The following is a 57671-nucleotide window of genomic DNA, read 5'->3' as shown; positions in this document are numbered from 1 at the left end:
GCAGCAGCTCGTCATTTCGCCCTAAAATACCAACCATTTCCTGTTGATCCTGTACTTCAATGATACGTTCGCTCTGTAAAAAGGACAAATTCGTGCTCCTTTCTCTCCTTACCCCTCTTTTATAACAATATTCTTAATAGTTACCGGCTCCAACGGTTTATCATTGCCATCAGTCTTTACTTTTCCGATTTTATAAACAACGTTCATACCCTTGGTAACTTTACCAAAAACAGCATGCTTGCCATCAAGCCACGGACAGGCACGCAAAGTAATAAAGAACTGGCTGCCGCCTGTATTCGGACCGGCGTTGGCCATCGATAAAACACCTGCACCTTCGTGTGTCAGTTTACTGCTGAATTCATCTTTAATGGTATATCCAGGTCCGCCTGTACCAGTACCAGTAGGATCACCGCCCTGGATCATAAAATTATCAATAACACGATGAAAGGTAACTCCATTATAAAACCCTTTTTTCGCCAGGTTGATAAAATTCTCACAAGTTTTAGGAGCCAGATCTGTTGCCAATTTCACTTCAAAATCACCCATTGACGTTTCAAAAACAGCAGTTGCTGGCTTCATCGGCACCGCATCCGGCTCGCTCTTAGTTTCACTGCCGCAGGCTACTACGCTAAAACTGCTGAAAACCAATAAATATAATATTAATAATTTTTTCAAAATCATATCCTCCTGTTTTATAGCTACCAATATTATACCACAAGGGTACGTATTCTCACTAGGCTCGAAAATACCTCGCCAAGTTTTCATACAGTACCACAATAATTAATCATCACAGCCTGTCTTTCAGCCAGCCAACAACCTCTGCCGCAGCCTTATTTCCGTGATTAGTAAAACTGTGGTCACCGCCGTTAATGATAACCAGCTTTTTTGGAACTCCAGCTAAAGCAAATGTCAAACGTGCCTGATCAACAGCTACTGTTTCATCTTTTTCTCCATGAAGGATCAGCAGAGGACGCTTACGCCAGTTACGTAAAATCCCCTGCAGATCATATTTGGCAAAATCTGTAATAAAATCAGGTGTTAAGGTCAATTCACCCCGTTCATCATTTAAATACAGAGTCTGACCTGCAGACAACGCATTATAGGCTTCAGCACCCAAGGCATTTCTGAAGGTCGCCTGTAAATCGTTCGGCGCAGCCCACAATACCAGTCCTGTAATATCAGCAGATCGTGAAGCGGCAACTAATGCCGCTGCTCCGCCAAGACTTCTACCCAGTAAAAATATTTTTCCGGCTGAAAATTTAATTCGTACATAAGCAAGCACCGCTTCCAATTCTTCAACCTGCTTGGAAAGGATTTGACTGCCATTAAAATTAAAACGTATGACATTACAGCATTCGGAAGCCATTTCAGCTAAAACAGCCGCTCTGCCGCCGCCATCCATTGAACCTCGGAATCCATGTGCCAAAACCAGCACCGGCGCGGCAGTATTTTCTTCGATACAGGGGGTTAGTATACCATTTATTTCGCCATAAGGCCCCTGGATTTGAATTGTTTCTTCCGGTTTTATTTTCATTTCTACAACTCCATTACTAACGATCTATATTTATATTATAACAAGAAAAATTACATTTGAGTCAAAAACAAAAAACCTGCCGATAAAATCGACAGGTTTTTCAGATAGGGATCCTATGTTGAGAGTTCTTAGCTTATTTGCCAGGGAAGAACGGCCAAATAACAGGAATTACAACCAGGGATACTACGAAGCAGACGACAACAAGGCCGGTACCTGCTTTAACATAGTCCATGAATTTATAACCGCCAGGACCAAGAACCAAAGTATTCGGAGGAGTACCTACCGGAGTTGCGAATGCACAGGATGCTGCAACTGCGATAGCCATGATAACTGCTTTCGGATCGGCGCCAAGTTGTTTAGCAATCGCAACACCAATCGGGCACAGCAGAGCTGCGGATGCAGTGTTGGACATAAATTGGGTCAAACCGCAAGACAGGATAAACAGAACTGCGGTAACGATCAACGGAGACGGAGAACCGCCCATCAGACCTACGGTCCATTCAGCGATCAATTTACCAGCGCCGGTTTTATCCATTGCAGTGGATACAGGCATCATACCTGCGAACAGGAAGATGGTTACCCAGTCGATAGAAGCGTAAGCTTGTTTTTCAGTCAAGCAACCAGTCAGTACGCAAACCAATGCACCGATGATAGCTGCCATTTCCAGGGAAACGCCTTTGATATCCAAAGCCATTACCAAAACAACTACGAGCAGAATCGCACCGGAAATGATTTGTTTGGAAGAAGAAGTAGTTGTAGCTTCAACTTCTTGTTCGATTTCCTGGTCAGCATCCAATTCAACTTTCGGAAGTAAATGTTTACCAATGAACATCATGTAAAGCATACCTGCGATAGATACAGGAATACCGATCCATGCGAATTCAAAGAAACCAAACCCTTCTAAACCTGCAGCAGTTAAAGCACCGGTAGCAATAATGTTAGGCGGTGTACCTACCATCGTAATGATACCGCCCCAACCGCAAGCGAACGCCAAAGGCATCAACTGACGGGAAGCAGGAATCTTTGCAGCAGCACAGATACCCAAAGCAACCGGAAGCAGGCAAGCTGCTGTACCAGTATTGGAAAGTACTGAAGACAACAAAGTACCAACTATCATTAAACCAAACATCAGGCTGTTTTCGCCAGTACCACAGAAATGAACTACAGTATTACCGATTTTTTGGGCCAAACCGGTATAGAACATTGCTGCGCCAACGATGAACATACCTGCAAACAAAACTACCGTAGAGTTAGACAAACCGGAAAAGACTTGTTTAGCAGGGATGAAGCCTAACAGGCCGCACGCGATTGCGCCGGCAGTAGCAGTGATTGCGAGAGGGATAAGTTCAGTAACAAAAAGCAATGCAACCACAGCCAACAGAATTAAACATTTTACTGCTTGGGACATAATAAATTCCTCCTTTTTAAATTTTCTATATGCTGTTCGAATTGTCGGACAACATATAAAGATCGCAAAGGAACTACAAGTTTAGCAATCCCTTTATTAATTTACATTATAGCAATGGTAAATGCAAAATGATGTTGCCTAGGCAACACTATATTTTTAAAATTTGTAATAAACGGTGCAAAAGCCGAAACCATGCAAGGTTTCGGCTTTTTAGCAGTTAAACAGTAAAATAATAATATTTTGTTATAATATAAGTGCATTAAAGCTATTCAAACTTTAAAATTTTAAAATTTCTTTTATCAAAATCAATCAATCCGCAATCTTTCATTCTGGCCAGTTCACGAGTCAAAGCACTGCGGTCAGCATCCAAATAATTGGCCATATCCGTTCTGTTAAAAGGTATTTCAAATTCAGTAGAACCGTTACGTTTAGCTTCCTGTTCTAGATAAGTCATAATCTTGCCGCGCAGAGTTTTTTTACACAAGATCTCCGTTTTTTCAATCAACTGTGCATTGTTGCTGGCCATTATTGAAATCATGTTTGTCAGCAATTTGTTACGGCAGGGATCATTATTACTCAGATCGGTCAGAACCTTCCCAAAGGGGACCATCAGCACCTCGCTGTCACTGGCAGCAAAGTAGCTAACATTAGTTTTCTCGTCCTGTTTGTCATGCCCCAGGAAGTTTTCGGCAAAAATGGAACCAGACCCCATTGTTGTGATAATGGACTTATCTCCCATAATATCTTCCTTGATCATTTGTACAGTACCCGCTACAACAATGCCAATACTCTCAACCGCATCACCGGCCAAATAAATATAGTCTGATTTTTCAAAATGCTTAACAAGGGCATTTACTTTACCAAGAATAGTGTCTAATTCATCGCTGGCTAACCCTTTGAACAAGGGTAAACTCAAAAGATTCTGCATTGCCGCTTTCATAACTGTCCTCCTTCTCTCTTACTCTCAATCATCTAAATAAAACAAATAAGTTTCTTCCTATTTAATATGCCCTTGATTTGTTTTTATTATAATTTGTGTTTCTTGTTTATTCAAACTTACTTTAATTACTTTATTATGATATTATTTTCTAAATTTATTCGTGTTGCCTCAGCAACAACATTCATCTTTTTTTATTGTTATAATTCAGTCAAAGCAAACGAGACATTTGCTTGGGACATTAGTCTTCCTTTAATCTTTTTCCAATCATTTGACCGTCAACGAGAGGGTTCGGCTCTCATTGACGGTCACCTTTTTTATTTGCTAAAATAACATTATAAAAACACCTAATGAAATTTTATAGAAAACATATGTCTAAACAGCCTGAGCACGATTTACAACAATTCAAAAAGATTCAACAAATCTAATTATGCCGGTCAGATTGACGATGTAAATAACAAAACTCCTATACCGATAGTCATCCCCTATCCTTGTATTATTGGCGGCAGCGGCACTTTACTTACCTGCAGATACTGCCTGACATAAAAATCTTCACTGGCTTTCAAAAATAAACGCCATGTAATAAAATAATTAGAGCAATATTTTTTGTAACTTTTGATACCATTGCTTTAATCTTACTTCATATATTATAGCACTTTTATTCTGTTTGTGTTAATTTTCGCAATTATTTTTTATCTTTTAGTTATAACCTCTTGTTCGTTAATAATAATTACAGATATTTTATGATATAATACTAATAAATCAGTTATTTTGTCTTGAAAGCAGGTGCTTGTATGCAGAAACGTGTCGTCTTGCTGGGAATAATCGTTGAAAATACTGCCGCAGTAGAACAGCTTAATATTTTACTGCATGCCCATAACGAATATATTATTGGACGTATGGGACTGCCATATAAACAAAAAGGCATTAATATTATCAGTATCGTTCTTGATGCCCCGGCCGACGTTATCAGTACGCTTTCCGGCAAAATAGGTATGCTCAAAGGAGTAAGCGTCAAGGCTTTATACGCAAAAACTCCGCAAGAACAGCCCTTTTAAATATTTATATATAAGGGAAATCACTGACGGGAAAGGATTCCTGCCCCGAAAGAAAGAAGGTAGACAAATGTATAATGTCAAATCAATGCAAGCCAGTGAGTTCATTGCTCATGATGAAATCCTGGAAACCCTTGCCTATGCCTCAGCAAACAAAAATAATGCGTCGCTTATCGACAGTATTATTGCTAAAGCAAAGGAACGCAAGGGACTTTCACACCGCGAAGCTGCCGTGCTTTTAGACTGTGAGCTTGATGAAAAAAATCAGGAAATTTTTGCTTTGGCCGAACAGATCAAAAAAGATTTTTACGGCAACCGCATCGTTATGTTTGCGCCGTTATATCTTTCAAACTACTGTATTAACGGCTGCGTTTATTGCCCTTATCACAGTGTAAACAAAAACATCACCCGAAAAAAACTCACTCAAGATGAAATCCGCAACGAAGTTATCGCACTTCAGGATATGGGACATAAGCGCCTGGCTTTGGAAGCAGGTGAAGACCCGATAAATAATCCACTGGATTATATTCTGGAAAGCATCAAAACTATTTACAGCATCAAACACAAAAACGGCGCCATTCGCCGCGTTAATGTCAATATTGCCGCAACCAGTGTCGAAAATTATCGTAAACTGCACGAAGCCGGTATTGGCACATATATACTTTTTCAGGAAACCTACCACAAAGAAAGCTATGAACGATTACATCCTACGGGACCTAAAAGCAACTATGCCTACCATACGGAAGCCATGGACAGAGCTATGCAGGGCGGCATCGATGATGTGGGACTTGGCGTACTCTTTGGGCTTGAACTTTATCGTTATGAATTTACCGGTCTTTTAATGCATGCCGAACATCTGGAAGCAGTGCACGGAGTTGGCCCGCACACTATCAGCGTTCCGCGTATCTGCCCTGCTGACGATATCGATCCCAACGCCTTTAATAACAGCATCAACGATGATATTTTTGCCAAGCTTGTAGCCTGCATCCGTATTTCTGTTCCCTATACAGGTATGATCGTTTCTACCCGCGAAAGTCAAAAATCACGCGAACGTGTGCTGCATCTGGGAATCTCACAAATCAGCGGCGGTTCGCGCACCAGTGTCGGCGGTTATGCCGCACCTGAACCGGAAGCTGAAAACTCAGCACAATTCGATGTCAGCGATACCCGCAGCCTTGATGAAGTAGTAGCCTGGCTGATGGAAATCGGTTATCTGCCCAGTTTCTGTACAGCCTGCTATCGTCAGGGTCGTACTGGCGACCGTTTTATGAGTTTATGCAAAAGCGGTCAGATCCAAAACTGCTGTCATCCAAACGCACTGATGACACTCAAAGAATATTTGACCGACTATGCTAAGCCACATACTAAAGAGCTTGGCGAAAAGCTCATTCAAAATGAACTGGCCAATATCCCCAATCCCAAAGTACGTGAACTGGTTATACAGCATTTGACAGATATCGAAAACGGCGAACGTGATTTTCGCCTGTAAATATTATAAAAAAGCTACGCCTTAAAAGGCGTAGCTTTTTTATTTAGACCTTACATCCTTTTAAAACGGCTTTTCGGCTGCTTACAGACAGGACAGACATAATCATCCGCTTCTTTGGTAATGTCACCTTCATAGATATAACCGCATACCTCACAAATATAACGCAGCTGAGCCTGCTTTTCTGATTTCGGCACTTCAACCTGATAAGTCGGAGCATTTTTGGGAGCTTTTCCCTTGATAACATTATGATAATATTCATAAGTCATAGGCGGTTCATCAGTTCCACCCAAAGTCTTAGTTAAACGCGCCATAATCACGCAGTGAGTCTCGGCATCATGCATGGCAATAACATCACAAACCATATAGCCGCAGGCGTGCTCTTTCACTATCGGTAAACCATCCAACACACCGCAGGCAAAATTTTTACCGCAGAATTTATCCATTTTGCGCCCACAGGCAAATCCAAGCTCTGCAATAACATTACGTTCAACCGCTTCAGATAAAATCGAAATACTGAAACGCCCGCTCTTTTTTATGGCCTCATAAGTAAAATTATTTTTGTTCATACTCACAGCAATAACAGGATTATCGCTTGTAACCTGAATCACCGTATTTACTATACAGCCGGCAGGTCTTATCCCATCAAGAGTTCCAACAGCGTACATACCATATGTAAGTTTGTGTAAAACGGACAGATCCATTTTCTCTACCCTCTTTCATTTCTTTTATCCTCTTTAATTATACTAAACAGAAAATTAAAAGGATAGAGCAATAAACTATCTCAGAGAAGCAGTTTATTTACAAAACCACTGTTTAAACTTCATATAAAATCATCAGTTATCTTTTAAAATAAATTTCCACGAACAATTACAGGTCTCATCAGTTATTTCCGGATAACAGCTAAGCGCTTCGCACTCAAACCGGTCATCAATGGTCTTGGCAAAACCAGTATATTCAATAATACCGACTGCCTTGCAGGGATGAAATTCCATCCCCTTACGCTTTCTCGCATTCTGCACTCTGCAGTCTAACGTTCTGTAAATCAAAGTATTCCCATCGACAATTATCTCATCTTCATTGATATTGGCATATAATCTCAGCTGTAAAGCTCTTTTCAGCCCATCTATGCCAGGTCTGGATGACAACTTTAAAAACTCTTTGATTTTTTGTGCCTCAATTTTTGTAAAAGCCTCCCAAATATTACAGTCATGCTCCATGGCCTCTGCCATACCAAATTTACGTTCTACTGACTGAAACCAAACGCCATCCATAGCCAGCCAGTTTTTAGAATAGATTTCGATCAGCTGTATCAGTTCAGACCTTTCCATTTTTTCCAAAGTCTTATTGACCATCTCCAATCCTCCCTTGTAATTATTTACGGAACACCTCTTAGAAGTTATTCTGATTATAGCACATAAAATTTGCACATAATCAAATACCAGTCTCACGATTACTAAACAAAAAAGCATCGGCAGATGATGATCAACCTGCTGATGCTTTTTTTATAGGATATAACAAATTTTTATTTAGAATACACTGCTTCATATTCTGGCGTTCTGTCAAATACTTTTTTGGCGAAAGGGCACAGCGGAATGATTTTCCGGTTGTCAGCGACAGCAAAATCTACAACCTTCTGCACCAGAGCATTACCAATTGCATGTCCCTTCCATTTAGCATCTACATAGGTATGATCAATAATCAAAAGATGCTCTCCTGTTTTTACGAAGGAAATCTCTCCGATTTCTTCATTTTCATAAAATACCGCAAACCTGCTGGCATCTTCTTCCAGTCTATAGTCAAACATTGTTCTTCCTCCTCATATTCACGGCTCGATCTCATCAGAATTTTTCAGCTTATATTTCAAAGCTCCCGAAGGGCAGCCTTTAATCGCAGTTATAACTGACTCCTGCTCGGTAGCAACCGGTAGAACCCACGGTTTCCGCTTTAATTGAAATACCGTATGGTTTGCTTTCACACAATTACCGGAATGCTTACAAACATCTTTATTAAAATAAACGTCATAAGTTTCGCCTTCATATTTCTTATATCCTAAGTCAAGCAAGTCTTTCTCTTTCATTTTTATGCCCCTTTCAACAAACACTAAAATACCATTAATATAGGTTTTTAGCTATTTTTAATATACCACTGATTCTATAAAGACGCACTTTTATTAAATTAAATTTTTAAAATTTTTATATCAAAAATTATCCTTTTGAACAATTTCTTTTCTGCCTCCAAAACAGCTTCTTTATAATAACTTTTATAAACAAAATCAATAAACAGCTGCGATTTTTTAATATTTATAAAATTTATAGTTATCCCTTTTATAAAAATATAGCAGCTTATATTATATCCCCCTTGTCTGTCAAAGATGAACGTGATATTCTAATAGTAGAAGATGCTGCCACTACTCGCTCTGCTTCTTTATTATACGATGAAGCCTTTTTCATCTTTGTTATTATAACGATAGATTTTCCACAGCAGCATTTATTTTCAAGAAGGAGCTGATGACATGGATACAATCTTTTTCGCATTCACAGTGTTATCTTTAGTTTTATTGGGTATCGGCCTGATAAAACCACACTGGGTATTACCTCTCAGCGTACTTGAACCAAAAACAAGGCGTAAAGCAGCGATCATCTATTTCATTGCTTTTCTTATTTGCCTTGGCATTGCCTCTAAACTAAGCTATTCCTGATAGCTATTCAATTATCTTCCAAATACATTGAGTCTGCTTTGTATTAAAAATATCCACGCAAAAAAATAACACTCTAGTTTAAACTAGAGTGTTTCTTTTTTGTAATATGGTGCCGAAGGCCGGACTCGAACCGGCACGTGGGGTAACCACGCTTGATTTTGAGTCAAGTGCGTCTGCCAATTCCGCCACTTCGGCGACTCAATGTTCCGTAACGGAACAATAACAATAATACCGTATCTATATATAATTGTCAAGCATTTCTTCAAACTTTTTTAGTAAACAACCAGCTGCATTTTGCCGCTTCTTAAAATCGATTTTCAACTGCTTTAAAACATTAACTTCAGCAAGCCACAAGCTGATTCTATTCGGCTGTATCGGGGAAAATACGTTTATGCAGCTTATATGCAAGTACAAGCCCTAAAATGCCTGTGATCATCTGCGGCCAGCCCATAATAAACAAAATGAATAACGCCAGCTTTTCAGGTACTGCAACCAGCCACAAAACGAACAAACTGCTGCAATATAAAATAAATGTTTTAAAAAGAGGCGCGGCGATGATGATCCCCTTTCCCCAGAAGCGGGCACACAGATATACCATCACCAAGTTGCCTACAGCCACTACCGGTATCAAAAACGGAAGCGGCAGCTGCCCTTGAAAATACGCCATTACCGGCAGCAGCACCGCGATCATTACAGACGGCCATAAACCAACGGTACGGGCCGCCAGCACCAAAACCATATTCACCAATGTACCGACGACAAAAACAGTCCACATAGGCGGCATAGGGATCACTAAACGCAATGCCTGCAGGACCAGACCTACGGCCAGCAGCATCGCCCCTCTTACCCAGTTATTATTTTTCATTCTATTCTCCTATTTTGCCGGACATTCACGTTCTACAAAAGCTTTAAACGCAGCCTGCAGCTGCGGCACGACCTTACCTACACCGCTGCCGATGAATTTGCGGTCTATTTTAGTAACCGGCATAATCTCGCAGCGAGGGCCGCATAAAAATGCTTCTTCTGCTTTCAGGACAAACTCTATATCAAAAGCTTTTTCGATGACCTGCATATCAATATCAGGTGCCAGACGTTCCTTGATCAGCCTGCGGGTAATATTTTTATGAACCAGGTTATTATCAGGATGTGTCCATATCATTTCATCTTTGATCACCATAAAGCTGCTTTCAGTGCTTTCAGTTATCTTACCGTTCTCACGAATAAAAAGAGTGTCAAAAGCGTTGCTTTCACGTGCTTTTTGACGTGCCAGAACTTCAGGCAGCCTGTTTAAGGTATTAACGTTACAGAACTGCCAGCGATTATCCTCAGTCGTGATAATATTGACGCCGCTCTCACGTTTTGCCGCCAATACTTCCCGATCAGTTTCCACGATCGTCATTGTCAGCTGCGGCACCGACATTTCCGGAAACGCCAGCCCATAATCGGCAGTCCCGCGAGTAATTTGAGTATAGATCTCTCCATTTTCAATACCACTTTCAGCTATCAGCGCTTCATGGAATTCAATCAATTCTTCAATCGTGTAAACGGCAGGTATTTTCACCTTAATAACAGATTCGAATAAATTATCCATATGAGGTAATAAAGCAAAACAACGGCCATTATAAACAGGCACTATCTCAAATACACCGTCGCCAAACTGGTGCCCCCTGTCGTGTACCGAAACTGCCGCCTCTTCTGCCGGCATGATTTCACCATCTACAAGAACTAGATTTTTGTACATAATTAAAACCTCCATATGCAAATTTTGTATTAAAATTCACTTTTTTGTCACCGGAAATATTGTATAATATAGAAAGAGCTGTGTAATATAACAGCTTTAATATTATACAACATTTTGTTAAATTTGTCCGCAAAGCTTTGAATAAAATGGTATCCGTATAATAAATTTATGAAAGAAGGTGACTGCCTATGGCTCATTTACCGCCGATAGTCGCTGATTTAGCGATGATCCTCTTAGTTGCAGGTATTACGACGATCCTGTTCAAAAAACTCAATCAACCTTTAGTACTTGGTTATATTATTGCCGGTTTTATTACCGGACCGCATTTCAACTTTTTCCCCACTGTATCAGACACCGCTAATATCAACGCCTGGTCTGAAATAGGCGTTATTTTTCTTTTATTTGCACTGGGTCTCGAATTCAGCTTTTATAAGCTGAAAAGCGTAGGCAGCACAGCTTTTATAGCTACCTTCGTTGAAATAGGCGGGATGCTGATCGTTGGCTATTTCACAGGCCATATGCTGGGCTGGGATCATATGGACAGCCTGTTCTTAGGCGGTATGCTGGCCATGTCGTCAACTACCATCATCATCAAAGCCTTTGAAGACCTCAAGCTCAAAGGTCAGCGCTTTACAGAAATGGTTTTTGGTATTCTGATAGTTGAGGACATCGTCGGCATCATTATGATGGTATTGCTTTCAACTTTAGCCGCTGCCAGCGCCGACATTTCGACGCTCGAGCTGATCGAAAGCGTCATGCGCCTGCTGTTCTTCCTGGTCTTATGGTTCGTTCTTGGTATGTATCTGGTCCCGTCCTTCTTTAAACGGGCTGAGCGCCTGATGAACGATGAAACTCTGCTGGTTGCTTCTATCGGCCTTTGCCTTGGTATGGTAGTACTTGCTACCCACATGGGCTTCTCGGCAGCCTTAGGCGCTTTTATTATGGGTTCTCTTATCGCCGAAGCACCAAGTGCCGAAAAAATAGAACATCTCGTCAAACCGGTCAAAGATCTGTTTGGAGCTGTCTTCTTTGTATCAGTAGGTATGCTTGTTGACCCTGCTTTACTGCTGGAATACGCGGTACCTATCATTGTACTCGTTATTGTTACCTTAGTCGGCAAGCTGCTGCTTTCCGGCGCCGGTGTACTGCTTTCAGGCCAAAACCTCAATACTTCTATGCACTGCGGTTTCAGCCTTGCTCAGATCGGTGAATTTTCCTTTATCATCGCATCTCTGGGCATGAGCCTCGGAGTTATCAGCGACTTTTTATATCCAATAATTGTTGCTGTTTCTGTAATGACAACCTTTACTACCCCGTTTTTCGTTATGGCAGCAGAACCTGCTTATCAGTTCACTAAAAAACTATTGCCGCAAAAAACTCTGGAATGGCTTGACCGCTATACGGAAGAAAATCCTGATAACGACGGTAAAGACAGTGACTGGCGCGATTTTCTGCGTGAGTATTTTATCCGCATTTTGATTTTTACGACTATGCTCTCAGCTGTCGCTTTAGGCTCTTATTATTATCTGCAGCCTTACCTGTCAGGAAAAATGTCAGCGCCCTACAGCAATCTGCTGACAGCGCTGCTGACTCTGGTCGTTATGGCGCCGTTCCTGCGGGCAGTTCTTGTCAATAAAACCAACCATCCTGAGCTTTTCTCAACTTTATGGTTTAAGAAACGTTCTAATCACATCCCTTTAACACTGCTGTTATTTTTAAAAATCCTGATCGCAGCAGCATTCCTCTACTTTGTTTTTGCCAAACTACTTGGTCTGCAGTCACTGCTGGCCGCGCTGGCAACAGCAGGCGCTGCTTATTTCATCTCCTCATCCGACTGGCTGATGGGCGAATATCTGCGTATGGAATCACGTTTTCTTGTCAATCTGAACGAGCGCCATATGCTCAAACATCGTGAAGCCCTTGCTGAAGCTGGCGAAGAACATCTTTACGGCTGGTTCGATGAAGAATTACAGCTTGCACGCTATAAAATCTGCGAAGACTCACCTATGATAGGTCAAACGCTGACCCAGCTTGCATTCCGTGAGCTTTATGGCTGCAACATCCTGCAGGTTTCAACTCCTGAAGAAGTCATCGATATGCCCGGCGGTCATCACATTCTGCAAAAGGATTCTACTTTGTTGATGATCGGTACTGATTCTCAATTCAAACTGTTCGACACCGCCATCAATACTCAGCGTCTGTGTATGACTCTGGTGGAAGAACCTATCACGATGCGCGAATTTATGCTGCGTGAAGACAACGATAAAGAAAACGTTTCGGTATTCTTATCGTGCGCTATCACTATCGACAAGCACTCGCCTATCCTTGGTAAATCGCTCAAGGACACCAATATCCGTGATGACTGGCACTGCCTTGTCATCGGCCTGGAACGCGGCAGTTACACTATGACCAATCCTAATGTTTCGCTTGTTTTTGAAAAAGGCGACCTGCTTTGGGTCTTAGGCAAGCAAAAAATGATCAATCAATTAGTACGTGAAGAAATCCTTTAAAAACAAACAAAAAAACCTTCGGCTGTGCCGAAGGTTTTTTATTTATTTCCCCTGTAAATTTATAACAACTATTTCCGGTTTCAGCTCCGTCCGCACCGGCGGGCCCCAAAATCCGTAGCCATTGCTGACAACAGCAGTCAGGTCACCAAACCGGGCCAAACCATAATCCAGCTTATACATCCGCTGCGTAACCAGCCTGTTCGGGAACATCTGCCCTGTATGGGTATGTCCAGCCAGATACATATCATAACCGGCCTCAGCGGCAGCATCCATCCGCCGCGGCTGATGATCGATCAGGATACTATAATACTTATCGTTATCGACGCTCAGAGCCTGCAACGGAACAATACTTGTTGAAACACGATAATCATGCAAACCGGTAATTTTCAATTTATCATCAACCACTGTACTCTCATCAGTCAGTATACTGATATTATTGCCTGCCAGCAAAGCTCTCAGCTCGTCAGGCCGATCAAGATAATCATGGTTTCCATAAGCTCCATATACCCCTAATGGTGCCTGAAGCTCCTTTAACGGGGCCAGTGAATCCTCCTCGATGATATATTGCAGCCGCTCATCCATAATGTCACCGGCAATCAGTACTAAATCGGGCTGCTGCGCATTAACCAGCTCTACTAAGCCCTTACTGTAATCATAGCCAAGCTCGCGTCCCAAATGGATATCGCTGACAAGCACTATTTTATACTGCTTATCAGACGACAGCTTATCGGCAACAACGGTTTCCATACGTACAACAGGGCTAAACGCACGCCAGCTGCCCCAGGCAACAAAAATTGCCAGAACTATTGCGCCCGCAGCGGCAAACTGCATAAACGGCAGCTTGAATGAAAAAATACGCAAAACTGCATATACGATACCATGCACAACCATCAACAGCAGCGAATAGTACAAAAACGCGATCCAATAACCGCTCAGCCAGGCCGAAAGCTTTAACAGCGGCAATGGCAAACTTTCAGGCAAAACACGGCTGCCAACAGTATTAAGCATCAGCAGCACATATAAAGCGATAAACGGCGCCGACCTCATAAAAGAAAATGCATGACTGTAATAAACCCACGCCAAAGAACTCAAAACAAAATCGATCAAGGAAATAAACAGAATCACACTCAAAAGAACAGTCTCCTCCCGAAGCTCAGTTTTTATACTAAATATTATTCATAGCCTGGAAAACTTCTTGCCTTTATTATACAGGTTAAAGTCCGCTCCAAGTCAAGTGGTAAAGCTGCTATTTTAGTCCCTGAATGGATAAATTTACAAAAAGTTTGAACTTTCCTGCGAAGAATGCCGGCTTTTTATTTTTACAGCACAACTATTTGCTTTCTCCCAGGCAAACATACTCATATGATCTATATACCCTGGGGATAATCATTGCCAAACATAAAATAAGAAATACGATGCCGCCCCACATCATATACTGCATTCCCATATGTGCAATCACCATCCCGCAGACTGCCGACCCTAAAGCAGTCCCCAAATTAGCGGCAGTCAAAAAAAGACCGTTGGCAAAATCAGGTGCCTCCGGGGCCGCAGTAGTAATCCAATACTGGTTGATATTCGCATTCATACCTCCCAAAACTCCCCAAAGCAGCGTGATCAAAGCCATAGCCGGCGCCGAGGTACCGCTCCAGAAGAATGCAGCATAGACAATCCCCAATGTGACCGGAAATATTATGACCAGCTTATCGGCAGACGCGCCTGCACTAAGCATACGGCCGGCAATAAAATTACCGACGATATTCATCAAACCATAAACAAGTAAAATCAGGCTTACCGTATTCCACGAAAAAGCAGTGATATTGGTCAGATAGCCTGAAAAATATCCAAAAACTCCAAAGACAGCTCCATTCATAAACACAACGGCTGCAATAGAAAACCATAATACCGGCTTCTTTAAAACACGCAGCTGCTGCCCATACGAAAGCCTTGCTGCCACAGGCAGCGATGGTATATACAACCAGGTCGCAATCAACGCCGCTGTATTGACTACGGTAAAACCCGCCATAGCAGCCGTTAACGAAAAACTGCCGGCAATAAAGCTGCTGACCGGTACTCCCAGTACCATCCCGGCCGATACCCCCACAATGACCTTAGCAACAGCCCGGGGAGCTGCTTCCGGGCTGACTGAAGCAGCCGCAACAGAAAAAGCAAGCGAACAATAAACCGGATGGAAAATCGCCGGCACAACTCTTGCCAGCAGCATAACTGCGAAATTATCAGTAAAGACAGAAATAAGATTGCCCAAAACAAATATGCTCAATACCAGAAGCATCACCCGCTTCCTGTCGATGCCCGCAAAAAGCAGCGGCATCACCGGCCCGGCTGCAGCCACTGCCAAAGCAAACAAACTGACCAGCAAACCGGCCTGTGCGATACTGATACTAAATTTTTCTGCCAGAAGCGGCAAAATACCCAGCACACCCATTTCTGTATTGATGATACCAAAAACACCTATCGTCAAAATAAAGATCAGCAAATTATTTTTTTCTTTCATAACCTCTCCTGTTAACAAAAATGTGGACCCCCAGCATCCCGAGAATCCACAAAAACAAAACTTTCAGCAAATCAGATCTGCAGCTTTTGCAGCAGTAAATTATTTTAAATTAGCCTTGAAGAAGCTTTCGAGCTTATCAAACGGAATAAGCTCTACCCTGTCATAAAGATCTACGTGGCCTGCACCGGCAACATAATACAGTTCTTTCGGTTCAGCCGCACGTTTATATGCATCTTCGCTAAACTCTTTGGAATGTGCCTGATCACCGGTAATAAAGAGCAGCGGACGCGGAGAAATTGTTTCAATATCATTGAAGGGATAAAAATTCATAAATTTAGTATTACTGGAAAGCGTCGGATGTGTCGTTAAAAGCGGCGAAGAACCTGCAGGAGTAAATTCTCCTCTTGGCGTACGGTAAAAATCATAGAATTCGCGTTCAATAGGATTGGACTTTTCCGTGATCTCATGTACGGTCCCGCTTGTGTATTTAGTTGCGCCACCCTGGAATTCCACATAACGCTGCTCCGCCGCATCAGCAATGATCTGTTTTCTTTGTGCAAGCGTCAGAGAATGATTAAGTCCATTGCGGTTAGCTGCACCCATATCATACATACTAATAGTTGCAACGGCTTTCAGGCGGGGATCGATTTTAGCGGCGCTGATAGCAAAACTGCCGCTGCCGCAGATCCCGATCGCGCCAATCTTTTCTCGATCAGCAAAAGGCCCTGTACCCAGGTAATCTACCGCCGCGCTGAAGGTTTCAGCATAAAGCTCAGGCGCAACGGCATTGCGTGGCTGGCCGTCACTGCCGCCCCAAAACGCCAGATCGACAGACATAGTTACAAAACCGCGTTCTGCCATCTTAACAGCGTAAAGATCAGCGCTTTGCTCTTTTACTGCCCCCATTGGATGCCCTACTATGATAGCAGCATGTTTTTTACTTTTGTCCATATCTTTCGGCAGATACAAATTACCGGCAATATTCATCTTGTACTGATTTTTAAAAGTGACTTTCTGGACCTCCACCTTATCACTCCTGTAAAAATTATCAGCATCAGCAGGCCTGTCAGCAGCAAACACAGCGCTTGTACCAGCCGTCGATAAAATCACCCCTAAAGCGATACTCTTAAACATTTTCAAATAACGGTCAGCCAAAACTTTCTTTTTCATACTTCTCAACTCCTTAAAATCATTGATCCATTTACAATAAGTTTCAAAACAGAGCCTTTCAGCTTCAATGATAATTCTGCTTACCCGGCTCCTTTGTCTTAATTATAAAAACAGAATCCAAGAATATCAAATACATATATTAAATACTTTACCATACTTGAAAAGTATATCAAAAACTATTATAATACTTATATCGGAGGTGAAATTTTATGGATATCAGAACCCTGCAGTATTTCCTTGCCGTAGCCCGCGAAGAAAGTATCAGCGGTGCAGCAGAATTTTTACATATGACACAGCCACCGCTTTCAAGGCAGCTCAAAGAACTGGAAGCAGAGCTTGGCAAACAGCTTTTTATCCGCGGGAACCGCAAAATAACGCTGACGGAAGATGGTATGATCCTGCGCAAAAGAGCAGAAGAAATCGTTGCTCTAATGGAAAAAACCAAAGCTGAAATCAACGCCTCTGCTGAAAACATTACAGGTGATATTTATATTGGCTGTGCAGAAACTGAAGGTATGCGGATGCTGGCTAAAATAATCAGTAAAATACGCCAAGAATATGACCATATACATTTTCATATCTTCAGCGGCCAAGCCGAAGACGTTTCCGAACGTCTGGACAGCGGACTGCTTGATTTTGGCTTGTTTATCGAGCCGGCTGACCTTAAGAAATACGATTTTATAAAATTACCGATCACTGATATCTGGGGTTTATGGATGACCAAAGCCAGCCCTTTAGCTGAAAATAAAACTATCAAACCTCATGATTTGCTGGGCCTGCCGCTAATTATTTCCAACCAGGCCATGGTCAAAAATGAGATAGCCGGCTGGATGGGAGGAAATTACGACAATCTGAATATCGTCGCTACCTATAATCTTTTATATAACGCTTCCCTTATGGTAGAAGAAGGGGTCGGCTATGCATTAAGCATCGACAGAATCATCAAATCATATGACGACAGCCCGCTTTTCTTTCGCCCATTAGAACCAACACTTGAAGTCGGGCTTGATATTGTCTGGAAAAAATATCAAACCTTTTCCAAAGCCTCTGAAAAATTTTTAGAATACCTGAAAAAAGAATATATTTAAATATGGATATAACAAAACAGAGAGCGCCTGGAAAGCACTCTCTGTTTTTTACTGTCAGGAAATGATATTTTATTTTACTAAACCCAAGCGTTTCAGCCAGGCGCTGACATCGCTCTGGGCATTTTGCGCGTTGCCGCCGCTGACTACCAATGCATCCAGCACTGTAGCTCCGGGAACAGCTTTCTTTAGATCGCTGACACAATTAGCTACGCCACCGCCGCCATGAGTAACGAACGGCACGATAATTTTGCCGGACAAATCATACTGCTCTAAAAAAGTGAACATCGGCATCGGCATCGTGCTCCACCAGTTAGGCACGCCGATATAAACGACATCGTAATCCGCCATATTTTCTACACGTCCGTTAATTGCAGGACGCGCGTTATTATCACGTTCGGCTCTGGCAAGCTCAGTTGTTTCACGGTATACTTCAGGATATGGAGTGACAGTAGTCACCCTGAACATATCCGCACCTGTTTCATTACCGATCATTCTGGCAAGAGCCTCGGTATTACCTGACCGCGAATAATACACGACCAAAGCCTTACTGCTGTTAGTTTTATTTTCACTCTGCATAATTTTCCCTCCATTATCAGTAGAAATAGCTTCGGCATTACTGCCGCCGCAAGCCGCCACCAGCATTGCCAGAATCGACATCAGCACCACAACAATTTTTTTCATACTATACCTCCTCATCTTTTATTTTACCCAAAGCAGCGTTTGGTATTTTACCATAACGCCTTTGCCTTTAATTCGATTTTACAGGCTAGAGTCAACTTTAAGTCAAGCATTTACAGTTAAAGTTTGCAAAAAGTTCATATTATAAATTTCAGCATTGATGCCAAAAAGAAACCCCGCATGCCAATGCATACGGGGGAAGCTTCCACAACATATTTAAATATCAGGCATGAGGAATATTGGTATAGTCAGAAATCTCACGATTGATCGTACACAAATCACCTGCATTCAAATCATGCAGATTCTTATGACCAGTGATACGGGCATATGTTTTCAGCTCTGCCAGAGAACAGTTCAAAAAGTTTGCTACCCTCTGCGCCGATGCTTCGATCTTAAATCTGGAGCGCAGCTCCTGATCCTGCGTAGCGATACCTACAGGACATTTACCCGTACCACAGATACGATACTGCTGGCAGGCTGCCGCAATCAAAGCAGCCGATGCTACTGCCACAGCATCCGCCCCCATAGCCAAAGCCTTGGCGAAATCAGACGATACCCGCAGCCCGCCGGTGATCACCAGCGCAATATCATCAGCTCCCACAGCATCAAGATACTTACGGGCACGATACAAAGCATAAACGGTCGGAACACTGGTCGCATCACGAACCAGCTTCGGGCTGGCGCCTGTAGCGCCGCCGCGTCCGTCGATCGTAATAAAATCAGGCTCTGCAAAAACGCAGAACTCCAAATCACGTTCCAGCTTACCGGCTGCGATCTTGATACCTATAGGCCTGCCGTCAGATTCCTCGCGCAGACTCGTCACCAATGCTTTCAAATCCTCTTTCATATTGATATCAGGAAACTTGGACGGGCTGATAACATCTTCACCCAAAGGTTTATTCCTGATCGCCGCGATTTCCGGTGTCACTTTGCTGCCGGGAAGATGCCCTCCCATACCTGGCTTCGTACCCTGGCCGATCTTGATCTCGATCGCATCGGCATTACGCAGATTTTCCCGTGTCACACTGTATAAATTGGGGATATATTCAAAAATATATTTATGCGCCGCTGCCATTTCTTCCGGCAGAATACCGCCTTCACCACTGCACATCGCCGCACCTGCTAAAGCGCTGCCCTTGGCTAAAGCCACTTTAGTCTCTTTTGACAAAGCTCCGAAAGACATATGTGAAACAAAAATCGGATTAGTCAAAATCAACGGCTTTTTGGCATTTTTACCAATCACAGTCGTCGTATCGACCGCGTCATGATCATTGAGCGGCGGCGGATTCAGCTGATTGCCCAGCAGCAGAATATCGTCCCAGCCAGGCATCGGCATCGGCGTACCCATAGCACCGATGATCGACTTACCTGTTACAGCCATTTCATGGATATCGTCCATATGACGGAAACTGGCGTCACAACGGGCGTATGCCGGATCATAAGCCAGCTCCTCCGGAGCTGCAGCGGCTTCCAGAGCAGTAGAAGCAGCAGCTTCGCTGTCGTTTTCCTCCATCAATACCATCGTCATTCCACAGACCGGGCATTTACTGTCAAGCAGTGGCTTCCCCTCTTTTTCTTCGTCATAAATATAACCGCAGACACTGCATTTATATTTTGCCATTTCTCCTCAACCTCCATTTTTCAATAATCATTATCTAATAATATATTCTGTATCTATTATAAGTTTTCTGAAAATTATCGTCAAGCCGTTTTCTGTTTTTTCATAGCAAAAAGCACAGACCAAAATGGTCTGTGCTTTGATTGTAATTTTATTAGCCCTGTGACGGAATAATACCACCAACCCAGCAGCCAAAACTACCGGGATTACGGCTTTGTGTATAAACTTTTCCCGGCCCGGTAAACTTACATACCAACATCTCACCTGAAGTCAGGCTGGACATGATCCCGGAACTTGCTTTCGTTACCTTATAATTCATATCAGCATCCCAGGCTACCAAATGACCTGTATCAACAACCATCTCTTCGCCCACCTGCAGTTCTAACGGATAGATAGCCCCGAACGAATTGAAGAATAAGGTTCCCGTACCTGAAGCTTTAACTACAAATAACCCGGCGCCGGAAAAAAGACCTTTACCCAGATTCTGCATCTTAGTCTCTATTTTTACACTCTCTTCCGCCGCTAAAAAACCGCCAGAAGTAATACATAAGGTATTGCCTGTCAACTCATAGGCTGAAACATCTCCCGGTATCGGCGGGGCTAAAACAGCCTCCCCAGCTTGCCCCTGTGCTGTCAGATGCTGAAAAAACAAGCTTTCGCCGCTTAAAAATTTACGTGCCAGGCCGCCCAGTATCCCGCCCTCCATTTTACCTTCAACTTTGATATTACCTGACATCGCCATCATAGCATCAGATTCCGCTTTAATACTCTCGCCTGCTTCCAGCTGTACCTTTAAAAAGGCAAAAGCGCCCGGCTGCATAATTTCATAACGCACCAATAATCATCTCCTTAGTTTATTAATTTCAAAAGTACTATGTCAATATAGCATTTTTCTCACCATGAAAGCAATCCTAATATTGAAATGGTTCAGTTTTTCTTAAATTTTTTCAAATTTCCATCTAAGTCAAAATCTGCAAAATACTTAGCCCTTGGACTTTTAGCAGATGCAGAAATATCCCACTTGCCCTGCCAAAATCTGAAACTCATATAATCATCTATTTTAGCGCCTTCGATATCTTTTATTTGGGCTTCCATGCTTTTATAAACTTGAGGAATCTTGACAAAATCAAGCTGCTCTAAAGGTATACAATTGTCGATAGCTTTGCCACTGCCGGAAAGCTGTACGGGCCTTGCCTTACTCCACCCGCCGCGATACTCATAGTTATCCACTTCATCATCAGTACCCGGTTTTAAAATATTAATAACAACTCTGTTTCCTGTTTCACCGGTATACATATTAACATCCTGAAAAACAAGTATCTCTTTACCTTTTAGTCCATCCAGATTTTTAAATTCATCCATGATCTTGACCAAAGAACCTTCATCTTTAATGATATTGCCGACAAGACTGCTGCTACCGCAGCCAGTCAGTAAAACCATACTCATAATTGTCATTAATACTATTACTAACTTTCTCATATCCAATCACCTCTTTTTAGAAATTCCACCTTACTCCGACATTCCATTGCCAGTCTTTAGTAAAGTCGCTGCCAGCACTGCGTTCTACATCAAAATAAATATGACTGTTACTGCCGGTCGTTAACGCCGCACCGATGCCGTATTCAAACCAGGTATCGTCAAAGCTGTCGCTGACTTTCACCCGGCCTGTACTGTCAGTCATAGTTACATCGTAACCACCGCCAAATTCGTGCAGCAGGTTGGCCTTGACGTAAACTATGCCTTTTTCGCCGACTTCTTTACCAATGTTAAACCCGATACGGCCGACAGCACTTTTAATACCGCTTTGTTCTACTTCGATACCATTACTGGCAACGTAGTTATCCCCACCCAGATAACCTAATGTAAACTGTACCTGCGGCTCGATATACCAGCCATTTTGCAAATTATTTTTACGTCCGTATTCGGCACTCAGCGATACGCCGGTATTATTAAAATCACCAGTGATCTTGTTGCGGTTGGTATCATAAACTGTAAAATCATTATCCATATTGCTGATTTTAAATACTAAATCCAGATAATGACCCTTGCTACCGATATCAGTGCTGTAGAAACCAATCGACTTGCTGCTGTTGTCACCGCTGCCACGGCTGTAGATGCTGCTGCCGTCAGTATAGCTCAAACCAACGCCCTGATAACGTGTTTTGTCGGCAGTACGTTTAGTTACCTGATCGTAGCCCAGCTCATAAGCAGTGTATTTGTTCTCAAAACCAAACTTACTATCACGGCTGATCTTGCTGCCCTTCACGCGAAACCAGGCTCCCTGTTCTTCCTCGCCATTATGTCTCAGCTCGCCCATGCGTTGGAGCAGCTTGTCATTTTCCGTACGCCAGGTGTGGTAGTTCAGCGCATTAGCAGAAAGTATGGTATCCACGCTGGTAGTAGGTTTAATGTCAGGGTTATCCGGATTATCCGGTTCTACTGGCACTATTTCAAAACCATCCAGTTTCCATTCTGTCATCCCGGTGCCAAGCACTTCGTCTTTTAAGTTATACTTCACATAAAATAACGATTGTTCACGTTCGTTAGCCGTAAATTTAATCGCATCCGGAGCCGTTGCCAGCAAAAGCCCTTTACCTGCATCAGCAGCAATCTGATCCATCGTCACTTCGTTAACATCAATAATATCGATGCTGTGCGTGCCTGCATCTGTACTGGCAAGAATATTTACCTTGTCACTTTGCATATTCACAACATCTGTTTCCAACCTGAACAAACCACCAGTACCATTAACACTGCCAATATTTAAATCAGCATATTGATCAGCAGTCTTCGTCATATCAACAATGCCACCGTCATGCAGATTCAAATTCATACCTTTGTTATAAATAGTACTATCGCAGCCGGGATACCAAACTGCACCATTAGCCAACTCTAAATTGATCGCATTGCCACTGGCATTCAGCTGGGCATCGCCTTCCCACCAGGAATTCGCATTATTAAAAACAGCATTAATAACACCCTTAGATGTTGAAACAAAATGTCCCTTGACCTGTACTGTTTTATCTTTAGCACTATTAATATTTACGACACCGCTGTCCTGTGCATTTACTGCCGTAGCTTTCATTGTTCCACTACTCGCAGAATGATTGTTCAAGGTAATCTTGGTATCGCCTGTAAAATCAATACTGCCATAAGCAGCATTTACCCCGCGCTGTACAGAACCTCCCGTCATTGTAATCTCAGTATCACTAAAGATAGCAGACGAATTCTGGCCGTTTACCTGAATGGCATAACTTATTTGTCCTGCTGAACCAATATCAATGGTAGTTTTGCCTTGGACTGTAAGCGTATTATGTTTGCCGAACACATTGATGCCGTAACCAAGATTACTGCCCTGTTGAGTACTGTTATGATAGAGTTGCAACTTCAAATCTTTCTCAAAAGAAACACTTCCCATGTTATCTGTATAGTTATTAAGATAGATACCATACAGCGCATTGTTGCCATTACTAGTACCTTTTATATTCACATCGTCCTTAAAAGTGCCTTTAGCTCCGCCATTTAAGTAAATAGAATTTATACCCTGACCTTCAATATCAATATTCACCTTGCCATTGAAAATTATATCACTAGCATCGTTAATAGAATCAAAAGACCCGGGATTTATATATTTAGTTCCTCCATCAATAATAATACCTCTGGATTCTCCTGCATCAGCCTTGAGATTCAGCTGCCAGTCACCGTTTATAATACCCGTTGCTCTTACAAAACTTTTGGATGGTCCACCCCAGCCTCCGGTCTCAACATCTTCACTGCTGCCGAAAACCATGCCATAAGCCTGACTGATTATCCCACCATTACCGTTGATCGTATAAACGCCGCTGCCAGTCATAGGAATATCAAGATTCTCTCCATAAAATCGCAATGCTGTATAATTTGCAGTGCTCTCAGACGTGAAATTAAAAACATCACCGCCAGTCAGGCTACCACCATTAGTGATCAGCTGCCCAACGTTGTTATCCGCCGCATTCTCTGCCGCGCCAGCTGTTGGGAGCACGGATGTTCCCCCCAGATATACACACGACATTGTCAGCAAAGACGCCAATACCTTTTTGCTTAAATCCATCTTTTCCATGATACATTTCCTCCCATTCATCTTTTTCCTTTGGATTAGACCTTTGTTTATAACAGGAATAGCTGCAGTAATATTGCCGCTTTCTTCCTACCAAAGCTGTATAGACATGATATGTTTTATTGCAGCCAAATTCACGGCCGCAGATCGGACACTTGACTGTCAGCCCTCCTAATCCTGCCCTGTTATCTTTGTGTATCGCTTCCTCCCAGCTTTCGATATGCATCTTAAACATCTCCCTAAAGCTACTCGCTGCAGCGTACGAGTTTGTATCTTTTTACCCGTTCCTTCTTTTTCTCAAATCTGTCAGGATCAACCAATTCATCCAAAGTACATTCAAAAATATCTCTCAGCTTTAACAGTGCTTTCAAACTCAGCATCACTCTGCCGTTTTCAGCATTGCTCAGATGCGTTTGAGATATCTTAAGCTTCTTGGCAAAATTAGTTTGAGTAATCCTTTTTTGTATCCTTTTGATCTTGATAGTCTCCCCAATCCTTAAAGGATCCATTCCTTCCATCTTTTTCACACCTTTCTTTTTGCTTTATCACTTCATTAGACAACCTATTTCCATAGTGTTGTAATTGTGATTGCCTATTAGCTACCGCTCCTGTTAGCTTCATAACCTGCAGTAAAATTTGCTGACCTGATAATTTGCTGCAGCAGAGCTACTTTCATCTTTATTAATTCTCAAGTAACTGCCAAGCTTAGCAGTAACGCTAATAAAATAAAACTATTATCTTTTGATTCAAATTTTCCTATTACAGTTAATATTTTTAACCATTTACTATATTACCATGTTTGTCCCCCCGCAAGACATTTTTGTTCGTTTTTTTGAAAAATTTGTTCAATGGTCTTGCAACTGATAATTTTTAGGTGTATAATACAAAACATAAAAGATAAGGCGACGCTTACCTTTAGGTTTGCATCGCCTTATCTTTTTTATCATTTTTTATGGTTCCGGCTATCGCACGTCGCGCTATAGCTGTGTTCAAGCCTTTATTCAGTTTTTTTCTGTTCCTCGACAATGGCGCTGCTCAGCTCGTGCAGGCAGTCGCCCAGCTTGTCCAGCCGCTGCTCCATACGCAGCAGCAGGTACCAGCTCAATACTATCGGGAAGCCAAAATTACCTATTGCTGTAAATAATTTCTGGGCTTCCACTAAGCAAGCACATCAATAGTAACTGTTTTGATGCGGGCTTCAGTAAATTCTGTCAGTTCCAGGCCGCCGCTGGTCAGTACGTTGGCGGCTATGATCTTGTCGGCTGCCGTTTTGGCGTCGGCAAGGGTGAGTCCTTCGCGAGGGTCGGCGATGCTTAAGTTTTTTTTAGCTCCGTCGCTTTTGGTGAAAATGAGTTCTAAGGTTTTTTCCATGGTGGTTGCTCCTTTTTTGTAGGTTTTCGGCCTACTTTATTTTTTTGTGTTTTTCGTATTTTAGACTTTCTTTAAAAGAGTTTTGCTATGCAGCTTTCTTCTAAAGAAAGGGCTAATAAAAAAATCTAAAGCCTAAATATGAACATCAAAAAATAACTTGCTGCCAGGCGGATGATCTATAAAATCATTCCGCCTGAGCCAGCTCGGCCTTTTCCGTAACGTAGACGTTGACCACTTCGTGGCTCATCAGCTCGTTCATGGCATTGGCCACAGCAAGGCATTTGTCGTCGGCGGCGTCCAGCTTGACGCTGCCGACAGATACGGATTTGACCTGCGCTGCCCCCAGCGCATTGACGCCGTTTTCGACGCCCAGAGATAGTTTGTAGGATGTTGCTGTTTTAGTCGTGCTCATGTTCTGTACTCCTTTTGTTTTTTAAATTTTACTGTGTTCTAAATACCAGCGAGCTTTGCCGCGCAGTATGTCCCCACCCGGCTTCATCTGTCCGTCGCCGGGTGAATCGCGCATATACCACAGGTCCCAGCGTGTTTCGGCATCGCCACTGTAAGGGCCGTAGCCATCCAGCAGCGCTGCTTCACAGTGGGTCATTACGGTATCGATAGTAAGCTGCAGGCCAAGCGCCGTTACGAGCAGCGCCACTGTCTGCGCCATTTTATCGGTCTGCACTGCCGTAGGGGCAAACTGCCCCAGGTCGGCATCATAGCCGTGGTTGGCCTGCGCCCCCAGCCCGCAGCACAGGGCGACGGCGATACTGCCGCTGTTGCGGCGCCAAGTGTGGCTTTTGTACTGCGACAGGCTGCTGCTGGTGCGGTAGACTGTGCCGTCGGCGTCGATATTGATGTGGTAGTCGTCATAGATCTGCCCGTAACGACCTGCCGTCCAGTGCAGGTAGAGCTGCGTGATATGATCGCGGCTGCAGCCTGCCACAGCGGCAAGCTGCGTAAGTGAGATAATCTGCGGCTGTTCTGCCAGCATTGCTGTTCCCCCTTTCCTGAGATCGAAAGCAGCAGCAGGTACAGGGACCGCCGTTTTACTGCTTACACTTACTAAGTACATATCTTTTTTAGAAAAAATCAGGCTTGCTGCCGAAAAAAAAAAATTATTTTTTTCGCGCGAACCTGATTTTTTGATTTTTGGCTATGTATTTAGTAAGTGTAAAACAAAACCGTCTTTTTCTTTTAGTATTTTCTTTTTCTTAATAAGTTTCTACCTCTCTCTAAGGTTTTACAGGCTCTTATGTTTAAGTGTTAATCAAGTTTGTATCAGTAGTGCTTACTAAGAAAGTACAGTAAAGTGACGGCGGTGTTTTAACGATCTAAGGAGGCGTATCATTTTGAATTTATTGGTATTTGTGAAAGGCGGCGGCAATGATGGATTATGACTGCAGGAGCAGTGAGAAGCGTTTGGCCGCTGTCGAAAACGACTGGCTGGCGGCCCCGGAGAATGCAGAGCTGCTGGAGGTATATACCTGCAGTTTATGCGGCAATCCTATTTTTGAAGGTGACGAGTATCTGGCTGTGGACTGCTGCGGCGAAGTATGCAGCGAATGTCTGGAAGGGCTGACGGCCAAGGATTTTGCTTTGGCTGCTTTAGATTTAAAAACCGGCGCAGCCGGTACTGAGGGGAGATAGATCACAGATGGAACATGAGTCAAATATACAGAAGCTTGATTTTGCTGTTTTGGTGCCGCAGGCACAGCGCGGCGACAGCAGGGCGGTCAACAGCCTTTTGCTGGGTTTTACGCCGATGGTACGGGCGTTTAAATATAACAGTTATTATGTACATTATCTAGAGCAGGACGATACGGAGATCCTGGCTTTGATGGCTGTCAATGATGCTATCAAAAGCTTTAAGCAGCACAATTTCCACTTTTTTGCCACACACGTAAAATATACGATCCGCCGTCAGCTCAATATCCAGGTGCAAAAGAAGAAGAACCTGTTCGATGCGGAGCTGGCAACTTTGGACGAGGAGGGCTGCACGAGCCTAGATGCCCTGTCCAGCGAATGTTATAAGGAAAGCATCAGCAGGGATGAGCGCAGCGCCTGCGTGCTGGAGCTGGTGGCACGGCTGCCGCAGATGCAGCGGCTTGTGATCAGCGAGGTGTTCCTGCGGGGCAAAAGCCAGCGCGAGGTTGCGGCAACACTGGGTGTGACCAGCCAGAGCGTGTACTGCTCTAAAAAGGCAGCGCTGGATACTCTGCGCCGGGCTTTCGGCCTTAGGCAGGAAAGACTGCGCTGATGGAACGGCCCTATGTTTTTATGCAGCGTGCTTTGGTGACGTTTAAGGCAGCCGGCCTGCATTCACCGCTTGCCGGCCCTTCCCAGGAGGAATTTTGGCTGCAGCTGTGGGTCGAGCGTTATGGAGCTTTAGAAGCGAGCCTGTTTACAGGCTGCGTCAAAAAGCTGGCCGGTGAGCGTTATTTTCCGCGGCTGCACGATATGGACGAAGCTGTTCAGGACGCTCAAAAAAGGCTGCTGCTGGCACGGCGGCGCACGCAGGAGCACCGGGCAGACTGTCACGAGCCTGATTTGTTTGACCCGGCGAACAGCAAGCGCCGGGTGCGTGAGCTGATCGAGCATCTGGAAAAGAAGTTTACCCTGGCGGCAGGTCAATAAGAAAACAGATAGTCTGAAACGATGATTTCAGCCTGTCTGTTTTTTCGGTTATGAACTTGAATATTTACGGACAGCGAAAGCATCATCAGCTTACATCCGGCACAGCTTTTAAGCTTCTGCAGGTGTTTTTATTAATATATTTAGATTTTTTATCTGCAAATCGTCCGCTTACTTTGTCAACTGCAGTTGATTGCAGTATAATGTTATTCAATGAATAAATTTATACGGAGTTGATTAGGATGCCTGAGATAAAACCTTTGAGCCCGGAGATCAAAAAACGGGTGCTGCAAATGCAGCAGAACGAGCTGACGGAATACCATATTTATACAAAGGTCGCCGGCTTTGTCAAAAACCCGGAGAACAAGGCGACGCTGCTGAAAATAGCCAATGAGGAGCACCGCCACGGCCAGATCTGGGAGACCTTTACTAAAGAAAAGGTGCAGCCTGTCAAATGGAAAATCTGGTGGTATACCCTGCTGTCAGTGATTTTTGGCTATACTTTTGCCCTGAAGCTGATGGAGGGCAATGAGGGCGATGCCGCCTATAATTATGAGGATATTGCCGCCGAAATACCGCAGGCACAGAAGATAGCCGAGGACGAAGAGCGGCACGAGCAGAAGCTGCTGGCGATCTTGGATGAAGAACGCCTGCAGTATGTGGGCTCGATGGTATTGGGTTTGAATGATGCGCTGGTCGAACTGACTGGTACTTTGGCAGGCCTGACTTTAGCGCTGCAGAATACCAAGCTGATCGCGTTATCGGGGCTGATCACCGGGGTTTCGGCAACTTTGTCGATGGCTTCGTCTGAATTTCTTTCGGCCCGCAGCGAAGGACGCGAGGATGCTTTTAAGTCCTGCGTTTATACCGGCATTGCTTACTGCATTACCGTGGCGCTGCTGGTACTGCCCTATCTTGTTTTTGATGACGAGCATTATCTGCACGCTTTGGGCACGATGCTGGTGACTGTGGTGCTGATAATCCTGGTGTTTACTTATTATATTTCGGTCGCCAAGGACCTGGATTTTAAAAAACGTTTCTGGGAGATGGCGCTTATCAGCCTTAGCGTTGCCGCTTTTTCCTTTGTTATCGGCCTGCTTGTTAAAGAGGCTTTGGGGATCGACATTTGATTATGACGTCATTGTGCCAGCTTAACGGTGCATAACATAAAAAGACGCAGCTTTTATAGCTGCGTCTTTTATTTTTGCCTGTTTTCAGCAGGCAGTTATATTTAAAAACGATATCTGAAACCGACTTCACCACGAAGTACATGGCTGTCGCCGAAGTTTTTGGCGCTGGTGCTGATGCCCAGCTCGCCGTACAGAGAGTACTGCGAATTTCTGCCATAGTTATAAGTGCCTCCTACTGCCAGTCCCAGCCAGGTAGGGTCATTTTTGCTGGCAAAGTTGTCGCCGGCGATCAAAACGTTAGTGCCGTCGTGAAATTCATGATAGACATTGAGCAGTCCATAGGCTTTTACACTGCGGTAATTTTCGTCATTTTCGTTTTTATAGCTTTTTTCATAGTTCAGTGCTGCGCCAAGCCGTCCCTGCAGGCTGTCGGCGCTGCCGCGTTTTACTGCCAGTCCGTTGACGTCGCTGAAGGAATCGAAATCAACATTGCTGTAAGCAAGCTGCATTTGCGGTGTCCATGACCAATGCGGGCGTTTCATGGCGATCCGTTTGCCTGTTTCCACGCTCAGACCGTAACCAAAGCCTTTGTTGCCTTCGATCTGCTGCGCTGCAGCCGAGGAGCTGGAGGAGATATCGCTGTCGAACCAGACGGCCTGCGCCTGTGTATCGACGTAAACGCCGTTGTCTTTATACCAGGTCATAGTACCGCCCAGGCCTTTGCCGTCGCTTTTGATTTTGCCGTTACCGACTGCTGATTTGATCCTGGCCCGCGCCTGCCCCATTTGCAGGTTCAAACCGCCGACAACTGTTGTTGCCGCGTCCTGACGGGAGATTATTTTGTCGTAGCCCATCTGCATTTTCCACGAATCGACATCATAGCTGCTGTCCGGGGCAGCGGTGCTGCGGTCGGCTTTATATTTACCGCTCAGTCCTTCGGTCTTGAACCAGGTGCCTTCCTGATACTGCAAATGCTGCTGCGGTTCGCCGTCCTCTATGATATGCCACTTACGGTTGCCGACACGTTCTTCCAGGGTATTAACTTTCATATAGCCCAGCATGATCTCCGGATAGGCTTCATAAAGGGGTACGGAAGGGTTGACGACGGGTGTGTCGTCTTTGTTCAGCAGTGTTTTTAAATACCAGTCGCCGTCTTCCTGATTATATTGCAGGTGATAGAGGTATTTGCCGGCGGCGACAGCAGCCGTGCCGTCGGGCTGCTTGTAGTCATAGGCCAGCGTGAAGGCGTTGGGATCAGACTTGCCCCGGACGTCGACAACGAGGATACCTTTATCGGTATAGCCGCCGCTGCCGTTTTGATTGATGACCCTGATATTGGTAGGTGAGCCTTCGGTATCGCCTTCGACTACCAGCTTGCTTGTAGGCGAAGCATCGCCGCCCAGAACGGAATAGATACTGAGCTTGCCGCCTGGCTGGCCTGTATAGTTGCCGCCAACGGTAAAGGTGCCGAACTTATCGTTATAGCTGCCCGGCGCCAGCCAGCCTGCGTTGACTACGTCGCCGGCTACTTTACCGGAGCCCTGCAGAAAGGCCTCATGCAGTACGCGGATCTTGCCGGTAAAGTTTTTGCTACCGCTGCCGTCTATCTGCAGCGCACCACCGGCAACTTCGACGTTTCCGGCAAAGCTGTTGTCGTTATTGGCCGCAGTCAGCGTACCGGCGCCGATTTTAATAAAAGTACCGCTGTCAACGACGCCGTTCAGCACGCCTGCCGCAGTCACGTTATGTCCGTTGGTGTCAATGACCGCCGTTTTGTTAGCTTCTGCCGAGGCAAGATTGATTCGTTTATCGATAGTCAGATCGGCTTCTGCGGTCAGGCTGCCGTTATTGATGGTCAAATCGCTGTTAGTTCCCAAGGCGTCCTGCGAGGAAATCGCCAGCCCGCCTCCATCAATGGTAGTGACACCGCTGTAGGTATTGGCGCCGGCATCCGGCCGCAATGCCACGATGCCGCTGCCTGTTTTTATCACCGAGCCGTCGCCGATTATCTGCCCCTGATAGCTGCCATTATCATCCTGTTCAAAAATCAGCGTCCCGCCGTTGGTCAGGTCGATATTCCCCACATTGCCGTTGACCGGATGATTGACCGGCAGGCTTTCAGCTTTGGCGCTTAAAGAGGCGTCCTTCCTGACTGTGATCTTGCCTGTAAAGCCGTCATTGTTGCCGCTTAAACCAAGTGTGCCCTGCTGTACGTCTACTGTGTCAAAGCCCTGCATTGGGCCGGTTATCTCCCACAAGCCGGTACCTTTTTTAGTCAGGCTCGTAAAATTTTTGATAGCTCCGTTCAGTGTTCCCCCTACTTTATCATTACTGCCATCTAAGTTAAGCTTATTTTTACCGCCACCGCCATCAATATTGCCTGTAACATTGGAACCGGGCATAAAAGTCAGGTTATCATCGCCTTTGGCAAAAAACAGGCTGCCGTTGACGGTACCGTTGTTGGTAAAGTCGATGCCGTTACCGCCGGAAGTGCCGATGACGTTGCCGCCGTCTGTGCGCTGGATCAGTCCGTTATTGATGACGCTGTTCCTGCTGTCGTTGCCGGTGCCTGTCCAGTCCTGGAACCAGATAGCTGCGCTTTTTTCAGCAATGACTGAACCGTTGACAACGATCGTATTGCCGCCGCCATGCACGTTGATCGCTTCGCCCATATTCTGCTGGCCATACTTTTGTACTGTACCGTCAACAGTGATCTTAGAACCGGAACGGACTTCGATAGTATTGGCGCCGGTGCCAAAATTGCCGATGTTCCTGTTGGCTGCGTTGGTGACAACGGCGTTTTTTTTGATATGAATAGTAGCATTATCGCGCAGGCTGATGGCGTTTTTATCGCCAACACTGTAGACTGATTTATTATTGTCGCTGCCTACTTCTACGCTCCAGCCATCGCCTGCAGCTGTATTGCCTGCGCCAATGGTCTGCCCGTCGGTTTTGCTGTCCGGCACAGAAACATTCTCTGCCAGCGCTGTGTTGCTGATACCGGCAAATAAAAATCCTGTCATAATAGTTGTTAAAACTTTTTTCTGCAGCTTTGCTTTTCCCATATAATTGCTTTGTGTTCTCATCTTGATCCATCTCCAAATATATAATGCTGTTAGAAGCATCTAACATAGCCACTATTCTAGGCTCGAATGAACACACAAGCAAACGATAAAATTTTAATTAAAATTACTTTAATTAATCAATAATCTTTTTCTAACAGTTTATTTTAGCACTTTGGCAAAAGCAGGTATCCCTGTACTTTATTTGTCAGAAGCATATACGGCAAACAAGTGCTGCTCTATGCGAGAGTCAGCAAAAAAACGGTACTCTAAAAAGAGTACCGTTTACTTTATTTACATATGTTTTTTATCTTTATAATCTGCAAAACAACTGTATCTTAGACCAGTCCCAGCCATTTCCAGTAGGTTGCGCCCAGAATCATGATCAGCGCAAAAGCAATGATTGTAAGCGGGATACCTGCCCTGACAAAGTCATGTACCTCAAAGGTGTCGGTGCCGTAGGCGATCATATTCTGCGGCGCGTTGACCGGCAGTATAAAACCGAAGCTGACGACATATTGCAGGATCATCGTCATACCGACGATGTTGACGCCAGGGGTCTTAAGATGCTGCAGAACGGAAATGATGATAGGTATGATCGCTGCAGCAAGGCCTGTCGCACTGGCAAAGCCCATATGGATAACTATGAGGAACAGGGACATGATCGCCAGGACCATGATCGTGGTCGAGTTTTCGAGCCCGAAGCCAACTACGATCTCATTGGCCATCCAGGTAGCGGCTTTAGTAGAAAGTAAGGCAGTGCCCAGTGAAATACCGACGCCAAATAAAAGTACTGTGCCCCAGTTTACTTTATGAACAACGTCGTTCCAGCTCATAACGCCGATCTTGGGCAGCAGCAGCAAGGTAACGGCGACCATCGTCGTTGTCGATGTGTCGATCGGGTGCAGTTTCTTTTCGGTAGTCCAGAAGATCAGCAGGAAGATGGAGATAACCAGCAGCTTCATTTCATCGACACTGACCTTACCCATTTCTTTCAGCAGCCTGGCAACTGTTTCTTTACCGCCTTTGATTTCGTCGATTTCCGGCGGCATCAGGTGCATCATCAGCTTATACAGGCAAATGGACATCAGCAATGAGAACGGAGCTGCGGCGACAAACCAGTCTAGCCAGGAAATATCGACTCCCAGCTGGCTGCTGATAAAGTTTACGGCCACCATATTCTGCGCGGCGGCGGTTTTGATGCCGACGTTCCAGACGCTGTCGACCTGAGCTACAGTAATCATCAGCATACCTGCGAATTTACTTTTCAGCGGTACGTCAAACGCTTTGATCATACCCATAACGATCGGTACGAGGCAGGCTACGCGCGCCGTAGTACTGGGCACAAAAAAGCTGAGGATAAAGCCGCAGAGGATGACGCCGATAACGACGCGGTTCGATTTTGCGCCCAGCTTGGAAAGGATCACCAGCGCGATACGTTTATCAAGCCCTGTTTTAGTCATGGCTACGGCCAGGAACATGGCTGCCGCTACCAAACAGAACGCTGTTGAAGCAAAGCCCTTCAGCCCGATACCGAGCCCTGCCGCCGTACCGAACAGTTTACCTGTTTCGGGGTTGGGGGAAAAGCCGATCAACAGCGCCATCAACGTCATAATGACGCCGGCGCTGACCGGGTACGAGATCGCCGTTGTCGCCCAGACTATGACCGAAAAAACCATAATGCCGATCATTCTCTGGCCTGCTACGGAAAGTCCTTCCGGGTTTGGCAGCATAACTATCACCGCCAGAACAGCAAGTGCCAGATAAAAGCCATACTTTTTGAAGAATCCTAATTCTTCGGTTGTTGTTTTTTTGTCCGCTTCCATAATTTCACACCCTTTGCTTTAAACTTATGTATTAAAAAATGCCGGGGGCTCAACGCCCTGCATAAAAAAGCGTCAGAATCCTGATACAGCTATCCGTACAAAAAACTGCAGATAAACAAAAAACTCCGATATGTGCCGCCATCGGCTTATCGGAGTTCATCTTTGCTTTCTCTACCCTGATTATACAGGTTTTTTTACATTTTTTCAACCGCTTTTGTGTTGCAGAAGTTACACTTGCACTGTTTTCTCTAAACTTTTTATACTTTCAAAATATTATCTATAGTTTACAAACTATTTTCTATAAATTATATTCTCCTGTCAGATCTTTTTAATCTATGAAAGGTATAGCTTTTACAGCAGCTTTTCTGCCCATTCCGTTTCTTTAAAACCGACCAGTACGTTACCGTCCGTCAGCAAAATCGGGCGTTTGACCAGCATTCCGTCAGCAGCCAACAGCTGCAGCTGTTCTTCTTCGTTCAGCTGCGGCAGCTTATCCTTCAGGCCCAGTGCTTTATATTGCAGGCCGCTGGTATTAAAAAACTTTTTCAGCGGCAGACCGCTGTTTTTCTGCCAGGAGCGCAGCTCGCCAGCAGTAGGATTATCTGTTTTAATATCGCGTTTTGTGTATTCGATTTTATGATCCTGTAAGTATTTTTCGGCTTTCCGGCAAGTGCTGCATTTGGGATAACATATAAAAATCATACTCTCACTCCTTTGCTTTTGCTGTTATTATAACACGTTTTTTGTATCTGCGGCAGCGGTCCATAAATTCTATCACTTATTGCGATACTATTATCGCTATAGCTTAATATTTATTTTTCTTATTAATAAGGATAATAAATTAAATTTTCTGTTATTATATTACCTTGCAGGAATATTCACAGCTTACAGCGAATATATGAATTTACTATATATATGAAAGGAGATGAGCATCAAGTGGAACTTCACTTTAGACGCAGGCATAATTTCAAAACATAGACAAGGAGGCAACCCTATTGATTCAATTTATCAATGTAAGTAAAGCTTACAAACAGCACAATGTTTTAGAAAATATCAATCTTTCGATCAACGAAGGTGAACTGGTCGTACTTATCGGACCTTCCGGATGCGGTAAAACTACGCTGCTGAAGATGATCAACCGTCTGATCGACCCTACGTCAGGACAGATACTGATCAACGGAACGGATATTATTGCACAGGACCCGATCGAACTGCGCAGAAATATGGGTTACGTTATCCAACAGACAGGCCTGTTCGTACATATGACGGTACGCGAAAATATCGAGATCGTTCCGCATCTGGCCAAGCTGCCGCAGGATGAGATCGTTGAACGTACAGTAAAACTGATGGAAATGGTAGGACTGCCGCAGGAATTTCTTGACCGGTACCCTAATCATCTCTCCGGCGGCCAGCAGCAGCGTATCGGCGTAGCCCGTGCTTTTGCCATGGACCCCGGAATAATTTTGATGGACGAGCCGTTTTCGGCATTAGATCCTATCACACGCAGCCAGCTGCAGGACGAGCTTGTCAATCTGCAGGCGAAGCTGCGCAAGACTATTGTCTTTGTTACCCATGATATGGACGAAGCGGTGAAGATCGCTGACCGTATCTGTATTTTACATTCCGGCGATATACTGCAATATGATACCCCGGAAAATATCCTGAAGAACCCCGCCGACGGTTTTGTCAGCGAGTTTGTAGGTTCTAAGCGCATTTGGAGCAGCCCCGAACTGATCAAGGCCAAAGATATTATGATACGCACGCCGAAGATCACCTACCCCGATGTGCCGATGCTGAAATGTATCGAGAAAATGCGTATCGAAAACGTCGACAGCCTTTTGGTCGTTGATGAAAACGAACATTTATTGGGGATCATCCGCGCCCGTTCTATTCATGCGGCGCCGGATAAGAGCGAGCCGGTGTATACGGTAATGAAACCAGCACAGGCGACAGCCGACCCCAACGAGAACATTGTGGCCCTGCTTAAAAAGGTCAACAGCAATAATATTTCCAATGTTCCTGTTGTAGATGAAAATAAGCGGCTGCTGGGACTTATCACTAATTCCAGCCTCGTCACGACGATGAGTCAGCAATTTATTGACTTTGAGGAGGGCGAAGCATGAGTGGATTATTAGCATATGTACAGGACCAGCAGCAATATATAGGACTTTTACTGCTCAGCCATATCCAGCTGACTTTGCTTTCGGTCGCCATAGCCGTTTGTATCGGCGTACCATTGGGCATTTACATTTCCGAGCGCGAGCGTTTGCTGCGGCCGGTAATGGGTTTTGCTAATCTGGCCCAGGCTATTCCCAGTCTGGCGCTGTTAGGTTTTCTGGTCCCTTATATGGGTATCGGCGCAGTTACTGCTGTAGCAATGGTAGTTTTGTATTCACTGCTGCCCATTTTGAAAAATACCTGTACCGGTCTGCGCAATATCAGCGCCGACACGCTGGAAGCGGCAAAGGGTATCGGTATGACGGATATGCAGGTGTTGTTTAAGGTGCGCCTGCCGCTTGCTCTGCCTGTGATCATGGCAGGTATACGTATTTCCAGCGTTACTGCGGTAGGGCTGATGACGATTGCGGCTTATATCGGCGCCGGAGGTCTTGGCACGCTGGTTATCAGCGGTATCCAGACCGACAACCCGAATATGATTCTGGCCGGTGCGATCCCTGCCTGCTGTCTGGCGCTTTTAATGGATTTTTTGATGAGCAAGGTCGAAACTGCGGTCACACCTGTTTCACTGCGCCCGGCTTCAAAAAAAATGTCCAAGGAAAGCCTGGAACGTACCAAGCAGCATCATAAACGCATCCTGGCAGTTGCCGGTATGATCGTTATTATCAGCAGCGGCTATCTGCTGAGCCACGAGTTTTTAAATAAGCATGATCTCCGCATCGGCTCTAAGGACGCGACGGAAAGCGTGATCATCGGTAATATGCTGTCCGACCTGATCGAAGCTAAAACCGACCTTAAGGTTGAACGCAAGCTGGCTTTAGGCGGCACGATGATCGCTTTTGAGGCCCTGCGTTCAGGAGAGATCGACCTGTATCCCGAATATACCGGCACCGGTTACAGCACGATTTTGAAAAATAAGCTGCGCCCCGGTTTTACACCTGATGAGATGTATACGCTGGTGAAACAGCAGATGCGGGACACGCATCAGATCGAGCTGCTGGAAAGCTTCGGTTTTAACAATACTTACGTTTTAGCGGTAACACAGGCGACCGCCGCTAAATACCATCTCAAGACGATGACCGATCTGACCCGTGTCAGTCATAATCTGCGTTTCGGCTGTTCGCCGGAATTTGCGGCCCGTGACGACGGTTTGCCAGGCATCGAAAAAACTTACGGTATGACCTTTAAATCGGTCAATAACTTCTCCGGGACGCTGATGTATACTGCGATCACGTCTGATAATGTAGATGTGATAACAGCTTTTTCGACGGACGGACTGCTGCAGAAATATGATTTAGTACTGCTGGAAGACGATAAAAATTTCTTCCCGCCATATTATATGCTGCCTTTCGTCAACGGCAAAACCAATGCCGAATATCCCGAGATAGCTCAGGCATTGTCTGTACTGAGCAGCGCCATTGACGACGCTACGATGCAAAAGCTGAACTATGAAGTGGTCGAAAAAGGCCGTGACCGGGCAGAGGTTGCCCGCACCTTCCTTTTGGAGCGCGGTTTGGTAAAGCCGGAAGACTTTAAAAACTAAAATATTTTTAACGGCGCTTGCCCTTATTGGCAGCGCCGTTAAGTTTTTCAGCAGGCTGACTATTGTTTTTATTTAATTGACAAGCCCTGTTATTATCTTTAAAATGATTATACCAGCATTAATAAGGAGTTTGCCATGAGTGAAAACAATAAAAAATATATACTTATCACTGCCGCTTTGATCGTTATCGGCGCTGCCTTGTATTTTTTTTACTGGATGCGTACGCCGCAATATACATTTACTCAGATCCACGAGGCTGTACAACAGCATGATCTGACAAAATTCGAAAAGCATGTTGATTTGAATTCACTGTATGCCCACGCGTATGACGATGTAGTCTATTATGCCTTTGGTGATCCCAAAGAGGCCAATCCATTTTTACTCGGTATCGTTCAAAGCCTGAAAACTGTAGTTGTCCCAATCATGACCGAGCAGACCAAGCATTATGTGGAAACGGGTTCGATCGAAGACAATACAGAGGAAACCAGTGATATCGACGACACTGCCCCAGCACCAACTCCTGCACCTAGCCCGAAAACAGAAGGTCAGCAGCTGGCCGAGCAGCTTAAGGAACGTACCGGCTTCGGCACGATGCGCTACGAAGGTGTCGAAAGTAGCGAGCAGGTCGGCAAAACTGCCGATGTTGCCGTCAAGCTGTACGATAAACAATTAGAACATAATTTTATCCTGCATGTCAAAATGTACGAATTGGACGACGGCAGCTGGCGCCTGACGGAAATCACCAACCTCAAGGAGCTGCTGAAAGAGCGCGAACAGGCTACTGCCGCAAAGCTCAAACAGCTTAACAGCAAGGTCCAGGCCGAGCTTGACGCCGCTGTTACCTCCGTCCCCGGAACTATCTCTATCGATTCCAGCGGCGGCTGGTTCCCTTCTTATACCATGCAAAACACGTTTACCTTAAATAATATCTCTGCCAAAACTATTACCGGACTGCAGGGATCTGTCGAGGTTTTCGATAACGACGGTATGCTGCTCCAGCGCTGCCGTTTCAACGATTACCTGACTTTGGCCCCGCAGGGCAGCAGCAGTTTGAAAAAACTGTTCAGCCTTAACCAGTTCAAACCGGAAACTGTCCGCTTGCTGCGCAGTGATCTGAAGACTGTAAAATGGCAGGTCACCATCAGCAGCGTCAGCTTTGATGACGGCAGTCAACTGCAGCTGCTGACTCAGCTGCCTAAAGCTAAATAAAAGAACATAAAAAAACAGACACGCATAAGCGTGTCTGTTTTTATTTTACTTATTTCAGTTGATAGCTGATAATATCTGAGATCGTATCGATAGGCAGATAGTATTTTTGGATACCGGCTGCCATCGGTGCAACTTCACCCGGGTTGTAAACAACATAAATGCCCCAGTTATCAAGATCAGAATTCAGATAGAATTTTTCGTTACCGGAAATAATAACTTTTTGATAAGCAACGGTTGGTTTTTTCATTTGTTCGAGCAATCTGTTATCGCCTTTTTGCTGGATAGCGATCAGCATTTCCAAACGTGCTTTATAGTCGCTGCCGGGAACGAACATATCGGCCAGGGTATAGATCCTGCCTGTTTTCGGGTTAACGGTCAGCGTTGTGATAGATTCGTTGTCATGCGCACCGCCGGTATAAGCGCTGGCGTATTGTTCCAACGATAAAATTTCGGAATCGACTGTATAAGCAGTATAGTCGATATCCAATCTGTATTTTTCAGCAGCCTGTGTTTTACCCAGTGCCTTTTGTTCTTTATCAAAGCCTGCATTTACAAGGAAAGCGCTGCCTTTTACAAGTGCAAAGCCTTCTTTGACAGGATCAGGAGAACCGTTAGTGAAATCAAGATAGTTGTCTAAAGTGATTTTCTGGCTGTCGCTGGATAAATATTTATAGATCTCAGCTACAGTATTTTTGGTAGTCATTTGCGTCAACAGCGTATCCATCTTTGCGCCGCCTTCAGATCCGGTGATGACCGGTGTGGCTATTTTCACCTGGCCTTCGTTGATTTTTTTCGTTTTAACAGTCAATTCTGCCGCCAAAGCCGATGCAGCAACGCTCAAGGCCAGTGCAGCGACAATTCCTGCTGTGAATAACTTTTTAGATAATTTCATAAAACACCTCCTATTTTCTTAATACAATTATAGCATTTTGTATAATAAAGTCAACTATAGTAAAACTTTTCCAACATTTAGTATATTTTAAATAATTTTAAATTTTACAAATGATACTTTTAAAACATTAGTTACACTCAAATATTCACCGTTGTTTTTACAACTGTCACGGCATAAAAAAATACGACCTTCGGCTTGTCGCCAGGGTCGTATTTTATGATAAGTTTTAAATTAGTGCAATTGGTGGAGATGAGGGGAGTCGAACCCCTGTCCGAAAATATTGCAATATGACTTTCTCCGAGCGCAGCCGCTAATTTAGATTTTGCTTCCTTGACGCCAAGCGGCAGGCTTCGCGGTCGCTATCTCGATGAGTTTCCCCTGTCCGCCTCCGAGAATTGGCTTACGGGTATCCCACTGTTTGCGTCTTTTCCGTTCCCATGGGAGGAGGATCGGAAAGACGTTAGCATTAAGCTGCTAAAGCGTAATCAGTTTTTGCGTTTACTTTAAACGTCCGCCGTTTAACGTGCTAACGGAACCACGGCTCGCTTATCATACCACACCTACCCCCGTCGAAACCAGTACATCCCCGGTTATAAATATGGCCTGTAAGGCTCTAATTATTCTAACACAGGCGCCTGCTACTTGCAAGCGGCGTCCTGTGAAGAATATGCAACTTTTAACGGTTACGCTCTTTCATTGCGCGTTCCATTTCCCGCCTGGCGTCTTTATTAGCCAGGTCCTGCCGTTTATCATACAGCTTTTTGCCAGTCGCCAGCGCCAGCTCCATTTTTACCAGCCCGTGAGTAAAATACATTTTTAAAGGCACCAAAGCGTAGCCTTTTTCTTTGACCTTGCCGATCAGGCGGCGTATTTCCTCGCGGTGCAGCAGCAACCTGCGGTTGCGCAAAGGCTCATGGTTGAAACGGTTACCCTGATCATAAGGGCTGATATGCAGGTTATAAACATAGACCTCGGCCGTTTTGGTGATCTGGGCGTAGCTGTCTTTCATATTGGCTTTACCTGCCCGCAGTGATTTTACTTCCGTACCTGTCAACTCAATACCGGCTTCGTAGGTTTCATGGATCGTAAAATCATGTCTGGCTTTTCTGTTTTCCGCAATGATTTTGATTTTCTTTTCTGCCATTATTGTTCACCTGGTTGTGGTTATTTTTTCTTGCGACCTTTTTTCTTGCTTTTCGCGTGATTGACATATTTATTGCCGCCAACGCCGCCTTTGCCGCGTTTATCCAGCGGCTTTTTGCGACTGCCGCTTTTACCCTGTTTTTTGCCGCCGCTTTTTTCTATCGCGCTGCGTGCCGAAGCATGGCTGCGCTGCCCTAAAAGCTGGGCCTTTATCCTGTCGCGCACAGCATCGTTCTCGCCGGCCATAATAAAGTCGATGTTCCTGTCGGCAATATTGACCTGTAAGACCTCGATCCGCACCGGGTCACCCAAACGGTAGACCTTCCGTGTATGCGAGCCCAGCAGGGCGTATCTGTCTTCATAGAACTCATAATAATCGTCCATCAGGCTGGAAATATGTACCAGCCCTTCAACACCGTTCTCCAGTTCGATAAACATTCCGAAGGCAGTGACGCCGGAAATAACTCCGTCGAATTCTTCGCCGATATGGCCGGCCATATATTCCGCTTTTTTCAAATCGACCGTAGCACGTTCTGCTTCTGCAGCCGCACGTTCACGGATCGAGGAATGTTCGGCGATCGCGTCAAGGTTCAGTTCCAGCTTTTCGCTTTTTTGGGCATTCATTGCCGGGTCGCTCACCCATTCATGCAGCAGACGATGCACTATCAAGTCAGGATAACGCCTGATCGGCGATGTGAAATGCGTGTAATACTCTGCCGCCAAGCCAAAGTGCCCAATATTCTCGGTCTGATAAACAGCCTGTTTCAGCGAACGTAAAGCTACTGTCGATACCAGCCGTTCCTCAGGCTTGCCAGCCATTTCCGCCAAAGCTTTCTGCACTTCGCCCGGTTTCGTTTCTTCGCTGACCTTGAGCTTAACGTTAAAGTTGGCCAGAAGCTTGGCCAGGTCTTTCATTTTTTCTTCGTTGGGCAAGTCGTGGACACGGTAGATAAACGGCCACTTTTGGTTAAACATATGGCGCGCAACAGTTTCGTTGGCTGCCAGCATAAATTCTTCGATAATAGATTCAGCTATGCTGCGGATCCGCTGCACGATCTCCACCGGTCGGCCCTGTTCGTCCAGAATGACCTTTTGTTCCGGCAGATCAAAGTCAATAGCACCGCGTGTCGTACGCTTTTTACGCAGCACCAGGCACAGCTCTTCCATCATTTTCAGCATTGGTACTACATCTTCGTACTTCTGCGCCAGTTCTTCGTCACCGTTCACCAGTATCTCACGCACGATACGGTAGCTGAGACGGTGGCGGACATGAATGACCGACGGGAATATCTCGTAGCTTAAAATGCGGCCCTTACGGTCGATATGCATCTCACAGGACATCGTTAAGCGGTCTTCGCCTGCATTAAGACTGCAAATACCGTTGGATAAACGCTCGGGCAGCATCGGCAACACCCTGTCTACCAGATAGACACTGGTGCCGCGCTCACGTGCTTCTTTATCCAAAACAGCGTTTTCTTTTACATAATAGCTGACATCGGCGATATGTACACCCAATAAAAATTCATCTTTGCCAAGCTGTTTCACATAAACAGCATCGTCCAGATCTTTAGCATCATCACCGTCAACAGTCACGATCGGCAGATCGCGCAAGTCACGTCTGCCTTCCAATTCGCTTTGCTTGATGCTTTTAGGCACACGTTTCGAGGCTTCGATGACCTGCGGCGGAAATTCCAGCGGCAGATCATTCTGCTTGATGATCGAAAGGATCTCCAGCCCCACATCGCCTACGTTGCCCAAAATCTCAATGATCTTACCTTCGGCGTTGCGCCGTTCAACCGGCCATTCGGTGATTTCTGCCACTACCTTCTGGTTGGTCTTGGCCCCGCCGAAATGTCTTTTCATAATATAAATATCCTGCCCGATACGTTTATCGTCGGGTGTTACAAAGCCAAAATCTCCGCTTTGATGAAAAATACCGACAATCTTATTATTCGCATGAGTGATGATACGAATTATCTCTCCCTCCGGCTTATTGCCGCCGCTGGAGCTTTCCACACGTGCCATTACACGGTCATTGTTCATTGCACCGCCTAAAGCTCGGGGTGGAATGAATACATCGGGACGTTCGCCTTTGTTATCAGGTATCACGAACCCAAATCCCTTGCTGGTCAGCTGGAATCTGCCAACGACCAAGCCCATTTTTTCAGGCAGGCCGTAGGTCCCGAAACGGGTTTTAATAATCTCACCGTTTTCTTCCAGTTCCAGCATGTCTTTCCAGAAGTGATCAAGATTTCCGCTAATGGGGATCGTTTCGATCAGTGCTTCTGCTGTCTGCGGTGCATACGAGCTGCTCCGCATAAAATCTAATATTGTTGTTTTACTGCTTTTCGCTTGCATTATCTTCCTCAAGCATCATTTTTGCCACTGCTTCAGCAGCTACGATGCCATCTTTCGTAATTATTTGGCCCTGCATTTCTACCAGACGGCCTTTTTGTTTCAAACGCCGGCCTACACATTTTACCGTTTCACCAATCATAACGGGCTGCCGGTAACGCAGTTCCATTTTTGCCGTATAGGCAGGTTTTCCTTCTGTGACGAACAGGTAATGGCCCATGATCTCGTCCAGTAAGACGCTGATCAGACCGCCATGCATTCTCCCGTCATAGCTTTGATGCTCCTGTCTGGGTGTAAAATAAGCCACACATTCCTCGGCATCCATTGTAAATTCCATTTTTAAACCGATAGGATTATCTTTGCCGCAGGCAAAGCACCAGGTATATTCTTTTTCCTGCATTTTCTTACTCCATCAAAAATTCATAAATTTTTTGAAAAACATCATCCCGTTCATTATCAAGGGTCAGTATATGTCCGGAATGATGATACCAAACAAGTTTTTTATCAGCTGTGCCCAGATGATCATAAATATATTGAGCGCTGGCAGGTTTTACCGTATGCTCTACTTTTGACTGCATCACCAGGCAGGGTATTTTTATTGACTGCAAATACTTTTTTTTGCACAAATCGACCAGCTCAAACAGGCTGCTCAGCGGCTTGACCGGCATCATATGATAACAAACGCTGTAGCTTGCCGGCACCTGATACTGGCGCTGACGTTTTTTCAGGTAACGGATAAAAAAACGCAGTAACGGCAGATAAGGAGCCCTTCTGTCACAAACGTAAATCGGCGCTGCCAGGATAGCCGCTTTCGCTACCGGTAATTCAGCCGCAGCTTTAATAGTCAGCAGTCCTCCCATGGACAGTCCCACTATTGAAACTCTATCGCAGCCAGCCTGCAGGCGATACACACCATCGCTTACAGCCTTATACCAGTCCTGCCATTTGGTCTCGTTCAGATCCTGCGGCGTAGTACCATGCCCTGCTAAACGCACGCCCAGTACTGTCAGCCCCTGCTGATGCAGATATTCTCCCAGCAGGCGCATCTCTCCCGGAGCTCCCGTATAACCGTGAACCAATACTATACCCTGTTTGCCGCCTTGAAAGAAAAATTCTTCATTACCACTGAATGACTGCACTGTAATTACGCTCCTAATCTTACTTATACTATATTATTATACCATATGAAAAAAAATCCCACATCCGAAGATGTGGGATTTTACAAACAACTTACAATTCTTATTTAAAGAAGTTCAGAAGAATGCCGCCATGAGCAGCCAGAACCGGAGCAAATACCAAGGAAACGATAGTCATCAATTTGATGAGGATGTTCATTGCAGGTCCGGAAGTATCTTTGAACGGATCGCCTACGGTGTCGCCGGTAACAGCTGCTTTGTGAGCTTCACTGCCTTTACCGCCATGAACACCGGATTCGATGTATTTTTTAGCATTATCCCAGGCACCGCCTGCGTTAGCCATCAAAATAGCTACCAGCACGCCGGCTGCCAAAGAGCCGCCAATCATACCACCCAATGCTTCAGTACCAAAGAGGAAACCGATCAGCAGCGGAGCAACGATTGCCAGAACGCCCGGCAGAATCATTTCGTGCAAGGCAGCAGCAGTAGAGATATCTACGCATTTACGATAGTCAGCTTTAGCTTTGCCTTCCAGCAAACCAGGGATCTCACGGAATTGACGACGAACTTCTTCGATCATTTCGTAAGCGGCTTTACCAACAGATTCCATGGTCATAGCGCCAAAAACGAACGGCAGAGTTGCGCCGATGAACAGGCCAACCAAAGTTACAGGGTTGAGCAAGTCAATGGTAGTGAGGTTAACGGTATGCGCATAAGCAGAGAACAGAGCCAGTGCAGTAAGTGCAGCAGAACCGATAGCAAAGCCTTTGCCGATAGCAGCAGTAGTGTTGCCAACTGAGTCAAGTTTATCAGTGATTTCACGAACTTCAGGAGGAAGCTCGGACATTTCAGCAATACCGCCGGCATTGTCGGCGATCGGGCCGTAAGCGTCAACAGCAACGGTCAAACCGGTGGTGGAGAGCATACCTACAGCAGCCAGAGAGATACCGAACAGTCCCATGCCGCCGTTAGTAGCGCCGCCCATTACAAAGAAGGATACGATTACGCCGATGCAGATGAAAAGCATAGGCCAGAAAGTAGAATACATACCAACTGCCAAACCGGCAATAATAGTGGTTGCCGGACCGGTTTCGGATTGTTGAGCGATTTTCTTAACACTCCCGAAATCAGCAGAGGTATAGATCTCGGTGATCTTGCCAATGATCATACCAACAAGCAGACCTGCTGCAATAGCCCAGAATGCATCCAGAGAACCAAACAGGCTGTTAGAAAGATAAGCAGCAGCAGCGATAACGATAGCACCGCCGATGTAAGTACCGCTGTTCAGTGCAGCCTGAGGGTTTTGAGATTTGCTGGAACGGGCAAACATAACACCGATGATAGAAGCAAGGATACCGGCAACAGCCAGCATGAAAACAAATTCGACACCTTCACCGCCGGGATATGCAACTGCACCCAGAGTCAAGGCGGAGATAATTGCGCCTACATAGGATTCAAACAAGTCGGCACCCATACCGGCAACGTCGCCTACGTTATCGCCTACGTTATCAGCAATAGTAGCAGGGTTACGCGGATCGTCTTCCGGAATACCGGCTTCAACTTTACCAACAAGGTCAGCGCCAACGTCAGCAGCTTTAGTATAAATACCGCCGCCAACACGGGCAAACAATGCGATCGAGCTTGCGCCCAGACCAAAACCGGTAACAATATCAATGTTACGGTCAAAAACAAAATAAGCTACAGCCAGGCCGGCAATACCAAGGCCTACAACGCCCAGGCCCATTACAGCGCCGCCGGAGAAAGCGATTTTCAGAGCTTCGCTCATGCCGTGACGGGCAGCTTCAGCTGTACGAACGTTAGCTTTAGTAGCCACGTTCATACCCAGATAACCTGCGCAGATGGAGAATACAGCACCGCCGATAAAGCAGAGCGCAGTGCTTACTGATAAGAATGTAGCAATAATTGCAGCAACAACAACGATGAAGATAGCAAGATATTTGTATTCTCTGTACAGGAATGCCATTGCACCTTCATGGATATAGCCAGCGATCTCCTTCATACGGGCAGTACCGGCATTAGCAGCGCTGATAGCGTTACTGAGCATTACTGCCACGCCGAGGGCAACAAGACCGACGACTATGGATAAAATTAAATAAGTACTCAAAACATTGATCCCCTTTCTGTTTCTTTTGAGTTTTTAAAAATTAAGAACGCAGAGCGTTCTTTTTAACCAAATTAACCGTTGATTTTTGCCAGAGCAAGCGTGATGATACCAAAAGCAGTACCCAAACCAATCGTAACTTTAGCCATTAAAGTATCAACATCATTACCCTTGCCGAAGAAGGCACCACCACCGCCTCCGCCGAACGCATCTGACAAGCCTGAGCCCTTCCCGGACTGCATTAACACAGACGCTATCAAGGCGATACAGACGATTACGTCTAATACCATTAAGACAGTTGCAATCACAAAGCTTACCTCCTCTTTTACTTAGTACCTAACTATTCTATCATAATGTTATACAGCTTACAACGGTAAAATATAAAAAATTGTACAAAATTTAGTAAAAAGCAGGGCAAATACGCGTCCGGTATCTGCCCTGCTTCAAAATAACCGTTACTCCGATTATTTATTGATGTTGTAAAATACAGCTTTGCCTTTATACTTGGCAGCGCCGCCGAGGTCTTCCTCGATACGGAGCAGCTGGTTGTATTTGGCCACGCGGTCAGTACGTGCCGGAGCACCTGTTTTGATCTGTCCGGCATTGACAGCAACGGCAATATCTGCCAATGTAGTATCTTCGGTTTCACCGCTGCGATGCGAAATAATACAGGTATAGCCTGCCCGTTTAGCAGTTTCAATAGCATTGAATGTCTCTGTCAAAGTACCGATCTGATTGACTTTGATCAAAATAGCGTTAGCAGTATCATTTTTGATACCTTCAAGCAAACGTTCTTCATTGGTAACAAACAGATCGTCGCCAACCAGCTGAACTTTCGTGCCTAATTTCTTCGTAAGCGCTTTCCATCCCTTCCAGTCGTCTTCCGCCAAACCGTCTTCGATTGAAACGATCGGGTATTTTTCGCACAAAGCAGCCAGATAATCAACCATTTGATTGGAGGTTTTTACCAAACCTTCGCCTTCCATCTGATATTTTCCATCTTTATAAAATTCGCTGGCAGCAACGTCTAAAGCGATCATGATATCTTCGCCCGGTTTATAGCCTGCTTTTTTCACTGCTTCAAGTATGACTTCGATCGCCTCTTCATTGGATTTCAGATTCGGCGCAAAACCACCTTCATCACCCAGGCCTGTTCCCAGTCCTTTAGCGTTCAGCAGGGCCTTTAAACCATGATAGATTTCAGCGTTCATGCGCAAAGCCTCGCTGAAGCTTGCAGCGCCGACCGGCATGATCATAAATTCCTGAATATCGACGTTATTATCAGCATGCTGGCCGCCGTTCAGGATATTCATCATCGGTACCGGCAGCTCCTGTGCGGAAACACCGCCCAGATACAGATACAGCGGCAACCCTACAGAAGCAGCGGCAGCCTTGGCTACAGCCATGGAAACGCCTAAAATAGCGTTGGCGCCTAATTTTCCTTTATTTGGTGTCCCGTCCAAACGGATCAGCATCTCGTCGATTTCTACCTGACGGGTTGCTTCCAGGCCGATCAAAGCTTCAGCAATAACGTCGTTGACATTATCGACTGCTTTAGTCACGCCTTTGCCCAGATAGCGGTTTTTATCACCGTCACGCAGCTCTACCGCTTCATGCGCGCCGGTAGACGCTCCTGAAGGAACAGCAGCGCGTCCAACGGAACCGTCTTCCAGGCAAACCTCTACTTCGATAGTCGGATTGCCGCGGGAATCCAAAATTTCTCTTGCATATACTTCAGTAATCATTGCCACTCTAACTTCACCTCATCATTTATTTTTATCTGTTAACAGACTTTTCCCTGTCATCGCAGCAGGCTGCTTGATTTTCAGCAGTTCCAGCAGCGTCGGCGCAATATCAGCCAAAATGCCTTCGTGCAAAGTATGTTTTTCATCACTGACTACCAAAAAAGGAACCTGATTCGTTGTGTGAGCCGTATAAGGCTGCCCTGTCGTTTCGTCAAGCATCTTTTCCAGATTGCCATGATCAGCCGTAATACAGGCTGTTCCATGCAGTGACAATACCTTTTCAACAATACGCCCCACACAGGCATCGACAGTTTCCATTGCCTTGACAGCAGCATTCAGCACGCCTGTATGCCCTACCATATCGGGATTGGCAAAATTCAATATTATCATGTCGTACTTATCTGTATCCAGAAGCTCTGCCAGCTTATCTGTCACAAGCTCGGCGCTCATTTCCGGCTGCAGATCATAGGTAGCCACTTTCGGTGACGGAATCAGAACTCTGTCTTCACCAACATTCGGTTCTTCCTCGCCGCCATTAAAGAAAAAGGTCACATGAGCATATTTTTCCGTTTCGGCGATCCGCAGCTGCTGAAGCTTGTGGTCAGCCAGTACTTTGCCCAGCGTATCTTCCAGCGTTTCCGGAGCAAAGGCAACGGGAGCTTTTATAGTTTCGTCATACTGCGTCATACAAACAAAATTTACCGGACGGGCTGTCTGAGGACGCGCAAAATAAGGAAATTCTTCATCTACAAAGGCTCTGGTCAGCTGCCTTGCCCTGTCGGGACGGAAATTGAAAAAAATCATGCCGTCACCGGCTTTGACGCAGGAATCTGCTTCAGGTGCAGCTATGAACGGAACTACAAATTCATCAGTGACCCCGCCCGCATAAGAAGCACGCACACCGCTGACCGCATCAGTACAAACAGTGCCGTCATGCAAAACCATAGCGTCATAAGCTTTCTGCACACGTTCCCAGCGTTTATCGCGGTCCATAGCGTAATAACGCCCTGCTACTGTAGCGATTTTACCCACGCCGATACGCTTCATCTCCGCGTCAAGTTCTGCCAGATAAACATCGGCAGTCTGCGGTCCAACATCTCGTCCGTCTAAAAAAGCATGTACATAAACCTTGTTCAGTCCCTGCAATTTAGCCATTTCTAATAGAGCAAACAAATGACTGATATGACTGTGCACTCCACCGTCAGAAACAAGACCCAGCAGGTGCAGCGCACTGCCGTTGGCTTTTACGGTCTGCATAGCTTTACTCAAAATAGTGTTTTCAAAAAAGTCACCGTCTTTTATTGCTTTAGTGATCCTTGTCAGCTCCTGATAGACAATACGCCCTGCCCCGATATTCAAGTGACCGACTTCGGAATTACCCATCTGCCCGTCTGGCAGGCCTACGGCTGCACCAGAACAGGATAAGCGCGTATGCGGATATTTGTCGAACAAAGCATCCAAATTAGGTGTCTTTGCCAAAGCAGCTGCATTATACTGCCCTGCCGGAGCAATACCCCAGCCATCTAAAATCATCAGCAATAGCGGCTGTTTTGCCATTTTCGTCACCCCTTATATACTGCGTGCGATAGCAGAAAACGCTTGCGCATCCAGGCTCGCCCCACCTACAAGAACTCCGTCGATACCGCTGATTGCAAAATCTGCGGCATTTTTAGCATTAACGCTGCCGCCATATAAAACACGAACCTTACGCGCGATATCTGCAGAAAATAGTTTTTCCAGCTTATTTCTGATCAGCAGGCATACTTCCTGAGCATCTTTAGCAGTTGCAGCCTGACCGCTGCCAATAGCCCACAATGGTTCATAGGCAACAACCAAAACTTCCGCTTCATCAGGAGTAATGCCCTTTAAGGCACTTTTCAGCTGCATGCTGATTTTACGTGAAGTCTTTCCTTCTGCGCGCTCCTGGGCATTTTCACCTACGCATAACATCGGTTTCAAACCATTTCTGTATGCAGCTCGCATCTTTTTAGCAACAGCCACTTCATTATCACCGAACATGGTGCGGCGTTCAGAATGACCGATCAAAACATATTCAGCGCAGATATCAGCAATCATTTTACCGGAAACAGCACCTGTATAAGCGCCTTCATCTTCCCAATGCAGGTCCTGAGCTCCGTAGCCTACATGTTTACCGTCAATGGCTTCAGCAACGCTTTCCAGTGCTGTAAACGGCGGAAAAACAACTACTTCGTTCAGTGTCCCATTAGTATCACTGACGATATCTTCAGCCAGTTCAACTGCTTCATCCACATTTTTATGCATTTTCCAGTTGCCGGCCACAATTTTACGGCGTACATCATCTAAAGCCGCAACACCTGGCAGGACCTTGCCTTCCAGATATTCCAGCGAAGCGCCTCCGCCAGTGGAGATATGCGTAATTTTTTTAGCCAGCCCCAGCTTTTCAATGGCAGCCACAGAATCACCGCCGCCGACAATGCTCATAGCTCTACTTTTAGCAACAGCCTGAGCGACAGCTTCAGTCCCTTTGCAGAAGGCATCCATTTCAAAAACACCCATGGGCCCGTTCCACACGATCATTTTAGCATCCTGCAACGCATCCTGATACAAAGTGCTGGTCGCAGGGCCAATATCCAAAGCCATATATTTTTGATCCAGCTTAGCTACTTTTTCAACTTTATGGCTGGCATCGGCAGCAAACGTCTCTGCCATTACCAGATCTACCGGCAGCAGCAATTTTACTTTACGTGCTTTGGCCTTAGCCAGCAGTTCTTTTGCTAAAGCGATCTTATCATCTTCAACTAAAGATTTGCCCATTTTATGCCCTTGAGCAGCTAAAAAAGTATTGGCCATACCGCCGCCGATCAGCAGGGTATCGACTTTTTCCAAAAGATTTTCGATCACGCCGATCTTGTCGGAAACCTTGGCACCGCCAATGATAGCAACAAAGGGATGCAGTGGATTTTCCACAGCCTGTCCGACAAAGCGAATTTCTTTTTCCAGTAAAAAGCCTGCTGCCGAAGGCAGAAAATGCGTAACCCCTTCCACCGAAGCATGGGCTCTATGAGAAACGCCAAAGCCGTCATTAACATACAGATCTGCTAAAGATGCCAGTTTTTCGGCAAAATCCATATCATTTTTTTCTTCTTCTTTATGGAAGCGCAGGTTTTCCAGCATCAAAATCTTACCGGGTTTAAGCTTCTGTACTGCTTTTTCAGCTTCTTCACCGATGCAGTCACCTGCAAAAGCAACAGGCATATTCAGCAGCTTTGCCAAATGCTTGGCAACATGCGCCAGACTGTATTTGATATTAACTTGTCCTTTAGGACGGCCTAAATGCGCCATCAAAATGACCGCAGCTTTATGCTCCAGTAAATATTTGATAGTTTCTAACGAAGCACAAATTCTGGTATCATCGGTAATCTTACCGGTTTCGTCCATCGGCACATTATAGTCGACACGTACCAGAACTTTTTGACCGGCAACGTCTAAATCACACAGGTTTTTTTTATCCATTAGAATGATATACTCCTTTAATTACAGGCCTTGTTTAGCAATGTAGGCAGCAAGATCTACCACACGATTGGAATAACCCCATTCGTTATCATACCAGCTGACAACTTTCGCCATTCTTTTGCCGACCATCATCGTAGACAAACCATCAACGATAGAACTCAACGGACAGCCATTGTAATCTCTGGAAACCAAAGGCAGCTCATTATAACCCATAATGCCTTTTAATTCACCCTCAGCTGCTTTTTTCAAAGCGGCATTTATTTCTTCAACAGTAGTATCTTTTTCCAAAACAACAGTCAAATCAGTAATGGAAACATTTGGTGTCGGCACACGCATAGCAAAGCCATTCAATTTGCCTTTGACTTCAGGAAGCACCAGAGAAACTGCTTTCGCAGCTCCGGTAGTAGTAGGAATAATGGACATCGCCGCAGCACGGGCACGACGCAGATCCTTATGCGGTAAATCAAGGATTTTCTGATCATTTGTATAGGAATGGACAGTAGTCATCAAACCGCTTTCAATACCAAAGTTTTCCAAAAGCACTTTGGTAAACGGAGCCAGGCAGTTAGTAGTGCAGGAAGCATTTGAAATGATATGATGCTCCGCAGCGTTGTATTTTTTCTCATTAACACCCATAACGATAGTGATATCCTCGCCTTTAGCAGGTGCGGAAATAATTACTTTTTTAGCGCCGGCAGTCAAGTGCGCTTTTGCTTTTTCACCTTCAGTAAAGCGTCCAGTAGATTCAACTACGATCTCAACTCCCAATTCACCCCAAGGCAGCTTAGCAGGATCTGTTTGAGCGATAACTTTGATTTTTTTACCGTCAACAACGATATTATCACCGTCAACAGAAACTTCATGCGGGAAAGTGCCATGTACAGAGTCATATTTCAAAAGATGAGCCAAAGTTGCAGCATCAGTCAAGTCGTTAACGGCAACTACTTCTACCTCCGGATTAGTAAAAGCAACACGGAAAACCTCGCGGCCGATACGGCCAAAACCATTAATACCAATTTTTGTCATGATAAAAATCCTCCTTTTATGCTTTGAGCAAATTATATGTTTGCACTAATGTGCCTTGTAACCTTAATCATTTTCCAACATTCTCACTATGTCGTGAGCTGCTGCTTCATCAGTTATCAGTATATCCTGACGCGACGCCCTGATTACTGACAAGATAGCTGCTGCTTTAGACCGTCCTCCGGCTACGCCGATAACAGTTCCGATCTTTGGCAGATCCTGCAGCATCAGTCCGGCGTTGTTTGTCATATAGATCTGTCTGCCATCTAAAGCGCAGTACTGCCCGAACGCTTCGCCTACGGCGCCGTCATCCAGCAGTTTTTTTATGAATTCCGGCGGCAGCCTGCGGTGCCGTGCCATTACTGAAGCCTGTCCTACACCATGCACCAGGATATCGGCCTGTTTGATAATATCAACCACAGATTTGACCCCAATATCCTCTGCTAAAATACTATTCAGTATCTCTTCACTGACGCTGTCCGGGACATACAGCTGCCTGTAAGATGCTCCCAGCCGCTGAGCCAGGACTGTGGCTATAGTATTAGCCTGTAATTCAACATTATCACCCAAACCGCCGCGGGCTGGTACTACAACTGTTTTAGGCTCATTGCCGCTTACATTAGCAGCCAGGGCAGCCATAGTTGTACCACCGCTTACGGCAACGATATGTTCTTTGCCGTCATTCAGCAGATTTCCAAGAATCCTCGCCGCAGCACGGCCGATTTCACGTTTGACCACCTCTTCCTGGTCAGAGTCTCCTGGAATGATGACTACACGCCCAATATCCAGGCGTTCACATAAAAACTGTTCCAAAGAGTTCAGATCCTGCAATTTACGGACATAATCAGCAAGCTCTTTCAGAATATCCGCGCCCTCTTCAGTCACCGACATTCCGGCAGAAGAAAATGCCAGTAAACCACCGTTTTTCAAAAAATCGACCTGTGCCCGCAATACTCTTTCACTCAACCCCAGCCTGGCAGCCAAAGCCCTGCGTCCGATAGGATACTCATGGCTCACCTGCCTTAATATCTGGTATCTCTGAACTAAAAGATTTGTAAGCTCGGGAACGATTTTTTTCTGTAAATTAATAATACTGTCCATAGTGATCTCCCAGCGTATTTTGTCCCTCGTGGTCCATTTTTAGTCCCACTAGCTCTAAAAATAAATTTTCAGAAATCTTCATTTAGTCTATTGTAGCACAAGGTATAAAAGAAAAAAAGTGGTGTTGTGTTAAAAACAGCAACAAATCATAATTTATTTATTAAATTTCAAACAAAAAATAAAAAGCCGAAGAACAGTCCTCGGCTTTAAAGTAAAATCTTACTAACGATAACTTACATTTTCAGGATACATATCATGCATCATCAAACGTTTTTTAGCAGCTGCTTCCCACTCTGTGCCCGGTTTGCCATAGTTGGCATATGGGTCGATCGCCAAACCTCCGCGCGGAGTAAATTTACCCCAAACTTCTATATATTTCGGTTCCATCAGCTTGATCAGGTCTTTCATAATAATATTTACGCAATCTTCGTGAAAATCGCCATGATTGCGAAAGCTGAATAAATACAGCTTTAACGATTTACTTTCTACAAGTTTCTGATCAGGCACATAGGAAATATAGATCGCAGCAAAATCCGGCTGTCCTGTCATCGGGCACAGGCTTGTAAATTCCGGGCAGTTAAATTTTACAAAATAATCATTGCCGGGATGTTTATTAATAAAAGCTTCCAGTACTTCAGGAGCATAGTCCGTAGGATACTTAGTTTTATTGCCTAAAAGGCTCACGCCTGTCAATTCTTTTTGGTCTCTTCCAGAAGTCATAAATCCTCCTTATTTTTTTGCTGAAGCAAAATTAAATATTTCACAGCGTTCTAAAGCTGTCACCAATACCATACCCACGACACCGGAGATAAACTGGCCTACTAAAACAGTAGACGCCAACAGCCAGTAAGGCAGATCCAGCAATACAGAAAGCCAGACCGGCACTCCTAACCCCGGTACTAAAGTAATTGCCAGCATCACAGCCCAATTACCTAAATCATGGCGTTTAGCATAAACTATTGTCAGACTTGTCATAATACCAACCAAACCGCCGCCTAACATATCCAAAGGTCCCAAACCACCCATCAGAGTATTTGCCAATACATTTACCAAACCAAATGGAATTATCAGGAAAGGAAAGATAGCGCTCAAACCATATAAAGCCGTCGCAATGCGTACCTGGTACTGTCCGAATGCAAAGCTTTGCGTACACATCATAACAACCAGATATAAAGCCATACACAAGGCGGAAATAGTCAATTTTTGCGTTTTAGTGAGATTTTTCATATTACTATGCTCCTTTCTTGCTGTGACCAAGAACGGAACTACATAAAAAAGGACGAAAATCAAAATTTTCGTCCCATCCATGTTAAAACAGTTCTGCTTTAAGCAGAACACCCGTAGTTTTATTTTGAGACAGGATGGTCACGAACTGTCTGTTATTTGATTACTTAGGCATTATAGCAAAGTTTACTCATCTTTGCAAGTACTTTACAGTAGAATTGATTATACAATAGCTTTATCAGGACGGACTAAGAACCACGCCAATACGCCAACAACACCCGATAATGCTGTTGCGATCAGTGCAGCATCCCAACCGTAGCTGGTCGCGATCCAGGCAGTTAAAGTTGGAGCTATGACGCCACCAATATTTCCCCAGAAGTTCATCCACCCGGAAATAGAACCGGCAAACTCTCCCCCTAAATTGATCGCACAGGCCCAGGAGGCATTGAAAGTCAATCCCAGCGACCCCAGTGATAAAGATAGCCACATTACGTTTTGCATAGGATCAGCGGTTCTTGTAGCAATATACAAAGCCAGGGAACAAATTATAATTCCAGCAGAACCACATAAAGTACGTATCCAATATTGTGAAGCACCTTTGGCAATAGCTTTATCACAGAAATAACCGCTGCTGAAGGTAATGATAATCAAAGTCAGCCACGGCATTGCTGCCCATATGCCCATTTTTGCAAGTGAGAAACCGTGTGCCTCCATTAAATAAAGCGGCAGCCATGCCAAAAATACGAACATAATATAATCGGTGATGAAATACTGCACACCAATAGCCCAAAACTGTACAGAAGTAAATAATTTACCCCACGGAGCAGCTTTTTTTACAATTGGAACATCAGTACGTCCTTCGTTAATATGAGCTAATTCAGCTTCATTAACATAGGGGCTTTCTGCAGGATTTTCAGGAACATATTTATGCCATACCCAAGCCATTAAGATCCCCACAATGCCAAAAATCAAAAAAACCATTTTCCAACCAACTGTAGACATCAATGCAACAGTCAAAGCCGGCCCTATTACTGGCCCCAAAAAAGAACCGTTCAACAAAAATGAGCTGGCGTTGCCTTTTTCCTTTTTATTAAACCATCTGAAAATAGCAATCGCAAAAGCAGGATAAATAGGCCCTTCACCCATACCGAACAAAAATCTTACTGCAGCAAAAGAAAATTTTCCCTTTGCCACAGCAGTCAAAGCAGTAAATACAGACCACCAAATTACAGCCAGACTTCCTGTAATCCGGTGTCCAAACTTTTCAGCCATCATACCACCTGGAACCTGCATCAAAGCATAACCGGCAAAGAAAAATGATTGAATAAGTCCCATATCTATTTTATCAAAACCATATTCTTTCATAATAACAGGAGTAGCAACAGACAGATTTACTCTATCCATATATGAAACAAAACTGACGATAAAAATCAACCAGGCAACTTTCCATCTAAAATTACTCATCTTCATCATAATATCTTCCCCCACATAATAAAGTTCATTTATAAAGAACAAAGTGCTTTTATAGCTTACTATCCGGCATTTCGATTGTCAATAAAAACTTTATATTTTTAGTAAAAGATATTTATTTTTGTAAACTTAATGTATCATTTTTACATTTTTGTAATTTTTCATAATAATCTAAAATATTGGTACTTTGAATAAGATTTTTAGTATTTGCAAACTATATTATTTCAGGAATCATATATAATGCTTATTTTTTAACAGACAGTTTTCCAATACACACGGGCATGCTACTTCCGGTTTTGCCTGCCATGTGTCCCAGGGCAAGGTCTGGCCGGATAGTATTTACCTAACAAAAAAAAATAACCATACCGTATGGTATGGTTATTTTTTAACCGGCAGCTTTCTATCCTCCCAGGCCGCTTCCAGCCAAGTACTTTCGACGTTTAAGGGCTTAACTACTGTGTTCGGGATGAGAACAGGTGGA

The 57671-nt window shown here is 44.8% G+C and carries 55 protein-coding genes, 1 tRNA gene, 1 rRNA gene and 1 other RNA gene (1 of these 58 running past the window's edge); 12 read left to right on the top strand and 46 right to left on the bottom strand.

Annotated elements, in window-relative coordinates; translation table 11 throughout:
• The 5 genes from C8D73_RS06330 to C8D73_RS06310 form a co-directional block, all read right to left on the bottom strand.
• Window positions 1–37: the beginning of a PhoH family protein gene (locus C8D73_RS06330; RefSeq protein ID WP_044491485.1), read on the bottom strand. 923 nt of this gene lie to the left of the window's left edge; 37 of the gene's 960 nt are visible here — the first part of the coding sequence; it begins with the start codon at window positions 35–37; its stop codon lies beyond the left edge, outside the window.
• 71 nt (window positions 38–108) lie between these two features.
• Entirely contained in the window at window positions 109–675 is a 567-nt protein-coding gene (locus tag C8D73_RS06325) for a peptidylprolyl isomerase (protein ID WP_370832504.1), read from the bottom strand.
• Between the two features lie 112 nt (window positions 676–787).
• Window positions 788–1534: an alpha/beta hydrolase family protein gene (locus C8D73_RS06320; RefSeq protein WP_021716951.1), complete on the bottom strand. Its 747-nt coding sequence runs from the start codon at window positions 1532–1534 to the stop codon at window positions 788–790.
• Between the two features lie 133 nt (window positions 1535–1667).
• Entirely contained in the window at window positions 1668–2942 is a 1275-nt protein-coding gene (locus C8D73_RS06315) for an SLC13 family permease (RefSeq protein WP_113077673.1), read from the bottom strand.
• Window positions 2943–3207: 265 nt separating this feature from the next.
• Window positions 3208–3882 (bottom strand): Crp/Fnr family transcriptional regulator, encoded by a 675-nt coding sequence (locus C8D73_RS06310; RefSeq protein WP_021716953.1) that lies wholly within the window; start codon window positions 3880–3882, stop codon window positions 3208–3210.
• Window positions 3883–4673: 791 nt separating this feature from the next.
• On the opposite strand from C8D73_RS06310, the gene C8D73_RS06305 reads away from it, so the two are divergent.
• Both C8D73_RS06305 and hydG read left to right on the top strand, forming a co-directional pair.
• Entirely contained in the window at window positions 4674–4937 is a 264-nt protein-coding gene (locus tag C8D73_RS06305; protein WP_113077672.1) for a TM1266 family iron-only hydrogenase system putative regulator, read from the top strand.
• Between the two features lie 67 nt (window positions 4938–5004).
• On the top strand, window positions 5005–6423 hold the full coding sequence (gene hydG / locus C8D73_RS06300) for a [FeFe] hydrogenase H-cluster radical SAM maturase HydG (protein WP_113077671.1): 1419 nt from the start codon (window positions 5005–5007) through the stop codon (window positions 6421–6423).
• Between the two features lie 50 nt (window positions 6424–6473).
• Here the strand turns inward: hydG and C8D73_RS06295 are convergent, their stop codons facing one another.
• The 4 genes from C8D73_RS06295 to C8D73_RS06280 form a co-directional block, all read right to left on the bottom strand.
• Window positions 6474–7124 carry a flavin reductase gene (locus tag C8D73_RS06295; protein WP_113077670.1) on the bottom strand — a complete coding sequence of 217 codons (651 nt, stop codon included), beginning with the start codon at window positions 7122–7124 and terminating at the stop codon, window positions 6474–6476.
• A 132-nt stretch (window positions 7125–7256) separates the two neighbouring features.
• A complete protein-coding gene (locus C8D73_RS06290; protein WP_113077669.1) occupies window positions 7257–7775 on the bottom strand; it encodes a DUF6125 family protein in 519 nt (172 codons plus the stop codon).
• A 170-nt stretch (window positions 7776–7945) separates the two neighbouring features.
• Entirely contained in the window at window positions 7946–8227 is a 282-nt protein-coding gene (locus C8D73_RS06285; RefSeq protein ID WP_021716958.1) for a GNAT family N-acetyltransferase, read from the bottom strand.
• Window positions 8228–8245: 18 nt separating this feature from the next.
• Window positions 8246–8500 carry a (4Fe-4S)-binding protein gene (locus C8D73_RS06280; RefSeq protein WP_021716959.1) on the bottom strand — a complete coding sequence of 85 codons (255 nt, stop codon included), beginning with the start codon at window positions 8498–8500 and terminating at the stop codon, window positions 8246–8248.
• Window positions 8501–8935: 435 nt separating this feature from the next.
• On the opposite strand from C8D73_RS06280, the gene C8D73_RS06275 reads away from it, so the two are divergent.
• Window positions 8936–9121: a hypothetical protein gene (locus C8D73_RS06275; RefSeq protein WP_021716960.1), complete on the top strand. Its 186-nt coding sequence runs from the start codon at window positions 8936–8938 to the stop codon at window positions 9119–9121.
• A 107-nt stretch (window positions 9122–9228) separates the two neighbouring features.
• On the opposite strand, the gene C8D73_RS06270 is transcribed toward C8D73_RS06275, so the two are convergent.
• From C8D73_RS06270 to C8D73_RS06260, 3 genes are all read right to left on the bottom strand, one after another.
• Window positions 9229–9316: transfer RNA gene (locus C8D73_RS06270), tRNA-Leu, on the bottom strand.
• Between the two features lie 166 nt (window positions 9317–9482).
• On the bottom strand, window positions 9483–9986 hold the full coding sequence (locus C8D73_RS06265) for a hypothetical protein (protein WP_021716961.1): 504 nt from the start codon (window positions 9984–9986) through the stop codon (window positions 9483–9485).
• Between the two features lie 9 nt (window positions 9987–9995).
• Window positions 9996–10862 (bottom strand): aminotransferase class IV, encoded by an 867-nt coding sequence (locus C8D73_RS06260; RefSeq protein WP_211305786.1) that lies wholly within the window; start codon window positions 10860–10862, stop codon window positions 9996–9998.
• A 188-nt stretch (window positions 10863–11050) separates the two neighbouring features.
• Here C8D73_RS06260 and C8D73_RS06255 point away from each other — a divergent pair, with 188 nt between their 5' ends.
• Entirely contained in the window at window positions 11051–13372 is a 2322-nt protein-coding gene (locus C8D73_RS06255) for a monovalent cation:proton antiporter family protein (RefSeq protein WP_113077668.1), read from the top strand.
• Between the two features lie 42 nt (window positions 13373–13414).
• Here the strand turns inward: C8D73_RS06255 and C8D73_RS06250 are convergent, their stop codons facing one another.
• The 3 genes from C8D73_RS06250 to C8D73_RS06240 all read right to left on the bottom strand — a co-directional run bounded on the left by C8D73_RS06250 (window position 13415) and on the right by C8D73_RS06240 (window position 17054).
• The gene (locus tag C8D73_RS06250) at window positions 13415–14497 is read right to left on the bottom strand and encodes a metallophosphoesterase (protein WP_249033587.1); all 1083 of its coding nucleotides are present in this window, start codon (window positions 14495–14497) and stop codon (window positions 13415–13417) included.
• A gap of 205 nt (window positions 14498–14702) precedes the next feature.
• The gene (locus tag C8D73_RS06245) at window positions 14703–15884 is read right to left on the bottom strand and encodes an MFS transporter (protein ID WP_113077666.1); all 1182 of its coding nucleotides are present in this window, start codon (window positions 15882–15884) and stop codon (window positions 14703–14705) included.
• Between the two features lie 99 nt (window positions 15885–15983).
• The gene (locus C8D73_RS06240) at window positions 15984–17054 is read right to left on the bottom strand and encodes an alpha/beta hydrolase (protein ID WP_170123180.1); all 1071 of its coding nucleotides are present in this window, start codon (window positions 17052–17054) and stop codon (window positions 15984–15986) included.
• 209 nt (window positions 17055–17263) lie between these two features.
• Between C8D73_RS06240 and C8D73_RS06235 the strand changes: the two genes are divergently transcribed.
• Window positions 17264–18142 carry a LysR family transcriptional regulator gene (locus C8D73_RS06235; RefSeq protein WP_113077665.1) on the top strand — a complete coding sequence of 293 codons (879 nt, stop codon included), beginning with the start codon at window positions 17264–17266 and terminating at the stop codon, window positions 18140–18142.
• 69 nt (window positions 18143–18211) lie between these two features.
• Here C8D73_RS06235 and C8D73_RS06230 read toward each other — a convergent pair whose 3' ends face one another.
• The 11 genes from C8D73_RS06230 to C8D73_RS06185 all read right to left on the bottom strand — a co-directional run bounded on the left by C8D73_RS06230 (window position 18212) and on the right by C8D73_RS06185 (window position 26977).
• Entirely contained in the window at window positions 18212–18823 is a 612-nt protein-coding gene (locus tag C8D73_RS06230) for a flavodoxin (RefSeq protein ID WP_113077664.1), read from the bottom strand.
• 220 nt (window positions 18824–19043) lie between these two features.
• A complete protein-coding gene (locus C8D73_RS06225) occupies window positions 19044–20441 on the bottom strand; it encodes a glutamate synthase-related protein (protein ID WP_113077663.1) in 1398 nt (465 codons plus the stop codon).
• 151 nt (window positions 20442–20592) lie between these two features.
• Window positions 20593–21273, bottom strand: coding sequence for a TIGR00266 family protein (locus C8D73_RS06220; protein ID WP_113077662.1), 681 nt, complete (start codon window positions 21271–21273; stop codon window positions 20593–20595).
• A 92-nt stretch (window positions 21274–21365) separates the two neighbouring features.
• Window positions 21366–21917, bottom strand: a complete 552-nt coding sequence (locus C8D73_RS06215) for a hypothetical protein (RefSeq protein WP_113077661.1) — start codon at window positions 21915–21917, stop codon at window positions 21366–21368.
• Window positions 21918–21933: 16 nt separating this feature from the next.
• Window positions 21934–24534 carry an autotransporter family protein gene (locus tag C8D73_RS06210; RefSeq protein WP_170123179.1) on the bottom strand — a complete coding sequence of 867 codons (2601 nt, stop codon included), beginning with the start codon at window positions 24532–24534 and terminating at the stop codon, window positions 21934–21936.
• A complete protein-coding gene (locus tag C8D73_RS11215; RefSeq protein ID WP_170123178.1) occupies window positions 24416–24757 on the bottom strand; it encodes a hypothetical protein in 342 nt (113 codons plus the stop codon). Before C8D73_RS11215 ends, C8D73_RS06210 begins: the two co-directional genes overlap by 119 nt.
• 19 nt (window positions 24758–24776) lie before the next feature.
• Complete coding sequence (locus C8D73_RS06205; protein WP_113077659.1) at window positions 24777–25049, bottom strand: helix-turn-helix domain-containing protein; 273 nt, start codon at window positions 25047–25049, stop codon at window positions 24777–24779.
• Window positions 25050–25528: 479 nt separating this feature from the next.
• Entirely contained in the window at window positions 25529–25690 is a 162-nt protein-coding gene (locus C8D73_RS06200; RefSeq protein WP_113077658.1) for a YvrJ family protein, read from the bottom strand.
• On the bottom strand, window positions 25690–25902 hold the full coding sequence (locus C8D73_RS06195) for a DUF2922 domain-containing protein (protein WP_113077657.1): 213 nt from the start codon (window positions 25900–25902) through the stop codon (window positions 25690–25692). Before C8D73_RS06195 ends, C8D73_RS06200 begins: the two co-directional genes overlap by 1 nt.
• 184 nt (window positions 25903–26086) lie before the next feature.
• Window positions 26087–26314 (bottom strand): DUF1659 domain-containing protein, encoded by a 228-nt coding sequence (locus tag C8D73_RS06190; protein ID WP_046431648.1) that lies wholly within the window; start codon window positions 26312–26314, stop codon window positions 26087–26089.
• A gap of 21 nt (window positions 26315–26335) precedes the next feature.
• Entirely contained in the window at window positions 26336–26977 is a 642-nt protein-coding gene (locus tag C8D73_RS06185) for an N-acetylmuramoyl-L-alanine amidase (protein ID WP_113077656.1), read from the bottom strand.
• Window positions 26978–27288: 311 nt separating this feature from the next.
• Between C8D73_RS06185 and C8D73_RS06180 the strand changes: the two genes are divergently transcribed.
• From C8D73_RS06180 to C8D73_RS06165, 4 genes are all read left to right on the top strand, one after another.
• Window positions 27289–27552: a hypothetical protein gene (locus C8D73_RS06180; RefSeq protein WP_125669716.1), complete on the top strand. Its 264-nt coding sequence runs from the start codon at window positions 27289–27291 to the stop codon at window positions 27550–27552.
• Window positions 27553–27559: 7 nt separating this feature from the next.
• Window positions 27560–28162 (top strand): sigma-70 family RNA polymerase sigma factor, encoded by a 603-nt coding sequence (locus tag C8D73_RS06175; RefSeq protein WP_113077655.1) that lies wholly within the window; start codon window positions 27560–27562, stop codon window positions 28160–28162.
• Window positions 28162–28539 carry a hypothetical protein gene (locus C8D73_RS06170; protein WP_113077654.1) on the top strand — a complete coding sequence of 126 codons (378 nt, stop codon included), beginning with the start codon at window positions 28162–28164 and terminating at the stop codon, window positions 28537–28539. Before C8D73_RS06175 ends, C8D73_RS06170 begins: the two co-directional genes overlap by 1 nt.
• A gap of 239 nt (window positions 28540–28778) precedes the next feature.
• Window positions 28779–29666, top strand: coding sequence for a VIT1/CCC1 transporter family protein (locus C8D73_RS06165; protein ID WP_113077653.1), 888 nt, complete (start codon window positions 28779–28781; stop codon window positions 29664–29666).
• A gap of 101 nt (window positions 29667–29767) precedes the next feature.
• Here C8D73_RS06165 and C8D73_RS06160 read toward each other — a convergent pair whose 3' ends face one another.
• The 3 genes from C8D73_RS06160 to C8D73_RS06150 form a co-directional block, all read right to left on the bottom strand.
• Entirely contained in the window at window positions 29768–32752 is a 2985-nt protein-coding gene (locus tag C8D73_RS06160) for an autotransporter family protein (protein ID WP_170123177.1), read from the bottom strand.
• 314 nt (window positions 32753–33066) lie between these two features.
• Window positions 33067–34554 carry a DASS family sodium-coupled anion symporter gene (locus C8D73_RS06155; RefSeq protein ID WP_046431664.1) on the bottom strand — a complete coding sequence of 496 codons (1488 nt, stop codon included), beginning with the start codon at window positions 34552–34554 and terminating at the stop codon, window positions 33067–33069.
• Between the two features lie 351 nt (window positions 34555–34905).
• Window positions 34906–35256 carry an arsenate reductase family protein gene (locus C8D73_RS06150; RefSeq protein ID WP_113077651.1) on the bottom strand — a complete coding sequence of 117 codons (351 nt, stop codon included), beginning with the start codon at window positions 35254–35256 and terminating at the stop codon, window positions 34906–34908.
• Window positions 35257–35549: 293 nt separating this feature from the next.
• Here C8D73_RS06150 and C8D73_RS06145 point away from each other — a divergent pair, with 293 nt between their 5' ends.
• The 3 genes from C8D73_RS06145 to C8D73_RS06135 all read left to right on the top strand — a co-directional run bounded on the left by C8D73_RS06145 (window position 35550) and on the right by C8D73_RS06135 (window position 39484).
• Window positions 35550–36677, top strand: a complete 1128-nt coding sequence (locus C8D73_RS06145; RefSeq protein WP_021717214.1) for a betaine/proline/choline family ABC transporter ATP-binding protein — start codon at window positions 35550–35552, stop codon at window positions 36675–36677.
• Window positions 36674–38275 (top strand): ABC transporter permease/substrate-binding protein, encoded by a 1602-nt coding sequence (locus C8D73_RS06140; RefSeq protein WP_021717213.1) that lies wholly within the window; start codon window positions 36674–36676, stop codon window positions 38273–38275. Before C8D73_RS06145 ends, C8D73_RS06140 begins: the two co-directional genes overlap by 4 nt.
• 135 nt (window positions 38276–38410) lie before the next feature.
• The gene (locus C8D73_RS06135) at window positions 38411–39484 is read left to right on the top strand and encodes a DUF2939 domain-containing protein (RefSeq protein WP_113077650.1); all 1074 of its coding nucleotides are present in this window, start codon (window positions 38411–38413) and stop codon (window positions 39482–39484) included.
• Window positions 39485–39533: 49 nt separating this feature from the next.
• On the opposite strand, the gene C8D73_RS06130 is transcribed toward C8D73_RS06135, so the two are convergent.
• The 17 genes from C8D73_RS06130 to rrf all read right to left on the bottom strand — a co-directional run.
• Window positions 39534–40376 (bottom strand): RsiV family protein, encoded by an 843-nt coding sequence (locus C8D73_RS06130; protein WP_113077649.1) that lies wholly within the window; start codon window positions 40374–40376, stop codon window positions 39534–39536.
• 241 nt (window positions 40377–40617) lie between these two features.
• Window positions 40618–40964: a transfer-messenger RNA gene (ssrA, locus tag C8D73_RS06125) on the bottom strand.
• An 88-nt stretch (window positions 40965–41052) separates the two neighbouring features.
• Window positions 41053–41520 (bottom strand): SsrA-binding protein SmpB, encoded by a 468-nt coding sequence (gene smpB / locus C8D73_RS06120; protein ID WP_021717210.1) that lies wholly within the window; start codon window positions 41518–41520, stop codon window positions 41053–41055.
• A 20-nt stretch (window positions 41521–41540) separates the two neighbouring features.
• On the bottom strand, window positions 41541–43877 hold the full coding sequence (gene rnr, locus C8D73_RS06115; protein ID WP_113077648.1) for a ribonuclease R: 2337 nt from the start codon (window positions 43875–43877) through the stop codon (window positions 41541–41543).
• On the bottom strand, window positions 43858–44274 hold the full coding sequence (locus tag C8D73_RS06110; RefSeq protein ID WP_113077647.1) for a PaaI family thioesterase: 417 nt from the start codon (window positions 44272–44274) through the stop codon (window positions 43858–43860). The genes rnr and C8D73_RS06110 overlap by 20 nt, the downstream gene beginning before the upstream one ends.
• Window positions 44275–44278: 4 nt before the next feature.
• Window positions 44279–45013: an alpha/beta hydrolase gene (locus C8D73_RS06105; RefSeq protein ID WP_197714937.1), complete on the bottom strand. Its 735-nt coding sequence runs from the start codon at window positions 45011–45013 to the stop codon at window positions 44279–44281.
• 100 nt (window positions 45014–45113) lie between these two features.
• On the bottom strand, window positions 45114–47135 hold the full coding sequence (locus tag C8D73_RS06100) for a sodium-translocating pyrophosphatase (RefSeq protein ID WP_113077646.1): 2022 nt from the start codon (window positions 47133–47135) through the stop codon (window positions 45114–45116).
• Between the two features lie 71 nt (window positions 47136–47206).
• Window positions 47207–47440 (bottom strand): preprotein translocase subunit SecG, encoded by a 234-nt coding sequence (gene secG / locus C8D73_RS06095; protein WP_021717205.1) that lies wholly within the window; start codon window positions 47438–47440, stop codon window positions 47207–47209.
• A gap of 156 nt (window positions 47441–47596) precedes the next feature.
• Complete coding sequence (eno, locus tag C8D73_RS06090) at window positions 47597–48877, bottom strand: phosphopyruvate hydratase (RefSeq protein ID WP_155163980.1); 1281 nt, start codon at window positions 48875–48877, stop codon at window positions 47597–47599.
• Between the two features lie 21 nt (window positions 48878–48898).
• Entirely contained in the window at window positions 48899–50434 is a 1536-nt protein-coding gene (gene gpmI, locus C8D73_RS06085; RefSeq protein WP_113077645.1) for a 2,3-bisphosphoglycerate-independent phosphoglycerate mutase, read from the bottom strand.
• Between the two features lie 12 nt (window positions 50435–50446).
• Window positions 50447–52372 carry a triose-phosphate isomerase gene (gene tpiA / locus C8D73_RS06080; protein WP_113077644.1) on the bottom strand — a complete coding sequence of 642 codons (1926 nt, stop codon included), beginning with the start codon at window positions 52370–52372 and terminating at the stop codon, window positions 50447–50449.
• A gap of 21 nt (window positions 52373–52393) precedes the next feature.
• Window positions 52394–53401, bottom strand: coding sequence for a type I glyceraldehyde-3-phosphate dehydrogenase (gap, locus tag C8D73_RS06075; protein WP_113077643.1), 1008 nt, complete (start codon window positions 53399–53401; stop codon window positions 52394–52396).
• A 60-nt stretch (window positions 53402–53461) separates the two neighbouring features.
• Entirely contained in the window at window positions 53462–54496 is a 1035-nt protein-coding gene (locus C8D73_RS06070) for a sugar-binding transcriptional regulator (protein ID WP_021717200.1), read from the bottom strand.
• A 222-nt stretch (window positions 54497–54718) separates the two neighbouring features.
• Window positions 54719–55216: a preQ(1) synthase gene (queF, locus tag C8D73_RS06065; RefSeq protein ID WP_113077642.1), complete on the bottom strand. Its 498-nt coding sequence runs from the start codon at window positions 55214–55216 to the stop codon at window positions 54719–54721.
• Between the two features lie 9 nt (window positions 55217–55225).
• Window positions 55226–55723 carry a QueT transporter family protein gene (locus tag C8D73_RS06060; RefSeq protein WP_021717198.1) on the bottom strand — a complete coding sequence of 166 codons (498 nt, stop codon included), beginning with the start codon at window positions 55721–55723 and terminating at the stop codon, window positions 55226–55228.
• Window positions 55724–55942: 219 nt separating this feature from the next.
• Complete coding sequence (locus C8D73_RS06055; RefSeq protein WP_370821962.1) at window positions 55943–57190, bottom strand: MFS transporter; 1248 nt, start codon at window positions 57188–57190, stop codon at window positions 55943–55945.
• Window positions 57191–57577: 387 nt separating this feature from the next.
• Window positions 57578–57671: ribosomal RNA gene (gene rrf / locus C8D73_RS06050) — 5S ribosomal RNA — on the bottom strand; the annotation flags it as partial.

The organism is Phascolarctobacterium faecium DSM 14760 (assembly GCF_003269275.1).
Classification (GTDB): domain Bacteria; phylum Bacillota; class Negativicutes; order Acidaminococcales; family Acidaminococcaceae; genus Phascolarctobacterium; species Phascolarctobacterium faecium.
This window is presented reverse-complemented; position numbering and strand designations above follow the sequence as displayed.

What these genes read in the sequence shown, in the direction of transcription:
- C8D73_RS06280 (WP_021716959.1), bottom strand. Translation starts at nt 8,500, where the DNA reads ATGAAAGAGAAAGACTTGCTTGACTTAGGATATAAGAAATATGAAGGC.
- C8D73_RS06230 (WP_113077664.1), bottom strand. Translation starts at nt 18,823, where the DNA reads ATGAAAAAAATTGTTGTGGTGCTGATGTCGATTCTGGCAATGCTGGTG.
- C8D73_RS06240 (WP_170123180.1), bottom strand. Translation starts at nt 17,054, where the DNA reads ATGAAAAAGAAAGTTTTGGCTGACCGTTATTTGAAAATGTTTAAGAGT.
- C8D73_RS06130 (WP_113077649.1), bottom strand. Translation starts at nt 40,376, where the DNA reads ATGAAATTATCTAAAAAGTTATTCACAGCAGGAATTGTCGCTGCACTG.
- C8D73_RS06260 (WP_211305786.1), bottom strand. Translation starts at nt 10,862, where the DNA reads ATGTACAAAAATCTAGTTCTTGTAGATGGTGAAATCATGCCGGCAGAA.
- C8D73_RS06205 (WP_113077659.1), bottom strand. Translation starts at nt 25,049, where the DNA reads ATGGAAGGAATGGATCCTTTAAGGATTGGGGAGACTATCAAGATCAAA.
- C8D73_RS06310 (WP_021716953.1), bottom strand. Translation starts at nt 3,882, where the DNA reads ATGAAAGCGGCAATGCAGAATCTTTTGAGTTTACCCTTGTTCAAAGGG.
- smpB (WP_021717210.1), bottom strand. Translation starts at nt 41,520, where the DNA reads ATGGCAGAAAAGAAAATCAAAATCATTGCGGAAAACAGAAAAGCCAGA.
- C8D73_RS06135 (WP_113077650.1), top strand. Translation starts at nt 38,411, where the DNA reads ATGAGTGAAAACAATAAAAAATATATACTTATCACTGCCGCTTTGATC.
- C8D73_RS06255 (WP_113077668.1), top strand. Translation starts at nt 11,051, where the DNA reads ATGGCTCATTTACCGCCGATAGTCGCTGATTTAGCGATGATCCTCTTA.
- C8D73_RS06180 (WP_125669716.1), top strand. Translation starts at nt 27,289, where the DNA reads ATGATGGATTATGACTGCAGGAGCAGTGAGAAGCGTTTGGCCGCTGTC.
- gpmI (WP_113077645.1), bottom strand. Translation starts at nt 50,434, where the DNA reads ATGGCAAAACAGCCGCTATTGCTGATGATTTTAGATGGCTGGGGTATT.
- C8D73_RS06285 (WP_021716958.1), bottom strand. Translation starts at nt 8,227, where the DNA reads ATGTTTGACTATAGACTGGAAGAAGATGCCAGCAGGTTTGCGGTATTT.
- C8D73_RS06210 (WP_170123179.1), bottom strand. Translation starts at nt 24,534, where the DNA reads ATGGAAAAGATGGATTTAAGCAAAAAGGTATTGGCGTCTTTGCTGACA.
- C8D73_RS06235 (WP_113077665.1), top strand. Translation starts at nt 17,264, where the DNA reads ATGGATATCAGAACCCTGCAGTATTTCCTTGCCGTAGCCCGCGAAGAA.
- C8D73_RS06190 (WP_046431648.1), bottom strand. Translation starts at nt 26,314, where the DNA reads ATGAGCACGACTAAAACAGCAACATCCTACAAACTATCTCTGGGCGTC.
- C8D73_RS06225 (WP_113077663.1), bottom strand. Translation starts at nt 20,441, where the DNA reads ATGGCAAAATATAAATGCAGTGTCTGCGGTTATATTTATGACGAAGAA.
- C8D73_RS06155 (WP_046431664.1), bottom strand. Translation starts at nt 34,554, where the DNA reads ATGGAAGCGGACAAAAAAACAACAACCGAAGAATTAGGATTCTTCAAA.
- C8D73_RS06245 (WP_113077666.1), bottom strand. Translation starts at nt 15,884, where the DNA reads ATGAAAGAAAAAAATAATTTGCTGATCTTTATTTTGACGATAGGTGTT.
- C8D73_RS06295 (WP_113077670.1), bottom strand. Translation starts at nt 7,124, where the DNA reads ATGGATCTGTCCGTTTTACACAAACTTACATATGGTATGTACGCTGTT.
- C8D73_RS06185 (WP_113077656.1), bottom strand. Translation starts at nt 26,977, where the DNA reads ATGTACTTAGTAAGTGTAAGCAGTAAAACGGCGGTCCCTGTACCTGCT.
- C8D73_RS06305 (WP_113077672.1), top strand. Translation starts at nt 4,674, where the DNA reads ATGCAGAAACGTGTCGTCTTGCTGGGAATAATCGTTGAAAATACTGCC.
- C8D73_RS06215 (WP_113077661.1), bottom strand. Translation starts at nt 21,917, where the DNA reads ATGAGAAAGTTAGTAATAGTATTAATGACAATTATGAGTATGGTTTTA.
- tpiA (WP_113077644.1), bottom strand. Translation starts at nt 52,372, where the DNA reads ATGGATAAAAAAAACCTGTGTGATTTAGACGTTGCCGGTCAAAAAGTT.
- C8D73_RS06165 (WP_113077653.1), top strand. Translation starts at nt 28,779, where the DNA reads ATGCCTGAGATAAAACCTTTGAGCCCGGAGATCAAAAAACGGGTGCTG.
- C8D73_RS06275 (WP_021716960.1), top strand. Translation starts at nt 8,936, where the DNA reads ATGGATACAATCTTTTTCGCATTCACAGTGTTATCTTTAGTTTTATTG.
- eno (WP_155163980.1), bottom strand. Translation starts at nt 48,877, where the DNA reads ATGATTACTGAAGTATATGCAAGAGAAATTTTGGATTCCCGCGGCAAT.
- C8D73_RS06110 (WP_113077647.1), bottom strand. Translation starts at nt 44,274, where the DNA reads ATGCAGGAAAAAGAATATACCTGGTGCTTTGCCTGCGGCAAAGATAAT.
- queF (WP_113077642.1), bottom strand. Translation starts at nt 55,216, where the DNA reads ATGACTTCTGGAAGAGACCAAAAAGAATTGACAGGCGTGAGCCTTTTA.
- C8D73_RS06140 (WP_021717213.1), top strand. Translation starts at nt 36,674, where the DNA reads ATGAGTGGATTATTAGCATATGTACAGGACCAGCAGCAATATATAGGA.
- C8D73_RS06060 (WP_021717198.1), bottom strand. Translation starts at nt 55,723, where the DNA reads ATGAAAAATCTCACTAAAACGCAAAAATTGACTATTTCCGCCTTGTGT.
- C8D73_RS06175 (WP_113077655.1), top strand. Translation starts at nt 27,560, where the DNA reads ATGGAACATGAGTCAAATATACAGAAGCTTGATTTTGCTGTTTTGGTG.
- rnr (WP_113077648.1), bottom strand. Translation starts at nt 43,877, where the DNA reads ATGCAAGCGAAAAGCAGTAAAACAACAATATTAGATTTTATGCGGAGC.
- C8D73_RS11215 (WP_170123178.1), bottom strand. Translation starts at nt 24,757, where the DNA reads ATGCATATCGAAAGCTGGGAGGAAGCGATACACAAAGATAACAGGGCA.
- C8D73_RS06290 (WP_113077669.1), bottom strand. Translation starts at nt 7,775, where the DNA reads ATGGTCAATAAGACTTTGGAAAAAATGGAAAGGTCTGAACTGATACAG.
- C8D73_RS06055 (WP_370821962.1), bottom strand. Translation starts at nt 57,190, where the DNA reads ATGAAGATGAGTAATTTTAGATGGAAAGTTGCCTGGTTGATTTTTATC.
- C8D73_RS06160 (WP_170123177.1), bottom strand. Translation starts at nt 32,752, where the DNA reads ATGAGAACACAAAGCAATTATATGGGAAAAGCAAAGCTGCAGAAAAAA.
- C8D73_RS06150 (WP_113077651.1), bottom strand. Translation starts at nt 35,256, where the DNA reads ATGATTTTTATATGTTATCCCAAATGCAGCACTTGCCGGAAAGCCGAA.
- C8D73_RS06170 (WP_113077654.1), top strand. Translation starts at nt 28,162, where the DNA reads ATGGAACGGCCCTATGTTTTTATGCAGCGTGCTTTGGTGACGTTTAAG.
- C8D73_RS06315 (WP_113077673.1), bottom strand. Translation starts at nt 2,942, where the DNA reads ATGTCCCAAGCAGTAAAATGTTTAATTCTGTTGGCTGTGGTTGCATTG.
- C8D73_RS06070 (WP_021717200.1), bottom strand. Translation starts at nt 54,496, where the DNA reads ATGGACAGTATTATTAATTTACAGAAAAAAATCGTTCCCGAGCTTACA.
- C8D73_RS06320 (WP_021716951.1), bottom strand. Translation starts at nt 1,534, where the DNA reads ATGAAAATAAAACCGGAAGAAACAATTCAAATCCAGGGGCCTTATGGC.
- C8D73_RS06195 (WP_113077657.1), bottom strand. Translation starts at nt 25,902, where the DNA reads ATGGAAAAAACCTTAGAACTCATTTTCACCAAAAGCGACGGAGCTAAA.
- C8D73_RS06265 (WP_021716961.1), bottom strand. Translation starts at nt 9,986, where the DNA reads ATGAAAAATAATAACTGGGTAAGAGGGGCGATGCTGCTGGCCGTAGGT.
- hydG (WP_113077671.1), top strand. Translation starts at nt 5,005, where the DNA reads ATGTATAATGTCAAATCAATGCAAGCCAGTGAGTTCATTGCTCATGAT.